This window comes from Pseudomonas sp. PB103 (assembly GCF_009764635.1).
Lineage (GTDB): Bacteria > Pseudomonadota > Gammaproteobacteria > Pseudomonadales > Pseudomonadaceae > Aquipseudomonas.
Genome location: NZ_RWIL01000126.1, coordinates 1 through 54,500, shown reverse-complemented (window position 1 = coordinate 54,500; position 54,500 = coordinate 1). Strand labels below are relative to the sequence as shown.

The following is a 54,500-nucleotide window of genomic DNA, read 5'->3' as shown; positions in this document are numbered from 1 at the left end:
GTTCAACACCGGGTTGCCGCTGCCGTCTTCGCTGAGGCTGACGCGGCTCGGCGTATCGAAATCACGCGAAGCCAACATCGACACCGACCCACCCTTCTCGGATATACGGCTCATGCTCGCGAGCATGTCGTCGACCAGCGCAGCGTCCAGGCCAGTGTTGACCGAACGGTTGGTGAAATCGACATCGGCGGTGCTGCCGGCAGGACGCTCGGCGCTGACCACGTAGATTTCACTGGTGTTGCGCTGCACGCCTGGCTCGATACGCACACGCACGCGGGTTTCGCTGTCGCTGGCGATACCGGCTGCGCTCAGGCGCTTGGCCATCGACGCGGACAGTTCATCGGAATGCTGCCAGGTGGTGGTGAATTCGCCGGTTTGCGGGCGCTGTTCGTCCAGACGGAAACCGTTGTCCTGGAAGAACTGCACCGCCACTGGCCAGACTTCGGCCGGTGGATGCTGGGCCACGACCCAACGCGAATCACCGCTCTTTTGCAGCGAGTAATCGCTGGCATCGGCAACGGCCGACAGCGGCTGAGGACGCGGCACAATGTATTCGCCCTTGGCGGTGTCATCAGCGACGTTGCGCGGGATCGGCAGCAGCGGATCCAGACGCTTGGAAGTGTTGACATCCGGTGGCAGTTGCATCGGTGCAGTCTGTTGCGCTTCCAGGTAATCGCTACCACGGTCACGGAAATAACCTTCCGGGCCCCAGACCCATCCGCAGCCACTGGTGCTGGAGATAATCAAGGCAAGTGCGGAAAGTCCGGCCATTCGCTTCATGCGTTGTACTTCCTCAATTAAACCAGGACGCTGCACTGGCGCAGGGCCGAGCGCAGCGTTTCATGACAAGGTGTGCTCAGCCAGGTCAGCGGCAAGCGGATGCCTTCGTGCATCAGGCCCATTTCAACCAGAGCCCACTTCACCGGAATCGGGTTGGCTTCGATGAACAGGTCTTTGTGCAGCGGCATCAGTTTTTCGTTGATTGCCCGTGCGGTGTCGGCGTCGCCCTTGAGAGCGGCCTCGCACAGGTCGGCCATTTCGCGCGGGGCGACGTTGGCAGTCACGGAGATGTTGCCTTTGCCGCCCAGCAGGATCAGTTCAACGGCGGTCGGATCATCGCCGGACAACACGATGAAATCCTTGCTCACACCATCGATGATCGCTTTGGCGCGCTTCAGGTCGCCAGTGGCTTCCTTGATACCGATGATGTTCGGCACGGTGGACAGGCGAATCACGGTCTCGGCCTGCATGTCGCAAGAGGTGCGGCCCGGAACGTTGTAGAGAATCTGTGGAATGTCGACCGCTTCAGCGATGTGCTTGAAGTGCTGGTACAGGCCTTCCTGAGTCGGCTTGTTGTAGTACGGAACGACCAGCAGGCAGGCATCGGCGCCGGCTTCTTTGGCGTTGCGGGTCAGCTCGACGGCTTCGCGGGTCGAGTTGGCGCCAGTGCCGGCGATGACCGGGATGCGCCCGGCAACCTGTTTGACCACGGCTTTGATGACGGCGATGTGTTCTTCTACATCAAGGGTTGCCGACTCGCCGGTAGTACCGACCGCGACAATGGCATGGGTGCCGTTCTTGAGATGGAAGTCCACGAGTTTGCTGAGGCTGTCCCAGTCAAGACGCCCTTGTGCATCCATGGGAGTGACCAGTGCCACCATACTGCCCGCAATCATGAAACCGCTCCTGCCGGAAAAAGAGAGCGGTAATGGTACTGGCGCCAAGATGCTTGCACAAGCAAAGTACTGCGCTGCCGCCATTCCCCTTGGCGCCGCTTTTCGCTACCCTTCAGACTTTGATCGGTACTGATCAGCTTGTACGCCGGGTTCCAGCCTCCCTTTACGGCCTCCCAGACCCCGTTCCTGCGTCGCATCGACGCGCTCCCGCTATAGTGGAGCGAGCCGCGAGCTTGCCGGAGTTTTCTGAAAGGACAGTCGGACAGGGTCACTACAGGCACGCCCCGGCGACCAACGCCCGTTTACTACCGACCGCTCATCGCTTTAGGAATGCTGCATGTCCACCCCCACAGTTCGCGAACAATTCCTTGTCATCAGTGCCCTCGGCGCCAACCCCATGGAGCTGACTAACGTCCTGTGCCGCGCCAGCCATGAAAATCGCTGCGCCGTGGTTACTTCGCGCCTGACTCGCCACGGCGAATGCAGTGCGCTGATCCTTGAGGTATCCGGCAGCTGGGACGCCCTCGCTCGCCTGGAAGGCAGCTTGCCGAGCCTGTCCAAAAAACACGCCTTCACCGTTAACGTAGTGCGCAGCGCGCCGCTGGAAAATCGTCCGCAGGCCCTGCCGTATGTGGCTTATGTGAGTTCGGCGTATCGCCCGGACATCATCAATGAACTGTGCCAGTTCTTCATGGACCATAACGTCGAACTGGAAAACCTGACCTGCGACACGTATCAGGCACCACAGACCGGCGGCACCATGCTCAACGCCACGTTCACCGTGACCCTGCCGGCCGGCACCCAGATCAGTTGGCTGCGCGACCAGTTCCTCGACTTCTCCGATGCGATGAACCTGGACGCGCTGATCGAGCCTTGGCGCCCACAGAACCCAATGTAAGGAAGCTTTCATGGCCGTTGTCATCGACCAACCGGTTGCCGATTTCGAAGCACCTGCCACCAGCGGGCAAACCGTCAGCCTGTCTGCCCTGAAGGGCAAGCAAGTGGTGATCTACTTCTACCCGAAGGACAGCACGCCGGGCTGCACCACTGAAGGCCAGGGCTTTCGTGATCAGTACGCGGCGTTCCAAGCTGCCAACACCGAGATCTTCGGTATCTCCCGCGACAGCTTGAAGTCCCACGAGAACTTCAAGTGCAAGCAGGAGTTTCCGTTCGAGTTGATCAGCGACAAGGACGAGGCGGTTTGCCAGTTGTTCGACGTGATCAAGTTGAAGAAGCTGTACGGCAAGGAATACCTGGGCGTTGATCGCAGCACCTTCCTGATTGATAAGGACGGCGTGCTGCGTCAGGAATGGCGCGGTGTGAAAGTGCCGGGGCATGTGGATGCCGTTCTGGCTGCTGCTCAGGATCTGAATAAAGCCTGATGTTTCTCTGGCGCCTTCTCTGACGCCATCGCTGGCAAGCCAGCTCCCACAGGTTTTGTGTGCACCGAAAACCCTGTGGGAGCTGGCTTGCCAGCGATGAGGCCTTAAGCCACACCGAGCAATCCGGTTAAACCACTAAAGCAGCGGCGAAACTTCAGGCTCCTTGCGCGGCCACGCATCCAGCACCGCTTTAAAAAGCGTCGCCAGCGGAATCGCAAAGAACACCCCCCAGAATCCCCACAACCCGCCAAACAACAGCACTGCGCAGATAATTGCCACCGGGTGCAAGTTGACCGCCTCCGAGAACAGTAACGGCACCAGCACGTTGCCATCCAGTGTCTGGATGATCCCGTAGACCGCCATCAGATAGATGAACTGATCGCTCCAACCCCACTGGAACAGCGCAATCAGCAGCACCGGCACGGTCACCACCACCGCACCGACATACGGCACCACCACCGAAACCCCCACCAATAACGCCAGCAGCGCCGCATAGTTGAGCCCGAGGGCGACGAAAGCGACGTAAGTCACGCCGCCACAAATGACGATCTCGATGACCTTGCCGCGGATGTAATTGGCGATCTGGCGGTTCATTTCCTGCGCGACCCGGGTAATCAGCGCACGCTCACGCGGCAGGTAACCGCGCACCCATTCGCCGATCATCACCCGATCCTTGAGGAAGAAAAACACCAGGATCGGCACCAGCACCAGGTAGATCATGATGTTGACCAACAGCGGCAGGCTCGACAGCGAAAAGGTCAGCGCCCACTGACCGAACTTGCCGATCTCGCCACGCGCCGCCTCGATGGCCTGCAACACTTGCTCGTCGGAGACCAGGTGCGGATAACGCTCCGGCAACAATAAAAGCAACGATTGCCACTTGGCGAGCATGCCCGGCAGCTCGTTGAACAGCGTGATCAATTGGTGCCAAAGCAGCGGCAATACCACGACGATGAACAGCAGCAACACGCCCATGAACAGCGCAAACACCAGACCCACCGCCGCACCACCCGGCACGCGCAAGCGCTCAAGGGTGACGACCAGCCCCTGCATCAGGTACGCCAGCACCATCCCAGCCAACACCGGCGCGAGCATGCCGCCGAGGGTGAGCACGGCGGTGAAGGCGAGAATCAGCAGCACCGCCAGCACCACGGCTTCTTCGTCGGAGAAGTAACGCTGAATCCAATCGCGTAACACTTTGAACATCAATAATCCTTAGGTCTTTTACGCAGTCGCTTTCAGGCTTTTTTCAACCAGTAACGGTAAACGCCGGCGCCGTCTTCTTCGCGCAGCAACGTGTGACCGGCCAATTTAGCGAAGGTGCGAAAGTCACGTTGCGAGCCGGCATCGGTGGCGATCACCTTGAGTACAGCGCCACTCTGGAGCTTGTTGAGTTCCATTTTTGCCTTGAGCAACGGCAACGGACAATTCAGGCCGCTGGCGTCCAGTTCCACGTCATGGGCTACAGCGTCGGTCATTGCGTCACTCCGGTTCAGGTCTGTCGAGCTGCCTAGAATATCTGGTCGCAAGCCCGGTGTCCGGCTACAGTAAGGTCTTTGTCTTCTAAGGCTTTGTGCATGACTTTTCTGCGCCCTACCCTGCTGACGCTCGCTTGCCTGCTCGCCTCACCGGGCTTTGCCGACGATCTGCCGTCACTCGGCGACGCCAGTTCTGCCATTGTCTCGCCGCAACAGGAATACCAGCTTGGCCGCGCGTGGCTGGCAATGTTGCGCAGCCAGGTTTCACAGCTCAATGATCCGCAGCTCAAGGACTACGTCGAGTCCAGCGTGTACAAGCTGGTGGAAACCAGCCAGGTAACCGACCGACGTCTCGAATTCATTCTGATCAACAGCCCGCAGCTCAACGCCTTCGCAGCGCCGGGCGGCGTGGTGGGGGTCAACGGCGGCTTGTTCCTCAATGCACAGACCGAGGGCGAATACGCCTCGGTATTGGCGCACGAATTGGCTCACTTGTCGCAACGCCACTTCGCTCGCGGCGTTGAAGCCTCGCAACGCATGCAGGTGCCGATGATGGCCGCATTGCTGGCCGGTATCGTCATCGCCGCTGCGGGCGGCGGTGATGCCGGGATCGCAGCCATTGCCGGCACCCAGGCAGCGGCAATACAGGCACAACGCACGTTCTCGCGCCAGAACGAACAAGAAGCCGACCGCATCGGCATCCTCAACCTGGAAAAGGCTGGCTACGATCCACGGTCGATGCCAACCATGTTCGAGCGTTTGATGCGTCAATACCGCTTTGATGCCAAGCCACCGGAATTTCTGCTGACTCACCCGGTGACCGAATCGCGTATTGCCGACACCCGCAACCGTGCCGAACAGGCCAAGCCGGGCGGTATCGAGGACACCATGCGCTATCAGTTGATCCGCGCGCGCGTGCAGTTGATCTACGAAGAAACCCCGGGTCTGGGCGCCAAGCGTTTCCGCGCACAACTGGATGAGAACCCGCAAAACGATGTGGCTCGCTACGGTCTGGCAATCGCGCAGATCAAGGGTGGCCAGTTGAATGAAGCGCGCGAGAACCTGAAACAGCTGCTGGCCAAGTCGCCGAACGAGATCATCTACAACCTCGCTCAGGTCGATCTGGACATCACCAACAATCGCCTGCCCGACGCTCAATCGCGTGTCGACCGGATGCTCACGCAGTATCCGGGCAACTACCCGCTGAATCAGGTGCGCGTAGATTTGCTGCTGAAGCAAAATCGCTCCGCCGATGCGGAGAAGGCACTGGAAGGTCTGCTGAAGTCGCGCCCGAACGATCCGGACGTCTGGTATCAGGTCGCCGAAACCCGTGGCTTGTCGGGCAACATCATCGGCCTGCATCAGGCGCGTGCCGAGTACTTTGCGCTGGTTGGCGATTACCGTCAGGCGATCCAGCAGCTCGACTTCGCCAAGCGCAAGGCGGGTAACAACTTCCCGTTGTCGTCGCGCATCGATGCCCGCCAGCGCGAGCTGATGGAGCAGGAACGCATGATCAAGGACATGATGGGCTGAGTTTTACCCAGTAACACAAAAACCTTCGGACACAAAAAAACCGCCTCTTTCGAGGCGGTTTGTTTTTTACCTTGCCGCTGGTTTATTCAGCCAGTTTGAAGGTGATGAAGCTGGCGCGACCTTGACGCAGAACCCGCATCGATACCGAGCGATTCTTCGGCAGAGCCTTGGCGATCTCGCCGAACTCCTTGGTGGAGCCGATGGCCTGGTTGTTCAGGTGCGTGATCACATCACCCGGTTGCAGACCGATCAGGGCAGCCGGACCGTCCTGCACTTCCTTGATCACCACACCACCCTTGAGGTCGTAGGTTTTCTTCTGCTCGGCAGTCAGTTCGCCAACGGCAACACCGAGACGGTTGCTGGTGGTTTCAGCGCCGGACTTCGGCAGTGCATCCAGTTCTTTGTCTTCGTCCGGGATGGCGCCAACAGTCAGTTCAACGTTCTTGCGCTTGCCTTCACGAATCACTTCCAGATTAGCTTTGGCGCCGGCTTTCAACGCACCGACAAGATGTGGCAGGTCAGCGGACATGACGATCGGCTGGCCATTCATGCTCAGGATCACGTCACCCACTTGCAGGCCGCCCTTGGCTGCCGGACCGTCATCCTGGATTTGTGCCACCAGCGCACCGGCCGGTTTGTCCAGACCGAACGATTCGGCCAGATCCTTGTTCACTTCCTGGATGACCACGCCCAGCCAGCCACGGCTGACCTTGCCACCGCTCTTGAGCTGATTGGATACGTCCATCGCCACATCGATCGGGATGGCGAACGACACGCCCATGAAGCCGCCGGAACGGGTGTAGATCTGCGAGTTGATGCCGACCACTTCACCGTTCAGGTTGAACAGCGGGCCACCGGAGTTACCCGGGTTGATCGGCACGTCGGTCTGGATGAACGGCACATAGTTTTCATTCGGCAGACTACGACCGACGGCGCTGACGATGCCTTGGGTCACAGTATGGTCAAAGCCGAATGGCGAACCGATTGCAACGACCCACTGGCCGGCTTTCAAGTCTTGGGACTTGCCCAGTTTGAGCACTGGCAGGTCTTTGCCTTCGATTTTCAGCAGGGCCACGTCGGAGCGCGGGTCGGTGCCGATCAGCTTGGCTTTCATCTCGCTGCGATCGGCCAGACGCACGAGGATTTCATCGGCATCGGCAATCACATGGTTGTTGGTCAGGATGTAGCCATCCGAGGAAATGATGAAGCCCGAACCCAGCGACTGCGCTTCACGCTGACGGCCACCACCGCCCGGCGAACGCTGCTGAGGCGGCATGCCGCGTTCGAAGAACTCGCGCAACATCGGCGGCAAGCCTTCCAGATCCGGCATCTGCTGGTTCACTTTGCGATCCGGCAGCTTCTGCGTGGTACTGATGTTCACTACCGCAGGCGATGCTTGTTCGACCAATTGGGTGAAATCAGGCAGATCGGCTGCTTGCGCAGCAGGGATCGCCTGACCGAGCACCAGCACGGTGGCGAGAATGGAGAAATAAGACTTCAAGCTAGGTATCGACATACAGCTCCCGTTACGACGAGCAGGGTTAAGCGATATGGAGCAAGGAACACCGGAAACCACAGACCGGCATTTTTGTTCCGGCAACAACAAACAAGGCCAGAGCCGTGAGGCTCTGACCTATAAAAAACTTTCAAGTGATTTGCAAATGAAAATGCTCAGCAAACATTTCTACGTCTCGACGACGGAGTGGGAATGACTGAAATCAGCTCACTGCTTGCTGGTCGCAGCGCCATCGGTATTACGCATCGACAGAGCAATTCGTTCGGCGGTGCCGATTGGAATCTCACCGACCACCGTCACCATCATTTCACCTTCAGGCGTTGTCAGGCGACGAGAAACAGCAACCGTTGGGCCCAACTGCGTGCGGGTGTCGGTAACAGTCGCACCGTTCAACGGCTCAAGGAATACCGAGAAACGCGCCAGACCGTCGTCATACAGCAAGCTGCTGACCTGAGTCTTGGTTTCCGGATCTTTGTGCGAATTACTGCTGGTCAATTCGAACCCTGGCGGCAGCCACTCCGAGTGCCAGACCTGAGCGGTTTTGACCGCAGAGGCCTTGTCACTGTCCAGCGCAATGGCCTTGCAGTCGGCGTCTGCTTGCAGATCTTTGTCCGACGGCATGTTGTCAGTGTCGAGGCTGGTGAACTGGAAGCGCTCAAGCAACTGCCCCTTGTCGTTCAACAGCAACGACTTCAATGGCAGGCCTGTCTTCTTGTCCAGATGCAGTTCAAAACCGTAGCGATGCTGGTCACGGGGCGTCAGCGATACGATCACTGCGTCCCGTCCGGCCACGCGCGACTTGCCGATGACAGCAAGGTCATACCAGTTCTTCAGCTTTTGCGGATCGAGAGCACGAGCGGCAGAGTTGGGAGAATCCCCCAGCCCGGCGATCAGGGTGCCGCTGACGCATTGAGTATGTCCATCAACGCGCACGACTTCCTGAGCCGAGCCGTCGAGCTGAAGCAAACGCTCGCGGACCTGGCCATTCTGGACGCGGTGCCAGATGTTATGGGTAGAAAAACTACCGTTACGCTCGTAAACGAATGTGCCGTGAAAGCTTTGCTGCTGCTCGGCCTGGCCCAGACGGGTCAACCAGTCCTGGGCCTCGTCGGCGTGGGCTGGAACAATGAACCAGCCACTCAGCAGAAGCGAAAGTAGAGGTATGGCGCGCATGATCCTCCTTAACGGTTTTCCAGGCTTGCTGCACGTGCGTATGGCAGCGCGCTTTCAGTACCTTTCAGTGCAGCCTGTTGAGCGTGCTGACGCAGGTAACCTGGCAGACGCTGATCGTGCCAGCCCGGTTGACCTTGCAGTACGCCGTTGGCCATAGGGCCAGTGGCTTCGGAACTCTCACTATAGCCTGCCAGAACAGCCGGACCTTTCACCTGTGGGGTGGCCAGGGTTGGCTGATTGGATTGCTGAGCCAGTTCAACACCAGCGATTTCGTCCTGGTTGTACAGGCGAACACCGGCCAGAACGGCAACAGTTACCGAGGCGGCTACAGCCAGACGGCCGAGGTTGCGCCATGGGCTACGCGATACTTTGGCCGGAGCCGTTTCGTCTTCCAGTGCAGCAGATACTGCCGCAGCGATGTCCAGACGTGGCAGCAGCAGATCCTTGTGCATAGCTGCCCGAGCGATCTGGTAACGAGCCCAGGTCTCACGGGTTTCGACGTCATCAAGTGCATTAATCACTCGACGCAATTCCAGTTCGTCCGCTTCGTTATCCATCACTGCGGACAGCGATTCCTGCAGGGCTTCACGACTCATGGCGTTCCTCTCTTGGCTGTCGCCGCTGTCTCAGTTTTCCTGCAACAACGGCTGCAGGGCTTTATCGATGGCCTCCCGGGCGCGGAAAATCCGGGAGCGCACGGTACCCACCGGACACTGCATGACGCTCGCAATGTCCTCGTAACTCAGACCATCGAATTCACGTAAAGTTAACGCCGTACGCAAATCCTCTGGCAGTTGCTGAATGGTTCGATGGACGGTGCCTTCGATCTCATCCCGCAGCAGTGCACGTTCTGGTGATTCGAGATCCTTGAGGCCGTGATCGCCATCGTAGAACTCTGCATCCTCTGAACTTACATCGCTATCCGGCGGCCGACGGCCGCGAGAAACCAGGTAGTTCTTCGCCGTGTTAATGGCAATACGGTACAGCCACGTATAAAACGCACTGTCGCCGCGAAAGTTTCCAAGTGCTCGATACGCCTTGATAAAGGCTTCCTGAGCCACGTCCTGGGCTTCATGGGTGTCGTGCACGAAACGCACGATCAACCCGAGAATCTTGTGCTGATATTTCAGCACCAACAGATCGAAAGCTCGCTTGTCGCCGCGTTGAACGCGCTCGACCAGCTGCTGATCCTCTTCCTGGGTTAGCATGAACACTCCTCGATAAGCCCGAAGGAGACTTGCATAACTAAACGACCAGACTTGCAAACATAGACTCGGGCTTTTCGCAAAAGTTCTCCCCCTCCAGGCAAGTTTCCTGCGGGCTCTGATTTGGCACGCACGAAAAACGCAGCGCGGGATAAACCGGCTGCGCGAATAATCTTGTTATCGGATTCGCCGGCAGGAACCTCAACCACAGATTCCGCACTGAAGCCGATACTGTCCCTTGTTTCTGGCACCGTCTATTGATCTTGGGCCTTTGGCAAAAGTTCCAATTATTTATAGCCGTGCCGACCCGACAATGGGCAACCCTGGGCAGAAAAACACTGTTTCAGTGCCGATACAGTCGTCTTTTCCGGCAGCAGCCGAAAAAAACTTCCGACGAAGCACCCGCTTTTCCCCGTCACAGTAGTTTCACAATGCCATATGGGCCCGGCTATTGTGCCGCTCCACCCCTCTATATACTAGTGGGCTGTGTGGCTGACTTGACTCGCCGATCCAGGCGAATTGCGCCACCCCCGACCCGGGTCGCTTTGAGCGGAATCCTGTAATGAGCCAACAATTCCAACATGATGTTCTGGTCATTGGCAGCGGTGCTGCCGGTTTGAGTCTTGCGCTGACCCTGCCGGGTCATTTGCGCATTGCTGTTTTAAGCAAAGGCGATCTCGCCAACGGCTCCACTTTCTGGGCCCAGGGTGGCGTCGCTGCCGTTCTCGACGACACCGATACTGTCGAATCCCACGTCGACGACACCCTCAACGCCGGTGGCGGGCTGTGCCACGAAGACGCTGTGCGCTTTACCGTCGAGCACAGCCGTGAAGCCATTCAATGGTTGATCGACCAAGGCGTACCGTTCACCCGCGACGAACAGTCCGGCACGGAAGACGGCGGTTTCGAATTCCACCTGACCCGCGAAGGCGGTCACAGCCATCGGCGCATCATCCACGCCGCCGATGCCACTGGCGCGGCCATTTTCAAAACCCTGCTGGCCCGAGCCAAGGAGTGCTCAAACGTTGAACTGCTCGAACAGCGGGTTGCCGTCGATCTGATCACTGAACGCCGCCTGGGCATGGACGGCGATCGCTGCCTCGGCGCCTACGTGCTGAACCGCAAAACCGGCGAAGTCGACACCTACGGCGCACGCTTCGTGATTCTCGCCTCGGGCGGCGCGGCCAAGGTCTACCTCTATACCAGCAACCCCGATGGCGCCTGCGGTGACGGCATTGCCATGGCCTGGCGCTCTGGCTGCCGCGTGGCGAACCTGGAATTCAATCAGTTCCACCCGACCTGCCTCTATCACCCGCAAGCGAAAAGCTTCCTTATTACCGAAGCCCTGCGCGGCGAAGGCGCCCATTTGAAGCTGCCGAACGGCGAACGCTTCATGTACCGCTTTGACAAGCGCGCCGAACTGGCCCCGCGCGATATCGTCGCCCGCGCCATCGACCATGAAATGAAGCGCCTGGGCATCGACTGCGTTTATCTCGACATCAGCCACAAGCCCGAAGATTTCATCAAGACGCACTTCCCCACTGTTTATGAGCGCTGCCTCGGTTTCGGCATCGACATCACTAAACAGCCAATCCCGGTTGTACCCGCCGCGCATTACACCTGCGGCGGCGTGATGGTCGACCAGAACGGCCGCACCGACGTGCCGGGCTTGTATGCCATCGGCGAAACCAGCTTCACCGGCCTGCACGGCGCCAACCGCATGGCCAGCAATTCGTTGCTGGAATGTTTCGTCTACGCCCGTTCGGCAGCGGCGGACATTCTCGCGCAACTGGACGATGTCGATGCGCCAAGCGCCCTGCCCGTCTGGGACGCCAGTCAGGTGACCGACTCCGATGAAGACGTGATCATTGCGCACAACTGGGATGAACTGCGCCGGTTCATGTGGGACTACGTCGGCATCGTGCGCACCAACAAGCGCCTGCAACGGGCGCAACATCGCGTGCGCCTGCTGCTGGACGAGATCGACGAGTTTTACAGCAACTATAAAGTCAGCCGTGACCTGATCGAGCTGCGCAATCTGGCGCAAGTCGCCGAACTGATGATCTGCTCAGCGATGGAACGCAAGGAAAGTCGCGGCCTGCATTACACCCTCGACTATCCGGACATGCTGCCCGAGGCACTCGACACTATTCTGGTGCCGCCCACCTACGTCGGCTGAACTTGAGCCGCACGCGCAGGCGTCGATGCACATCGGCGACCTGCGAGTCTCGCGGCACACAAACCGATCGTACCCGCCATTCCCCGCGCAAACGAAAGCGCAGCACCACGATCAGTGGCAGCACCAGACTGTCCGGGCGCAGTTGCACCGCTTGCCAGCCCTTCGCCTGATTCCACAGCTGCCAGCCATCGGCATCGCGGCGCAATCCGCAAAAAGCCGTCCGGTGAGTCAGCAGAATCTGCCTGGGCAATGTCCAGAACCCGTGGAGCAGACAGCCAAAAACCCCGAGCAGACTGGCCCAGAGCGGAATCGACAGAAGAAACAAAGCACCCAGGGCGAACGCCTGGGCCAACAGATACGCCGCCAGCAACTGCCCAGAGGCATGCCAGCGGCATTCGAACGTATTACTTGGGCTGGACACGATCCAGAATCATGCGAACCATGCGCTGCAATTCCGGATCTTCAGACTCGCTGCGCTCCATGAACCAGCCGAACATGTCCTGATCCTCGCACGTCAGCAGACGCACATACAGATCGCGATCCACCTCGTTCAACGTCGCGTAAACCTCCTTCACGAACGGCACCAGCAATACGTCAAGCTCAAGCATGCCGCGACGGCTGTGCCAAAAGAGGCGATTCAGTTCAACTTGTTCGACCATGGGGCCCTCCTCAAATTTGGCGGCAAGTATACAGCCCCGAGACGGGTCGCACAGTCGGCTTTGGTCGGGCACCATCGATCCTTTATCAACTACCCATTTCAACACTGCCCCCTTATGATGTGCCCCAGTCTATTTACCCTGCGATGACCCATGGCCGATTCTGCTTTTTTCTGCACCCTGTCTCATGAAGGCGTTCTCGCGGTTCGCGGCGCGGATGCCGGAAAATTCCTGCAAGGCCAGCTGACCTGCAACCTCAATTACCTCAGCGACACTCGCGCCAGCCTCGGCGCGCGTTGCACGCAGAAAGGCCGGATGCAGTCGAGTTTCCGCATTCTGCTCGAAGGTGACGGCGTGGTTCTGGCAATGGCCAGTGAGTTGCTCGAGCCGCAACTGGCGGACCTGAAAAAGTACGCGGTGTTCTCCAAGTCGAAACTGACCGATGAAAGTGCTGCCTGGGTGCGCTTCGGCCTGGAGCACGGTGACAGCGCCCTGACCAGCCTCGGTCTGGACTTGCCAACAGAAACCGACAGCGTGGTGCGCAACGAAGGCCTGATCGCGATTCGCGTCTCGCCGCATCGCGCCGAACTCTGGGCGCCTGCGGATCAGGCTGATGCGATCAAGACCAAACTGGCGGCAATCCTCGCGCAAGGTGAACTGAACCAATGGCTGCTGGGCCAGATCCGTGCCGGTATTGGGCAGGTCATGCCGAGCACCCGCGAGTTGTTCATCCCGCAGATGCTCAACCTGCAAGCTGTCGGCGGCGTGAGCTTCAAGAAAGGCTGCTACACCGGCCAGGAAATCGTCGCGCGCATGCAGTACCTGGGCAAACTCAAGCGTCGCCTGTATCGCTTGAGCCTGAACGCCACCGAATTGCCGGAGCCAGGCACACAACTGTTTGCGCCGAGCCACAACAGCGCCATCGGTGAAGTGGTACTGGCCGCCAGCGCAGGCGAAAACATTGAACTCCTCGCGGTGCTGCAAGCCGAAGCTGCCGAAGCCGGTGATTTGCATCTGGGCGCCCTCGAAGGCCCTGCGCTGCATCTGCTCGACCTGCCGTATGAACTGGATCGCGACCGCGAAATCCAGCGCTGATCGCAGCATTTGTTGCAACACCCTAGAGAGTCTAAATGAGCGAACTGGCGGAAAAGGTCCAACAGGATTTGGTTGAGGCCATCGATAACGATGACCTGGTTCTGCCCACGTTGCCGGAAGTGGCCCTGCAAATTCGCAAGGCCGCTGAAGACCCGGAAATCAGCGTCAGCGATCTGAGCAAAGTCATCGGCCGGGACACGGCGCTGTCGGCGCGCCTGATCAAAGTGGTCAACAGCCCGTTGCTGCGCGCCGCGCAGGAAGTCACCGACCTGCACACCGCCATCACCCGGTTGGGAATCAACTACAGCAGCAACCTGGCGATCGGCCTGGTGATGGAGCAGATTTTCCACGCGCGCTCCGAGGTGGTCGAACAGAAAATGCGTGAAGTCTGGCGCAGCAGTCTGGAGATCGCCGGGGTCAGCTACGCGCTGTGCCGTCGCTACACCCAACTCAAGCCGGATCAAGCAGCGCTCGGCGGTCTGGTGCATCAGATCGGCGTGCTGCCGATTCTGACGTACGCCGAAGATCACTACGAACTGCTGTCGGATCCGGTCAGCCTCAACCATGTAATCGACCACATTCATCCGTTGCTCGGCGACAAACTGCTGCGCGTCTGGGAGTTTCCCGAACGATTGGTGGAACTGCCGGGGCTATATCAGGATTTCAAACGAGATTCGGCAGAGGTCGATTACGTCGATCTGGTGCAAGTGGCGAGCCTGTATTGCCGCAAGGGCACCGATCATCCGTTTGCGCGGATTGATCCGTTGAGCGTGCCGGCGTTCAGGAAGCTTGGGATTGACCCGGACAACAAGGAACTGTGCGCGGATCTGGAAGAATCGCGGACGATGTTTTACTAAAATTTGTGGCGAGGGGATTTATCCCCGATGGATTGCGAAGCGACCCTAAAATCAGTCGACTCGGTTTACCTGACACACCGTAAATTGAGGAATTGCGACTGCTGCGCAGCCGATCGGGGATAAATCCCCTCGCCACAAAAGCCAACTTGCCGATCACCCGGCAACAAAGCTGACCCGCACCTTCAACCCCGCCTCCTCGCCATCATGCAGACTGATCTGCGCCAGATGCGCCCGGCAGATTTCTCCCACAATCGCCAGCCCAAGCCCTGATCCGGCCACCTGCTGATTGCGTCGGTAGAATCGCTCGAACACCCGATCGCGCTCCTCCAGAGGAATCCCCGGCCCGTCGTCTTCCACCTCAAGCACCGCCGGCGCCGTCACGCGCAAAATCACATTGCCGCCCGGTGGCGTGTGCGCCAGGGCGTTATCCACCAGATTGCTCAGCAGCTCATTGAGCAACGTCGGTTCACCGCGCAGCCACACCGGCTCATCCGCCTCCAATGCCAATGCCACCCCGCGCTTGTGCGCCAAGGGTGCCATGGCCATGCCCAGTTCCCGCGCCAATTGGCTCAGATCAAGCAACTGCGCGCCGCCCTCGGCAATCGCCCGCGCACCGTTTTCTACGCGCGCCAGCGACAACAATTGATTGGCCAAATGAGTCAGGCGATCGGTGCTTTGCGCCGAGGATTCCAACGTCGTGCGCCAGGTTTCCGGTTCATTCGAGCGCAGGCCCAACTCCAGCCGCGCCTTCAATGCCGCCAACGGCGTGCGCAATTCATGCGCCGCGTCGGCAATGAACTGCGCCTGTCGCTCGAACTGCCCACGCAAGCGCTCGGTGAAGTGGTTGAGGGCGCGCACCAATGGCCATAACTCATGCTGCACTTCGACCAGTGGCAATGGCCGCAAATCATCGGGCTGACGTTCTTCCACAGCGGTGCGCAAACGCTCAAGCGGTCGCAATGCCGCACTGACAGCGAACCAGACCAATAGCAACGCACCGATTGCCAACATGCCCAAACGCAACAACGTGTCGGCTGCCAGACTGCGCGCCATGCTCACGCGTGCTTCGTCGGTTTCGGCAACACGGATTTCCGCCATGCCGTTCATGTTGGGCTCGGTGACCGCTTTCAGCAGGCTGACCACGCGCACGTTCTGGCCGTTGTAGGTGGCGTTGTAGAACCGTGCCAGCGCCGGATAACTGTCCGTGCGCTTGGTGCCGGGCGGCGGGCCGGGAAGGTTTTCGTAGCCGGAAATCAGCTTTTGATGAATGTCGTTGACCTGGTAATAAATCCGCCCGGCGCTGTCGTAGGCGAACGTATCGAGGGCCACGTAAGGCACATCGGCGCTGAGGCTGCCGTCACGCTGCGACAAACCGGCCGCAATGGTCCGCGCCGAGGCCAGCAAGGTGCGGTCGTACGCCGTGTCGGCGGCTTCGCGCCCGTTCCAGTAAGCGCTCAAACCACTGGCGAGCATCAACACCACCAGCAATAACGCGAGGTTCCACAGCAACCGCCAGCGCAGGCTGCTGGGCTTATGCATCGCGGCTTTCCAGCAGGTAACCGAGGCCCCGGAAGGTCACGATGGCGACGGGCTGTCCGTCGAGTTTCTTGCGCAAACGGTGCACGTAGATTTCGATGGCGTCCGGGCTGGCCTCCTCATCGAGGCCAAACACCTGCGCGGCCAGTTGCTCTTTGCTCATCACCCGCCCCGGTCGGGCGATCAACGCTTCCAGCACCGCTTGCTCGCGGGACGTCAGGGTCAGCAAATCTTCGCCAAGAGTGAAGCGTCGGGTGTCGAGGTCGTAGGCCAGCACGCCACAACGCTGCTGACGTTCGCCGCCAAGCACGCTGCGCCGCAGCAGGGCTTTGACCCGCGCCTCCAGCTCAGTCAGTTCAAACGGTTTGGCGAGGTAATCGTCAGCCCCCAGATTGAGGCCGTGCACGCGATCTTTCACATCACTGCGCGCCGTCAGCATCAGCACCGGCAGATTTTTTCCACGGGCACGCAGACGCGCCAGCACTTCAAATCCGTCCATGCGCGGCAGGCCGACATCGAGGATCGCCACGGCATATTCCTCGCTGCTCAATGCCAGGTCAGCAGCCACGCCATCGTGCAACACGTCCACGGTCAGACCGGTGCTCTTGAGCGCCTGGGCGACACTTTCGGCCAGTTGCAGATGGTCTTCGACGAGCAGAACACGCATGGATTTTTACCTCGTTCAGGGGTGGCCGGCGCCACTCTTTGTCGCGGAGTTTACAGCCGCAACCGCCGCTGTGAAGCCCGAAAACATTGAAAGTCAGCTGAAAGGTTAGCGAAAGGTTAGCCGGTTAGAGTCGGCCCACGGACAGTCCCGGCTGCCGTCGCTGCTGCCACACAGCGATACGAAAAACGCCACGAAGCGTTTTCGACCAATAAGAACAATAAACGGAGTACACCCGCATGCCGTCCATGCAGCCGCAGGCATCCACGCCTGTTCGCCCTTCCCGTTTCAGCCACACCGCTCTCGCCAGTGCCGCCGCCCTTGCCGGTTTTTCGCCACTGAGTTTTGCCGACTTCATTGAAGACAGCAGCGCCACCTTCGAAACCCGCAACATGTATTTCAACCGCGACTTTCGCGATGGCACCAGCGCCCAGCAATCCAAGCGTGACGAATGGGCCCAGGGCTTCATGCTCAATCTGCAATCGGGTTACACCGATGGCACCGTGGGCTTCGGTGTCGATGCGCTGGGCATGCTCGGGGTCAAACTCGATTCGAGCCCGGACCGCACCGGCACCGGTTTGTTGCCGACCCATGACGACGGGCGCGCAGCAGACGAATACTCAAAGGTTGGCCTGACCGGCAAAGTAAAAATCTCCGCCACGGAACTTAAAATCGGCAGCCTGATTCCTGAACTGCCAATCCTCAAGCCCAACGACGGGCGCATCCTGCCGCAAACCTTTGAAGGCGGTTTGCTGACCTCCAAAGAGATCAAGAACCTGACCTTCACCGGTGGCCGACTGGAGAAAGCCAAGGATCGCGACAGCACCGATTTCGAGGACATCGCCCTCAATAACAAGAACAGCCGTTTCGCTGGCACCGCTGCCGGCAAGCACTTCGATTTTGGCGGCGTGGATTACAAGTTCACCGACAAGATCACCGGCAGTTACCACTTCGCGCAACTCGACGAAGTCTACAACCAGCACTTCTTCGGCTTGGTTGCCTCGCGGCCGATGGGCCCGGGCACGTTCGCCACTGACCTGCGCTTTGCCGTCAGTGATGATCAGGGCGCAGCCCGTGGCGGCGAAATCGACAACCGCTCGCTCAACGGTCTGGTCAGCTACGCGCTGAGCGGCCACAAGTTCAGCGCCGGTTATCAGCACATGTCTGGCGACAGCGCGTTCCCGTATGTCGATGGCAGCGACCCGTACCTGGTCAACTTCGTGCAGATCAACGACTTCGCCGGCGCTGAAGAACGCTCCTGGCAGGCACGCTACGACTTCGACTTCGCCAAACTCGGCATCCCTGGCCTGAGCTTCATGAGCCGCTACTTGAGCGGTGACAACATCAAGCTCAAGACCGGCGAGGAAGGCAAAGAGTGGGAGCGCAACACCGAGATCAAATATGTAGTACAAAGCGGCGCCTTGAAGGATGTCGCCGTGCGTTTGAGGAATGCCACTTACCGTTCCAATTACTCGGCTCGCGATGCGGATGAAGTGCGGTTGCTGGTGAGCTATAGCGTTGCCCTTTGGTAATTGATTGAAATGCCTTGGTGTTGTGGTCGGGAGATCAAAAGATCAAAAGATCAAAAGATCAAAAGATCAAAAGATCGCAGCCTTCGGCAGCTCCTACACAAAAGTCCTTACAACAAGAAAACTGTGGAGAGACCAATGAATTTTTCACTGCGTAAAGTTGCTTTGGCGGCCGGCATGATGCTGGTGGCCGGGCAGTTGATGGCCGAACCGAAACGTCCGGAATGCATTGCGCCGGCATCGCCGGGTGGTGGTTTCGACCTGACCTGCAAACTGGTGCAGAGCGCACTGGTCAACCAGAAACTGCTGAGCAAACCGATGCGCGTGACTTACATGCCTGGCGGTGTCGGCGCAGTGGCGTACAACGCGGTGGTCGCGCAGCGTCCGGCCGATGCCGGCACGCTTGTCGCGTGGTCGAGCGGTTCGTTGCTGAACCTGGCGCAAGGCAAGTTCGGGCGTTTCGATGAAACCAACGTGCGCTGGCTCGCGGCTGTCGGTACCAGCTACGGCGCCATCGCGGTGAAAAGCGATTCGCCCTACAAGACCCTCGACGATCTCGTTCAGGCATTGAAGAAAGATCCAAGCTCGGTAGTCATTGGTTCCGGCGGCACCGTTGGCAGCCAGGACTGGATGCAAACCGCACTGATCGCCAAGGCTGCCGGGATCAACCCGCGCGACCTGCGCTATGTCGCCCTCGAAGGCGGCGGCGAAATCGCTACCGCCCTGCTCGGTGGTCACATCCAGGTCGGCAGTACCGACATCTCCGACTCCATGCCGCACATCCAGAGCGGCGACATGCGCCTGCTCGCGGTGTTCGCCGACAAGCGCCTCGACGAGCCGGAAATGAAAGACATCCCGACCGCTCGCGAGCAAGGCTACGACATCGTCTGGCCGGTGGTTCGCGGCTTCTACCTGGGGCCAAAAGTCAGCGACGAAGACTACGCCTGGTGGAAAGACTCGTTCGACAAACTGCTGGCCTCCGACGAGTTCGCCAAGCTGCGCGATCAGCGTGAACTGTTTCCGTTCGCCATGACCGGCCCGGAACTCGACACCTACGTGAAGAAGCAAGTTGCCGACTACAAAGTGCTGGCCAAAGAGTTCGGCCTGATCCAGTGATCGTCTCTGTCTAGCGGCTGCGTTCCCGATTGCGGGGACGCGGCACAGGAGCTCCCATGCTTATTCAACGCATTTTCGCCTCGGTGCTGTTGCTGGTCTGTGTCGGCCTGGCACTGATGGCATGGCCGTACCAAGCGGCTTTTTCCTACGAACCCGTCGGCCCGCGCGCCTTCCCACTGCTGATGCTCGGCCTGATGGGCGTGGCGCTGCTGTACATGGTGTTCCGCCCGGCCGCGATTAAACACAGTGAAGACGAGCCGCCACTGGACCGCGAAACCCTGACCAAGATCGCCATTTGCGTCGCATTGCTGCTGGTGTTCGCCGGCCTGTTCGAACCGCTGGGCTTCATCCTCAGCAGCATCCTTATCGGCATCCCGATGGCGCGCCTGTATGGCGGTCGCTGGGTGCCGAGCATTGTGGTGACCTCGCTGATGGCCATCGGTCTGTACCTGCTGTTCGACCGCGTGATGGAAGTCCCGCTGCCCCTTGGCCTGCTCGACGTGCTGGAGAACTGATATGGATACCCTCGGTTATTTGGGTCAAGGCTTCGGCGTTGCGCTGAGCCCGTACAACCTGGTCACAGCGTTGACCGGTACGTTGATCGGCACCGTCGTCGGCTTGCTGCCGGGCCTTGGCCCGATCAATGGCGTGGCCTTGCTGATTCCGATCGCATTCGCCCTCGGCCTGCCACCGGAATCGGCGTTGATTCTGTTGGCAGCGGTGTATCTGGGCTGCGAATACGGCGGTCGGATCAGTTCAATCCTGCTGAACATTCCGGGTGAAGCCTCCACCGTGATGACCACCCTCGACGGTTACCCGATGGCCCGTAAAGGCCTCGCCGGTGTAGCGCTGTCACTGTCGGCGTGGAGTTCGTTCATCGGCGCGTTTATTGCCACGTGCGGCATGGTGCTGTTCGCCCCGTTGCTGGCGAAATGGGCGATTGCTTTCGGCCCGGCGGAATACTTCGTGTTGATGGTGTTTGCCATTGTCTGCCTGGGCGGCATGGCCGGTGATCGACCGTTGAAAACCTTCATCGCCGCGTTGATCGGTCTGTTCCTGTCGAGCGTCGGCATCGATGCCAACAGCGGTGTTTACCGCTTCACCGGCGACAACATTCACCTCACCGACGGCATTCAATTTGTCGTGCTGGTGCTGGGCCTGTTCTCGATCAGTGAGATTCTGTTACTGCTGGAGAAAACCCATCGCGGCCAGGAAGCGGTGAAAGCCACCGGGCGGATGATGTTCAACTTCAAGGAAGCCTCGTCGGTGTTCGTGGTGAACATTCGTTGCGGTCTGCTCGGGTTCATCATGGGCGTATTGCCGGGTGCCGGCGCGACGCTGGCCAGCGCCGTGGCTTACATGACCGAAAAACGCATCGCCGGTGCCAGCGGCAAATTCGGTCAGGGTGATGCCCGTGGCCTCGCCGCTCCGGAAACGGCCATCGGTGCTTCGGCCTGTGGCGCACTGGTGCCGATGCTGACACTGGGTGTGCCAGGTTCGGGCACCACAGCGGTGATGATCGGCGCCCTGTCGTTGTACAACATCACCCCGGGCCCGCTGCTGTTCCAGCAACAACCGGACATCGTCTGGGGCCTGATCGCGTCGTTGTTCATCGCCAACATCATGCTGGTGATCCTCAACATCCCGATGATCCGCATCTTCACCCGCATCCTTGCCGTGCCGAACTGGGCACTGGTGCCGGTGATCGCGATCATCACCGGGATCGGCGTTTACGCGGTCCACGCGACCACGTTCGACCTGTTCCTGATGGTCGGCATCGGCATCTTCGGTTACATCCTGCGCAAGCTCGACTTCCCGTTGTCGCCGGTATTGCTGGGCTTCATTCTCGGCGGTCTGATGGAGCAGAACCTGCGTCGTGCGCTGTCGATTTCCAACGGTGCGCTGGACATCCTCTGGTCGAGCCCGATCACCTTCGGTGTCTGGGTGCTGACCGCGCTGATGCTGGCCTTCCCGCTGATCCGCATCTGGCGCAAACGTTCGGTCGCGCGTCGCGCCATCGCCGATGTTTGATCGCGCTTCACTGAAATCCTGGTGGGGAACCCCGCTGGTCGGTCTGCTCGGCGGTTACCTCGCCAGCCAGATCGGCTGGCCACTGCCGTGGATGGTCGGCTCGTTGCTGGCGATCATCCTCGTGCGCTGCCTGACGCCGTGGCAACTTACGGAAATCCCTGGCGGCCGCAAGTGCGGCCAGTGGATTGTCGGCATCGGCATCGGCCTGCACTTCACCCCGGTGGTGATGGAGCAAGTGCTCAGTCATTTCGGCTTGATCTTCTTCGGCGCGCTGGTCACCAGTTTGTCGGCGGTGGTCGGCGTGTGGTTGATGCGCCGTACCGGTGAAGATCGCGCCACGGCGTTCTTTTCGAGCATGCCCGGCGGCTCTGGCGAGATGGTCAACCTTGGCGCGCGTAATGGCGCGATGCTCAGCCACGTTGCGGCGGGGCAGAGTTTGCGTGTTCTGGTGGTGGTGCTGTGCGTGCCGGCGGCGTTCAAGTATCTGCTCGGTGACGGTAATCCGATTTCACACGCTGGCAGCGTCGATTGGCGCTGGCTGGCGATTCTGTTTCCGGCGGGCGGTTTGCTCGCGTGGCTCTGGCAGCGTTTGCGTCAACCCAATCCGTGGCTGTTCGGACCGTTGCTGGTGAGTGCGGCGGTGAGCATTGGCTGGGATCTGCACATCGGTTTGCCCAATGGCGGCAGTCAGATCGGTCAGTGGCTGATTGGCAGCGGTTTGGGCTGTCACTTCAACCGGCAGTTCTTCCGCCGTGCGCCTTCATTCATGGGGCGGACGTTGATCGGCACGGCGCTGACCATGTTGATCGCGACACTGGCGGCGTTGGGGTTGAGTGCGTTGACCCATCTGGATCTGCGCTCGCTGACGCTGGGCATGATGCCTGGCGGGATTGCCGAGATGAGCCTGACGGCGGAGACGCTGCAATTGTCGGTGCCGCTGGTGACGGCGATGCAAGTAATGCGGCTGTTGTTTGTGCTGTTTTTGGCTGAGCCGTTGTTCAAGTACTGGAATCGTATTCCGGAGTAAGACCGAGTTGCCCCATCGCTGGCAAGCCAGCTCCCACAGGGTTTTGGGTTGTGCACAAAAACTGTGGCACCCACAAGTACCTGTGGGAGCTGGCTTGCCAGCGATGGGGCCCTTCAGATCCCCATCAGATGGGCGGCAGGCGCCACTCGATCGGCGTCTCGCCATTCTGCTCAAGAAACTTGTTGGTGCGGCTAAAGTGCCCGCAACCCAAAAAACCGCGATACGCCGACAACGGCGACGGATGCACCGACGTCAGCACCAGATGCTTGGTCGCATCGATCAGCTTCTGCTTGCTCTGTGCATGCGCGCCCCAGAGCATGAACACCAGATGCGGTTGACGCTCGCTGACCAACTCAATGATCCGATCAGTGAAAAACTGCCAGCCCTTATCCTTGTGCGCATTGGCGTTGGCGCGCTCGACGGTCATCGTTGTGTTGATCATCAACACCCCCTGATCGGCCCAGCTCTGCAGGTAGCCGTGATTGGGAATGTCGATGTTCAGGTCGCGTTTCAACTCTTTATAGATGTTGACCAGCGATGGCGGCGCCGGCACCCCCGGTTGCACCGAGAAGCACAAGCCATGGGCCTGACCCGGGCCGTGATACGGGTCCTGGCCGAGGATCACCACTTTCACTTTATCCAGTGGCGTCGAATTCAGCGCATTGAAAATCATTGGCCCCGGCGGATAGATTTCCTTGCCGGCCGCCCGCTCCTGCTGCAGAAAATTGCGCAACTCTGCCATGTAAGGCTGGTCGAATTCAGCACGCAGTGCCTCCTTCCAGCTCGGTTCGAGTTTGATACGGTCGTCAGCAGTCATGGTCATACCCGGCAAAAACAATGGGGCGAACCCTAGGAAAGCCGGCCACGCTTGTCAATTGATCTGACACAGATCCGGCACTTTCCCCCACAGCGATCATACTGATCGTTCAAATTCCCGATCGAGGTCACGATGAATCTGCACTTCGAAGAACTCATCGGCACCGACGGCGCCCGCATCGGTATCGCCAGCCTGGATGCTGAAAAATCGCTGAACGCGCTGTCCCTGCCAATGATCAACGCCCTCAGCGACAAACTGGACGCCTGGGCCAAGGATGCCCAAATCGTCTGCGTACTGTTACGCGGCAATGGTGCCAAGGCGTTCTGCGCCGGCGGCGAAGTGCGCAGCCTGGTCGAAGCCTGCCGCGCTCATCCCGGCGAAGTCCCGCCGCTGGCTGCGCAGTTTTTCAGCGCGGAATATCGTCTGGATTACAGCCTGCACACCTATCCAAAACCGCTGATCTGCTGGGGGCATGGCTATGTGCTCGGCGGCGGCATGGGCCTGTTGCAAGGCGCGAGCACGCGGATCGTCACGCCGAGCAGTCGCCTGGCAATGCCGGAAATCACCATTGGTCTGTATCCGGACGTCGGTGCCAGTTGGTTTCTCGCACGACTGCCGGGCAAGCTCGGCTTGTTTCTGGGCCTGACCGGCGCGCACATGAATGGCCGTGATGCGATCGATCTGGATCTGGCCGACCGCTTCCTGCTCGACGAACAGCAGCCGGAGCTGATCGAAGGTCTGTTGCAGCTGAATTGGCAGGAACAGATCGATCGGCAGCTCAACAGTCTGCTCAAAGCGCTGCAACAGGAAGCCGTGGCGCACATGCCCGAAGCGCAGTGGCTGCCGCGTCGTCAGCAGATCGACGAACTGCTCGACGTCAGCGACGTGGCCTGCGCCTGGAAAGCCATCAGCCTGCAACGCGACAGCAGCAACCCGCTGATCGCCCGGGCCGCGAAGACCATGAGCGAAGGCTCGCCGCTGACCGCGCATTTGGTCTGGGAGCAAATTATTCGTGCTCGACACATGTCGCTGGCCGAAGTCTTTCAGATGGAATACACCCTGAGCCTCAATTGTTGCCGGCATCCGGAGTTCAGCGAAGGGGTTCGCGCGCGTTTGATCGACAAGGATCAGAAGCCGCACTGGCATTGGCCAGATATCAGCAATGTGCCGGATGCGGTGGTTGAGGCGCACTTTCACAAGGCCTGGGAGGGGCGGCATCCGTTGGCGGATCTGACGCAGTATTAAAATCCAGGCACAAAAAAAGCGGCGCTCAATGCGCCGCTTTTCATTTGCAGTTTGTTACCAGCGGTTGCCACGTCCGTTGTGATCACCACGTCCACTGTGACGGTCGTAATTGCCGCGACCGCGATGATCGCTATCCCAACCGCCGCGACGGTGGCCATCCCAGCGCCCGCGATCGTTGTCGTGCCAGCGACGGCTCTCGTAGTAGCGCGGTGCCGGTTGGTAGTAACGCGGCGCCGATTGGTAGTAGCGCGGTTGCTGGTAGTACCGCGGCGCTGGCTGGTAGTAGCGTGGTTGCGCGTAATACGTGCCGCCACCGCTGTAATAATTGCCGCCCGTGTTGTAGTAAGCCGGTGCGGGTGAGGTGTAGACCTCGGAACTGTAATACGAGTCCGCGTAAGAGTAAGGGACGCAACCGGCAACGGAAAACATCAACGCAGCAAGCAGTAGGATTCGTCTATACATGGCGGCCTCCTTGGACCGCGAGTCAGCCACACCAGCGACGCTGGCAGGCGTCAGTCATTTATTCTGGGACTGACGAAAGATCTGACAGCGTTTTCCGAATCTGGTGCGTTCCTGCAACAAGTTGAAACAAGTGATTTATGAAACCTTGTTCATACGTCGGTCGCCGTCATTCAGGCGCTGATTAATGGTGCCCTCCGTGATATCCGCCGCCGTGATAACCCCGTCCGTAACCACCCCGATAACCGTAACCGCCGTAGTAATAGCGGGCGCCGCCGTAGTAACGCGGGCCGTAATAACCACCGTAGTAATAAGGCGAGTAATAGCCGGGAGAGTAGTAGGTGGCAGGGTAAGCATCGTAGGGACCGGCGTAGTAGTAACAACCGGATAAGCCGAAAACCAGAACGGCACCGAGCAACATCTTTTGAATACGCATGGCGGCCTCCTGAAAGACCCACGGCCGCAACCGAACAGAGCAGCCGACACACATTTGACTGAGGCGGATTGATCAAGTGCCCAGTCCCGACAGGCATCAGATCAGCGGCGCTCCGCGCTGAAGATATGGCAGTCATTACTGGCCATCGGGCTGCCGCCTCGTTCGATGACACCTTGCGCAGGCTGCTGTCGCGGGCCGATCATGCGATGTACCGAGCCAGCCAAACCGGCCGCAACCGCAACTGCGTGGAAATGCCTTATTCGACTTATGCCTGATTCCGACATTAAACCTGACCATTGCCCGGCCTGCGGCGCCCGTAACGACTGCAGCCTGGCCGATCCGCGCACCGCTGACCGCGAATGCTGGTGCTATGCCGTGACTATCGACCCGGCCGTGCTCGAAGCGCTACCGCCAGAGTTGCGCAACCAATCCTGCCTGTGCCCGCGTTGCGCGCAGGTCGAGGCGCAACTGCAAGCGGCCAAACGCTTGATCCCGTAAGATGCGCGCCCCTTCTATCACTGAACTCTGAACATGCGCGTCGACCGTTTCCTCAGCAACCTGCCCCGCTACAACCGTCAGCAGGTTCGCTTGTTGCTGGTGGAAAAGCGCGTGCGGATTGACGGAAAAGTCGTCAGCGATCCGCACAGCGAAGTAGTGGAATTCAGCCGCGTCGAAGTCGATGACGAAATCCTGCAAGCCGGCAAACCCGCGCGCTATTTCATGCTGCACAAGCCACCGGGCTGCGTCAGCGCCACCCGCGATCCGCAGCATCCTACCGTGCTCGACCTGATCGATGAACCGGACAAGGACGACCTGCACATCGCCGGACGCCTGGACTTCAACACGACGGGCCTGATGTTGATCACCAACGATGGCGCGTGGTCGCGACGCCTGACCCAGCCGCAGACCAAATTGCCGAAGGTCTATTACGTCGAGACCGAGCAAGAAATTGGCGCGCAATATGCGATCACCTTTGCGGAAGGGATCTACTTCGCGTTCGAGGATTTGACCACGCAACCGGCGCAGCTGGAACTGCTAGGCCCCCGCTCGGCGCGGTTGAGCATCGTCGAGGGTCGTTACCATCAGGTGAAGCGCATGTTTGGTTTCTTCAACAACAAAGTCCTGCGTCTGCACCGCGAATCGATGGGCCCGCTGTTGCTCGATAACGCGCTAAAACCGGGCGAGTACCGCGCTTTGCGCACCGAAGAGATCCATTTGTTCTAAGCCGGCGACCGCTCAGCAGAAGTTGTCGAACAATTTACCACCGGCACTTGCGCGATCCCGACTCCCCTGCTTGAATCAGGACGTCGGCCAGATTGTGACCGACGAGTCACAACATACCTCTAAGAAACTTTTTGCCGGTAGAGAGCCTTCAAGGCTCCGCCTCAGCCGGCAGACTGCCCGCCAATAACAATACCCGTCGACCTGCCGTAACGGATCGACATGGGCCAAGCAAATTCCAGGCGTATGCCTACCTGTCACAAAGCTCGTGCAATCTATATTTGCGCGCATACCCGCTTGCTTGCCAGGAGTCTTATGACATGAGGCCAGAAATCGCTGTGCTGGATATACAGGGTCAGTATCGGGTTTACACGGAGTTCTATCGCGCAGACGCCGCAGAAAAGACCATCATCCTGGTCAACGGCTCGATGGCCACGACTGCGTCGTTTGCACAGACTGTGAAAAACCTGCACCCCCAATTCAACGTGGTTTGCTATGACCAGCCTTACGCGGGCCGATCAAAAGCGCACAACCGCCACGAGAAACACCTGACCAAGGACGTCGAAGGGCAGATTCTGCTGGAGCTGATCGACCACTTCGCTGCCGAGCACGTGCTGTCGTTTTCCTGGGGCGGTGCCGCGACGCTGGTCGCCCTCGCCCACCAGCCACGGCGCATCGAACGGGCCGTGATCAGCTCGTTCTCGCCGGTGATCAACGCACACATGCTCGATTACCTCGAACGCGGCGTCGACTACCTCGGCCAGCGCGACGGCGACCGCGTCGGCCACTTGGTCAACAACACCATCGGCAAACACCTGCCGTCACTGTTCAAGCGCTTCAACTATCGTCACGTCAGCAGCCTGGCCGAGCACGAATACGGGCAGATGCATTTCCACATCAGCGACGTACTGCACAGCGATCGTCAGTGCTATTTGAATGCGGCGAAGAAGATCAACGTGCCGGTGCTGTTTCTAAACGGCGAATGGGACGAGTACACCGCCGCCGACGATGCACGGCTGTTCGGCAACCATGTGGCGCAGAGCACGTTCACCACCCTGCAAGCGACGGGGCACTTTCTCGACATGGAGCACAAGGCAGCGTGCCGCGATAGCCAGAATGCCTTGCTCGGGTTCCTGAAACCGGCGCAGCAGACCAGCCGAACGCGTTACTCGTTTGTTCAGGATCAACATGCATTGGCCATTTGAAAGAGTGTCTTCGCGAGCGAGTCTGTGGGGTTGAGCTTTTCGATCATTACCCGCAGCACTCGCCCGCGACTGACTATTTCCAATGATTCAAAGCACTCTTTTGCAAAAGAAAACTTCAAATTCTTGGCCGAGTCTGGTACAAAGTCAGCCGCTCTGAGCGGGTATAGTTTAATGGTAGAACAGTAGCTTCCCAAGCTTCCGACGAGGGTTCGATTCCCTCTACCCGCTCCACTCAGATTTTGTCTCACGTTGTGTTTTTGACGGGGGATGCAGGAACAGAAAAAACCGGCCTTGATGGCCGGTTTTTTTGTGTCTGGGATTTGAGGTTTGCCATTTGGGCAGTACGGAACCTTTCAGAAACACTCCGTTGATTGCAGATTCGCCAGTCCCCTCTACGCTTCGGGTTCTCTAATGACAACAAGTGGAGTCTGTTCAAGGGAATGATCTACATGTGGCGCTCGGTACAGAAAATCCGGAGCACACGGCAGGACGTAACACTGCACGCCTTTAAACACTTCGCCAGGAATACGTTTACACGGCGATAAACCATAGCGATTTTTCCGACATTACAGATCCACAACACTCCATCGGTTTTCACCTCCCGCCCAACCAACTAGCATTTCCCCATCAACCACCACCCTCCCCCTGCGCGGCCATCGACGAATACGCGCCTTCACTTTCGAGGGATTCCAATCGCGGCCACTGCGCCGCTGACGACCGAAATCAAAAGAGCATTTCACCATGACGCAAAACATTTACGACGATCCAGCATTCTTCCAGGGCTACAGCCAAATGAACCGCTCGATCGGAGGCCTTGACGCGGCGCCGGAGTGGCCGGCGCTAAAGGCGCTGTTACCGTCCATGCACGGTTTGCACGCGGTCGATCTGGGTTGCGGTTATGGCTGGTTCAGCCGCTGGGCCAGCGAGAATGGCGCCACCGACGTCTTGGGCCTGGATGTCTCGGAGAAGATGCTCGAACGGGCACGCAATACCACTACTGCAGCGAACATCCGCTACGAGCGTGCCGACCTTGAACAGCTCGACCTGCCCGCTTGCCATTTCGACCTGGCCTACAGCTCGTTGGCGCTGCATTACATCAAGGATCTGCCAGGGCTGTTTGCGCAGCTGTACGCGGCGTTGAAACCGGGTGCGCACTTTGTCTTTTCCATCGAACACCCGATCTTCATGGCGCCGCGCAATCCGGGGTGGTTGATTGACAGCGAAGGTAACAAGCGCTGGCCGCTGGACGGTTATCAGAAGGAAGGCGAGCGCGTGACGAACTGGCTGGCCGAAGGTGTGATCAAGCAGCATCGCACGATGGGCACGCTGCTCAATGGGCTGATTGCTGCGGGGTTCAACATTCGTCACGTCAACGAATGGGGCCCAAGCGACGCCGAAGTGGCTGCGCAACCGGCGCTGGCAGAAGAGCGCGAACGGCCGATGATGCTGCTGGTGTCAGTGCAGCGCTGAGGGCAAAGCTTTCAACCGGGTTTGGGGTGATAATACGCCGGCGATCGGCGCCCTCCCCGGCAAGTGCCGAGGCAACCCATCATCAAACAAGGAAGCAAGATGCAGATCACTCAGGGACAACGCCTGCCACTGTCCAACATTCTCCAGGGTCAGTCGCTCACCCTCGCGGTGCAGATTCAGTCCAGCGACGTCATTGATTTTGTCTGCTTCGGCGTCGACGCGCAGGGCAAGCTGTCCGACGATCGCTACATGGTGTTTTTCAATCAACCGAGCACGCCGTGCGCCGGCGTCAAGATTGAAGATCAGGGGCGGTTTCAGATCAATCTCGCGCAGTTGCCGGCCACCATTGATCGCCTGGTGTTCACCGCCTCCATTGATGGCGCCGGCGCGATGAGCGCCATCGGTGCCAGTCAGTTCAGCGTGTCCAACCCGGCCGGTCAGACGGTTGCCCAGTGCGCGTTTTCCGGTGCGACCTTCAGCGCCGAAAAAGCGATCATGGTCGCCGAACTCTATCGCAAGAACGGCGAATGGCGCCTGCTCTCGAACCTGCAAGGTTACGCACAGGGCCTCGATGCACTGGTCAATCACTTCGGCGGAGAAGTGGCTGAAAGCCCTGTGCCGGCCCCGGTTCCAGCGCCAGCGCCGGCAAAGGTTTCCCTCGAGAAAAAGATTGCCGCTGCCGCACCGCACTTGGTCAGCCTGGCCAAAAAAGCCCAGATCAGCCTGGAAAAAGCCAACCTCACGCAGACCAAGGCGCGCGTGGTGCTGGTGCTTGATGCCTCAGGCTCGATGAACCATCAATACGCCAAAGGCCGGGTACAGGAAGTGGTCGACAGGCTGCTGCCGCTGGCGGTGTCGTTCGACGAGGACGGCGAGCTCGATTGCTGGGCGTTCGGCGCCAAGCCTTTGCGCCTCTCACCCGTAACGCTGAGCAACCACAAGGGCTTCATCGACAGCGACAGCCGTGGCTGGAGAAACTGGGAACTGGGCAGCCGGATCAACGATGAACCCAAAGTCATCGAAAAAGTGCTGGAGCAGTTTCATCTGAGCGATGACGGCACGCCCATGTATGTCCTGTTCATCAGTGACGGTGGCGTATCGGAAAGCCGCAAGATCACCCGCCTGATGGTCGACGCCGCCAATCTGCCGATCTTCTGGCAATTTGTCGGGCTCGGCGGCAAGGGTTACGGGATTCTGGAAAAGCTCGACACCCTGCCCGGGCGCGTGGTCGACAACTGCGGTTTCTTCGCGCTGGATGACTTGCACGACATCTCGGAAGAACAGCTCTACGACCTGTTGATGGCCGAGTTTCCGATCTGGCTGAAGGACGCCAAAGTCAAGGGCATTATTCGCTGATGGCCAGCCCGCGCAGGCCTTGAGGCTTGCGCGGATCTTCCTCAGCCGAGGCCGGACATCCGCAGCGGGGTGATCCCGAAAAGCCGCGCCGAGCGATCCAGTTTGATCCGCGCCCCACACGCGTTGAGGGCTGCCAACGGCGCCCTGCGCCGAATCAAGCGCTTGGCGTCGCGATAAACGTTGAGCCATTCCATTTGTACCGTTCGACGCTTTCGACACTCGGGCAGCAATTGGCATCGTCGGGGCCGACCGAAAGCACTTTCAGCGCCAGTTTTTTTGAATCGAGCACCTGAACGTTCTGCACGCCTGATCCCACGACGAGACTGTTGCGATAGGTCCAGCCATTGGCATCGGCGTAGAACGTGGCCAGGGACTGAAAATAACCGTTACCGCCCCCCTGCCCTTCGATGGTGTAAAGCACCACGGCATCGTTGACGCCATCGTCATTGAAGTCGGCGAAAACCACCTGCCGGCCTTCCTTGTACTCATCGCCTCCGTCCTTCGCCAATTCAGCGGCGATCATGCGGTCAACCGCGCCATCGAGTGCTGCTGGCATTGCCGCAGTTGCGGTGGCGGCCGGCTCAGTGGCGGCGGCGGAAGCAGCGGGCGCTGCGGGAGCGACCTCTTTGCCGAGCAGAATGGCAGCTGTAGGTGACATCGGCTCGCGCGACTCGGCGACCATGTCGCCACGTACTTTTTCTGTGACAACCGAAAGCAGTTCCTGCATATCGGGGCCCGTGAAGAGATAATTTGACGAATTGCCGAACGGCTGCGCTTCGCCCAGAAACCAGCGCGCGAAGAAGCCTGGACGTTTGCTTTGCTGTTCTTTGATCAGTCTGTCGATCAGGCCATTGGCGGTGCTGGCAACGCGCTCGTACCCGTCCTTGCCCATGTTCTTGATCAATGCGTCCTTATCACGATCCAGATGGCCACGGGCCAACTCGAGCATGATGATGTTGGTATCGACCAGCTTGCTCGCGCATTCGTTGGTGTTATTACCCATGCACGACTCTCGGTATTGCTGCACGGCATTGTTGGCCTGGAAATCGTCGTAGGCACCACAGCCCGCCAACATTGCCAGAACGCCCGCCGCGCACATTCCACGAAACATTTGCATCTCCCTGTTTCCCCTTCCCTTTCAATCCTGATACTGCAAAAACGACAGGCAAGAAAAAGCCCCCTCGCGAGGGGGCCTTCTCAACCCTTTCGGGTTAGCCGATGCTCACACCGTGAGCTTCCGCCAGAGGCTTCAGGCCGCCGGCGAAACCTTGGCCGATGGCCTTGAACTTGAACTCTTCACCGTTGCGATACAGCTCACCGAAGATCATCGCGGTTTCGGTCGAAGCGTCTTCGCTCAAGTCGTAGCGAGCCAGTTCCTTGCCGTCAGCCTTGTTGACCACACGGATGTAGGCGTTCGACACCTGACCGAAGCTTTGCTTGCGAGCGTCGGCGTCGTGGATGGTTACCGCAAACACCAGCTTCTTCACAGCAGCAGCCAGACCGTTGAGTTTGACGGTGGCTTGCTCGTCATCACCTTCGCCAGCGCCCGAGCGGTTGTCGCCCATGTGCTCGACGGAACCGTCGGCGGAGGTTTTGTTGTTGTAGAAAATGAAGCTGTTGTCGTCGAGCACTTTGCCGTTTTCACCGACGATAAAAATCGACGCATCGAGGTCAAACTCGGTGCCGTCAGTAACACGCGGATCCCAACCCAGGCCGACGATCACTTCGGTCAAGCCAGGAGCTTCTTTGGACAGCGAAACGTTGCCACCTTTGGACAGACTTACAGCCATGTTCAGATTCCTTTTGCTGGGGGTTGTTTAGAAGTTCATGCCGTAGTTGTTGGCCAGGGCGCGCAGGCCACCGGCGTAACCCTGACCCACGGCGCGGAATTTCCATTCGCCGTTGTTGCGATACAGTTCAGCGAAGACCATCGCCGTTTCGGTCGAAGCGTCTTCAGCCAGGTCGTAGCGAACCACTTCGGCGCTGGTCACGTCGTTGACGACACGAATGAAAGAACCACCGACCTGGCCAAAGCTCTGCTTGCGCGACTCGGCGTCGTGGATGGTGACGATGAACACAACCTTGTCCACGTCAGCCGGGATACGGCTCAGGTCGACCTTGATCACTTCGTCGTCGCCGTCGCCTGCACCTGTGCGGTTGTCGCCAGTGTGCTCGACCGAACCGTCCAGGCTCTTGAGCTGGTTGTAGAAAATGAAGTCGGCTTCGCTGCGAACCTTGCCGTTAGCACCCAGCAGAAGAGCGCTCGCGTCCAGGTCAAACTCGGCGCCGTCAGTTGCACGCGGGTCCCAGCCCAGACCTACCAGAATCTTGCTCAGGCTCGGGTCGGTTTTGGTCAGAGACAGGTTTGCACCCTTTTGAAGAGTCAGTGCCATGGGTATTACTCCTTGTGGTAAAGACGATTACTTATTGGTTTTCGACCGGTGCGTCTTCTTCCTTTCCGGGGAAGATCAGACTGGCAACGACACCGATCGCCAATACAACCATTACGATCAGCAAACTGGTGTTCGCATCAATGGTGTAGCCGTGGTGGAACATGTGATCCGTTGCATTCAAGCCCAGCTTGACGGCAATGAAGAACAACAGCGCGATCACCGATTTTTCCAGGTGAACGAGGTAGCGTTTCAGCGCTTCGAGTACGAAGTACATGGTCCGCAGGCCCAGAATCGCGAAGAGCATGGCCGAGTAGACGATCAACGGCTCACGGCTCACGGCGATCACCGCCGGTACGGAGTCGAACGCGAACAGCACGTCGGAAACTTCCGCGACCACCAGGCAGAGGAACAGCGGCGTGGCAAAAATGGTGCCCTTGGCTGCCAGCGACATGCCCTGGTTTTCAGGTTTTTTCAGTTCCACTTCGAGCTGCTTGCGCGACACGAAGAAGTTGTGGCCATACAGCTTCGGCCAAACCGGGAAGAGCTTTTGTGCGAAGCGGTAGGCCATGTGCTTGGAATAGTCTTCCTCTTCCTCGTCATCACCGCCGCTGCGCAACATCATGACGGCCGTCCAGGCGACGATCACCGCGAAGACGATTTCGACCCAAGGGCCGAAAGCCAGCAGGCCGGTACCGATCGCCACGAAGATCCCGCGGAACACGATCGCACCGATGATGCCCCAGTACAGAACACGGTGGCGCATGCCATCCGGCACTTTGAACCAGGCGAAAATCGCCATGAACACAAAGAGATTGTCGACGCTGAGAACTTTCTCCAGCGCATAACCGGTGACGAACAGGCTCGCGACCTCAGGCCCGTGCTCGTAGTACAGGAAGCCTGCAAACGCCAGCGAGATCGCAATCCAGAAAATCGACCAGATCGAGGCTTTAGCCAGCGAAATAGGTTTGTCGCCACGATGGGTGACCATGTCGAGCAGCAGCGCGCCCACCGCGATCCCGACGAACACCGCCATCGTCAGCGGGGGAAATCCAATGTGACTGTCCAAGGTCCAGCTCCTTAAAGTTCGAAATCAGCCGGGCTCAAACCCAGCTCAAGGCAAATCTGACGGCAAGCCGCTTTTTCTTTGTCGTCGAAGTTGCCATCCGACGCACCGATGGCGCAGGCGACGCGCACCAGCAGACGACCGGCACCGGCATCGTTCTTGATCTTGCCGATGGTCTTCAGCGCTTCCGCCTGACCGATCTGATAGTCGAATTCGAACTTTTCGCAGTGACCATTGAACGACTTGATGACGTCGGCCATGTTGAACACTTTCAGTTCCGGCGAGTTGCTGATGAACCCGGCCATCTTGGTTTTCTCGGCAGAGGAGATCTCACCGTCGGCCGAGGCGACCAGTGCACAGGCGGCTGTCACGGCATCCATGAACTTCTGGTTTTTGAACTTGCTGACCTCGCTGGTCAGTTTGTCCCGGGCTATTGCCGCGTTTTCTTTAAGCCATGCAAACATTTTGAGGTCCTCTGAAAGGCGGGGCCCCAAGCCCCGCCGAAGTCACTATTTCGAGCCGGCACGCCAGCTCATGCCCCATCCATAGGCTTTGTCCACCGCCGAATGACCACGGTGGAAGTCCACACGCCGGGACACCTTGACGGCGCCGTTGACGTTTTCGAGCATGGCGATGGCGCACATGCCATCACGTCCGCCCTCTTCGTTGAGACGTACCTCGATGTCCGGCTGGTTCGGGATGTGGATGGTCACGACACCATCGGTCTCCCGCCAGTTCGGCGCGCCTTCGTAGATGAAGGCGAAGATCAGGATCCGTCGCACTTCCGCCCACTTGGTGCCATTGATGTGCAGCCATTCGCCACCGGCAACAGAGCCGGTACGATCGTCGCCCATCAACTGGATGTACGGTGCGTGATTCAGGCTGCCGAAGCAGTTGCCAAGGGCTTGAACCACACCCTTTTCACCGTCCTGCAACTCGTACAGGCAACCGACGTCCAGGTCGATCGAGGTGCTGCTCTTGAAGAAGCCGCCGGAGCTGCGCTTGTTCCAGTTCAGGTTGACCTTGATCTCGCCGAAACCGGCAGCAGTCTTCTCCAGGCTGATGGAGCTGCGTGTTTTATCGAGGGTGACCTTGCTCAGGCTGATCGTCGACTTCGGCGCGGCCGGTGCTGGTGGTGGCACGGGTACTGGCGCCGGAGTCGGCGCGGCTGCCGGAGCCGGAGCCGGAGCCGCGACATCAACGCCGAAATGCTTGGCCAGTGGCTCGAGCCCGCCGTTGAAGCCCTGACCGACACAACGGAATTTCCACTCGCCCTGACGGCGATAGAACTCACCGAGGATCAGCGCGGTTTCCTTCATGCCGCTGGTCGGGATCTGCGCTTCAACGCCACCCGAGACCACCACCGACAGCTGCGAGACGCGCTCGAAGCTGGCTTTGTTCTCGTAGATCGTGGCGGTCAGCGCGACTTTTTCCACGGCCGGTTCGAGACGGCTCAGATCAACGTTGAACACCGCGCGCCCCGCCGAGGAATCCGCCAGGGTCACGGCACCGCCGAGCACGCTCGGCTGACCGTAAAAGCACATGTCGCCATCGCCGCGAACCTTTGCCGTGGTTCCCAGAACGAAGGCCGAGACATCAATGTCCGCGCCCGGAATGGGCGAGTAATTGATGTCGACGCGAAGCGGGCCGCTGGCAACTGGCGCGTTGCCGCCCGGAGCAAGGCTCGCCATTAGCGCAGCGCCTGAGTGGCCAGGTTGATCAGGTCATCGGCGGTGCGACCATGGGTGGACTCGCCGATAGCGGTGAACTTCCAGTCATTGTTGTCGCGCGACAGGCTCGCCATGACGATGCCGGTGTGAGCGCCACGCTCGGACAGGTTGAAGCGCGCCAGTTCGGTTTTGTTGCCGGCATTGATGATGCGGCAGTAGGCGTTTTCAACTTTTTCGAAGTTCTGGCCAGTGAAGCTGTTCACGGTGAACACCAGATGCTGGACGACCGCTGGCAGGCGCTGCAGGTCAACATGGATGGTTTCGTCGTCACCGGCGCCTTCGCCAGTGCGGTTGTCACCGGAGTGCTGGATCGAGCCGTCCTGGGACTTGAGTTGACGGAACCAGACCAGATCGACAGGCTTCAGGCTGGCGTCGAGCAGGATGCACGAAGCATCGAGGTCGATGTCACCGCCACCGCCCATCAGTTTGCCGAGAAAACCGGCCTTTACCGGATCCCAACCCAGGCCGAGGCTGACGCTGGACAACGCAGTGCCGGCAGTTTTTTCCAGGGAAATGGACTGTTTTTTACTCAGGGTAAGTGCCATCGTTACGCTCCTTGTTGGTCATCGGTGTTCATGGAGCGATCAGGTTTGCCCGCCCCATGCAGGTCGGTGTGCGCATCACGCACGCCCGGATTACTAGCTTTGCTCACCCGCAGACGGCCACGCCGCCACGTCGGGTGAAAGTGCCGCCAGTGCGCATCTTCAGCCGCTGCCAGCAACTCGTGATCGCCGCGGGTATCGCCCCAGGCGCGGATCCGGAACTGCAGCAAGCTGCCGTAAACCGCCTCGAGCCTGAGAACCTTGTTTTCGCATCGGCAGTTGTTGCCGGTGATGTGTCCGGTCAGTACGCCGTCCACCACTTCCAGTTCCGTACCGATCAACTTCACGCCCAGACGATCAGCGAAAGGCTGCAATACCAGCGCAGGCGAGGCGGAACACAGGGTCACTACAGCTCCGGATTTGAGTTCGGCCTCAATGGCCAGCAACCCTGACGGGCGCATCAGGCGCGGCCAGGCCTGCGCGCAATAACTCGCGGCGTGCTGTTGCAGCCACTCAAGCTTCACGCCCGAGAGAAACGTGCGGATCAGTTGCGCCTTGAGTTCGTCACGGCTCATCCGCCGGGCGACGAACCGCAGGCTGGGCAATGCCAGCCGAAGCAGGCGACGATTGAACTCGCGCTTGCCGAAGGCGAACTTCAGGAACGGCACAAAACTGTCGTGCCGGGTCAGCGTGCCGTCGAAATCGAACACCGCCAAAACCGGCCGTGGCGGTGCTCCAGGGCTGTCGATCTGTTCTATCATCCTGACACCTCCGCCAGACGAATCGCGCTTTCACCGACACCGACTTCCGCCTGACGGATGCCGTGCCACTGCGCGCGGTCAAGGATTTTCACTGCCCACCGGTAGTGCGTAGCAGGCTCGCACATCGCGTCGTTGTGGCGGAATACGGCCGGGGCCACGTCGCTGACGATCAGCTTGGCGCTGTTGAAGTCTTCAAGGCTGACGCGCAAGGTGTCCTGAATGATCTCGATCTGGCTCGGATGAATCGCCGTCTTGCCAACCAGGCCATGGGCGATATCGAGTTCCAGTTCTTCCTTGAGCAGATGCGGCGATGCCAACTGCTCGAACACCGGCGCGGTCAATGCAAAGCCCTGCGACCCCATGACGCCGGCCAGCATCGGGATCACGTAGCCCATCGGCGTGCTGTACAGCGTGGTGGTCGGATTACGCCGAAGACCGAGGCTGCCCATCAAGTCGTTGCCGCCAATGCGCAAGGCGATGATGCGCTGATTCAGGCTGGCCTTGAGCGCTTGCCCCAATTCGACCATGGCCGTGGGATTGAATACGTCGGTGGTTTCCAGCGTCGGCATCAGGAACAACGCCGGATTGGTCACGGCCTGCTCCCAGGCGCCAAGATTGGCCAGGGTCAGTTTCGGGATGACGAAGCCATCGACGTGCGCCATCAGCGGCCAGTCGTTGAGTACCGCCGCCATCTCCGAGTCGCGCGGCCGCACGAACAGCAACGGGCCGTCTTCGGGACGACCGCCGCGCTGATCGATGACCGTCAACAGGCCATGCAGGTTGGCCAGCGCCGTCGCGATATCGATATCGGCAACCGCATCTTCCAGGCACACCACCAGCGAGCGCAGTTCCGGCAGCTTGTTGCGGAACACCACATCGAGCAGGTCAGCGCGGGTGGCCGGCATGTACAGGGTGGCGCCGAGGGCATAGGGAGAAAGGGTTTTCATCAGCCCAGGCTCCGAATGATCGTCACGGCACGGTAAGGCCCCAACTGTGCACCGACCTCTTCCACCGGTACGCCGGCCGCTTCGGTCAAATGCATGAGCAATTGCACGTCGCTGTCGTTGCGGTTGCGGATCAACACGTGGTGCGGAACGCGGCGCAGCACGGCGCGCGTCGCTTCGGCGATGCCAGGCTTGACCCGGTTGAGGTTGGTTATCTCAAAACGTGCTGCCAGTGATTCAACGACATGGGTCGCCGCGCCCTGCAGTTCGCGACGTTGTTCTTCACTCCACGGCGTGGCTTTGGCAACGTCGCCCAAGGCTTTGCGCTGCACTTCGATGTGCTCGATGAACGCTTGCGTCACGTCGTGCTCACGCAGATGGTCGTACACCACGCAGCCGTGCAGTCCGCCGTTTTCCGGCCAGATCGAGCGAGACACCAGACCAGAGACGGTCGCCCCGAGGATGCCGGACGGAATCACCCAATCCTCGGCAGACGCCGCCATCCATGCGCGACCGCACGGGTCCGCCAGCACGACCAGGCGCGGCAGTTTCGGAAAACGCGCGTCATCGCCGAGGCTGCGCTGGATTTCACCGCAGATCGCGCCCTTGCCGGTCCAGCCATCGACAAAGATGATGTTCTCGGCGCCATGGGCCTCGATGATGGCTTCCAGCGCCACAGTATCGATACCCCGATCACGGACGATGCTGATGCCGTAATGATAGGTTTCGCGGCCCATCTCGATCAGCGCGCGACGCAGCAGCACACCCAGCGGCAGACCGGCGCGCACGAACGACACCAGGACAATCGACGGGCCGTTGCAGGTTTCGTTCAAACCCAGCGCCAGGGCTTGCACATCGGCGGCCATGCGCGCGCCGTTTTGCGCCAGGACTCGCTCGTAAAGCGCCTTGTGAATATCGCTGGGCGCACTTTCCAGGCTGATCATTTCGGAATAGTGCTTCTGCTTGGTTTGAATCAGGCGCTCTTTTTCCTCGACGTCGGTCACGTCCATCTGTACGGCTTGCAGCAGGAAATGCACGTCATCCGACGCATAGCTCGCGCTGCCCACCGTCACCAGGCTGGAGATGGCCTTACTCATGAATCGAAGCCTCTACGCGTTTGGCCAACTGGCTGCGCGTCGGGGTCACCCACCAGTGACACTCTTGCATGAATGCCAGGTCGGTAATGCTATCGCCGAAGCCGAGCAGCGGACGCTCGCCGTTGGCTTCGCGATCACGGCGCAACCATTCCTGCACCGCCGCCTGCTTGGACAGGCCCTGCGGCAGGAAGGCCAGATTGTTGCTGTTGGCGTGAACGTGCATGCCCTCGAGCAAACCCTGGGACTGAACTTCAGCCAGCACGGCGTTGAGCACTTCGTCACTGCTTTCGTTGTGCTTAGTCACCACGTAGTGGCGCAGGCCCTCTTCTTCGACCACCCAGCCACGCAACGAGATACCGAGCTGCCTGCCGATGTCGAGTGTCGCTTCGCTCAGCTCCGGCAGACGGCTTTGATAGGCCGCAAGGATATCGCTCATGCGCGCCTGCCAGGCCTGATCAAGCTTGCCGTCGGCGCCAAGAATCACCCCGCCATGGGAGCAAATGGCGCCCTGCCGGAATGGCAACCGGACGCGGCTGAACGCTTCCACGCTGCGCGCCGTGACCGGGACCACGTCGGTCGTTGCCAGCAGCCACTCGGCCATCGATTTCTGCACCGGGCTCATGTAGCCGTTGGGCTGACCGTCGACATCCAGGGTCGCTGTGTGACGCGGTGTACCTTCGGGCATCTTGCGCGCGGTCTGAAACAACGTGTCGTCGAGATCGACCAACGCCAGCGGGCGATTACTTTGCATCAACGATCACCTGCGCATTCAAGGTTTTCAACAGTTCGGCAGACACCGCCTGCTGCGGGGTTTCCGAGCAGATCAGCACCCGATCGAACTGACCCGGACGGACGTTGTAGAGGAAATTGGCAATGCCCAGCCCGTAGTTGTCGGCAAACGACAAGGCATGCTCGATCGCATGGCCCAGGGCAATCGGCGAGCGGCTGGTCGAGCTGAAATGCACATCGGCACCCGCGCGTTCCAGGCGTTCGGCCAGCAGGAACGGACGCCAGACAAACTCGCTGGTACCCACCACCAGAATTTTCTCACCAGGCTCTACGTGAAGCGCAGGCGCCAGGGTATCGGCGACGCTGCGCACACCGAGACGGCCCCAGTCGTTGTCCGCATTTACCGGCCAATCACCGGCGGCGATGGTGCCCACGGCTGGCATGTCCGGCAGCGGCGCATCGGTGTCTTCAAAAAATTCATACGAGCCTTTCAGCAGCGACACCTGGTGCACGCTATCGCCCAGTGCCTCGCGCACGGCGCCGCCGGACCAGTCGGTCAGCACGCAGGTCACGACCTGCTCGACTTTATCCAGACCGGCATCGACCAGCGCGCGATGCAGATTGATGAACGTCTTGCCCGTCGAGGCTTCGTCATCGACCAGCACCAACGAGCGCGCATTGAGCATCTGCTCCCGCACCTGCGGGTCAACCGGCAAGTGAATCAGGTGCGCGCTGGCGTGGCTGTGTTCCTCTTCGAAACGGGTGAACAACTCGGTGCCCGTGGGATGACGGGTGCTGACCATGTACACCGTATCAGGCCGGGTGGCGCTGTAGGCGCGGTGCACACCGGCACCGAGGCCGACAGCGGTTTCAGCCATGCCGATAACCAGCACAGGGCCTGGCAAGTCAGCCGGAATTTCTGCCGCCAGGCTTTTAAAACTGGCGGCCATTACCGATGGACGCACAGGAATGTGTCGTCCGAGTACTTTGGAGACGAACAGGAATGCCCGCTTCGGATTACGACGCTCGGCGAAGCCGAACAGTGAGTCGGGGGCAATGACAGCATCATCAACGTTGACGTCGAGACGCCCGCGCATCAGTTGCGCGCTCAGCGCTTGCGTTGCTGCATTTGATTCCATTAACAATTTCCTGCCTTGGCACTGAACCGAAGATCCAGTGCCTCTTCCGTAAGTTTGCAATTCAAAGATGAATCAGAGATTTGAGGCTTCCACCCGCCACATCGAAGCTTGTGCTTCGCGTGCCAGTTGGGCTGCGGTAAAGGTCTGGCCAGATGCATGTTTTCTGCCGTCAACACGGCAGGCATCGAGAAAAGAGCTCAACAGTGAGGCTTTCACCGCAAAGTTCATGTTCTGTGCGTCAGGTATGGATGAGGTGACGAGACCGATCACGGCCCCGGAAGAATCGAAGAGCGGGCTGCCGCTGGAGCCCGGCTGGATGGCTGCGGTGAACTGCAGCAGGCTGGCGTCGTTGTGCAAACCGAACAGGGCCGACACACCGCCCTGAGTGACGTGGACACCACCGCCGGCAAAACCGGCCAAAGGAAACCCCAGCGCGACAATGGCTTCGCCCAGATCGCAACCGAAGCCGGACTTGAAGGCCACCGGTTTCAATGCCGGGCAATCGATCACCCGCAGCAGAGCGATGTCGTTGCGTCGATCAACCACAACGGGATCGGCACGGTAGCGCCCGTCAAACGAGGCAATGTGGATCTCACGCATGCCTTCAATGACGTGGGCGCAGGTCATGACATGGGTGGCAGAGACGGCGAACGCCGTGCCGGTGGCGCTGCTCGGCGGTCGACCGGAGCCTGCGCCACTGGAGCGGCCATTGGGATGGGCGTCGTCGATATCCAGACCGATACGCCGGCCAAGCGCCGCGAGGCCGTAGGCAGAGCCTTCAGCCAGCGCACGAAATTTCCATTGATCATTTCGGCGGTAGAACTCGCCAATGATGATGGCGGACTCGCCGTTTTCGCCAAGGTCCAGCGCGTAATCAATCTGGCCATCGACCTGCAGGCGCAGGTTTTTCAGCTCACTCACCGGCCCCGCAGCAGAAAAGGTGTACACCACCAGGAGCACGCGATCGCTGCCCGCCGGGATTTCGTCCAGTTTCAGCTTGCAGCCGACTTTCTGCTGGTCCTCGACCCATTCCATCCAGGCGCGTGGCGTCTGAAAGAGGGCAGGATCACCTTTCGGGCGGCGTTTTTCATCAACCGGCAATATGGCAACTGCGGCGTACTCCCCGAAAGCCGAAGAGTTTCCACATTCCAGAGTCCACTCACTCCGGGCGCTTGATACTGCGGTGTTTGCGCCAGGCGCTAGCACCATCATTCCTTGAAAACTCCTTGAATAGCTTCCTGCATGGGTTTGTGCCGGTCGACGCAAACGAGCAAATGGTATCAGACTTCATAGGCCTATTTAATATCAGGGTGATGCTACCGCCGCAACGGTGATCCCCTTTACCCGCACGTCTGGTCGCCAAATCCCTTGGGGCTCGGGCAAGCCTAGCCGACGAGCGGCAAAAATCCCCGCCAGGTTCACTCCGGCCGCCCGGGTGTAACCGACGCCGCCGGAATAACGCGCGTTGATCTCAAGCAGGTGCGGGTTACCGTCTGCGTCGTCACGGGTCTGAACATTGACGATACCGTCACACTTGAAGTGCTCGGCGGCCTTCAAGGCAAGCTCGATTGCCGCCCCTTCACGCTCGCAGAGTTGATGCAGGCCTTTCTTGCGACGGCCGACGAACGCAACCGGGCGCCCGGCTTCGCAGACCATGTCCACCGAACATTCGCTGCCCGCCATGTACGGCATGACCAGCATCGGTGGTGGCGGCGTCAGTGCCGAACGGTAGCCGTGCATATAGATGTCGAAGTTCACTTCACGCACATCGGGGTTGGCGAAGCAGCGAAAAGGGTCGGCACTGGCCTTGAACCGCCAGAAACCCTGACCGTAAATGCCCACGGCAGGTTTGACGCAGACTTCCCCCGACGCCGATAACATCTGGTAAGCCGCTTGCAGTTCCTCGGCATTCGACGCGGTGATTGCCGGCACGCAGGCCAGACCCGCGCGCTCCGCCTCAGCCGTGAAGCGGCTTTTGTCGTCGACCAGGTCAAACGTGTCGAGCGACAGTGCACCGGTGACCAGCACAAGCCCGGCGCGCTCGAAGCGCTCACGGGCGTGTTCGAACTCCCGACCCACACGACCGGCCAGTACAACCTTGATCTGATGAGCCTGCGCGGTGGCAATGACCCAATCGATGCGCTCCTGATTGTCCGCAGGCTCGACAAAGCTGACGTCGGCAACCGAAGTGATTTCGGGACGATCCTGTCGATGCGAGGCGTAAATCTTCACCTCAGCCGGCAACGCTTCGCGCGCGCCGAGAATGATGTCCCGTTGACTGGACTGCCCTTCGAGAAACCAGATCACTATTTGTTACCCTCCCTTGTGATGCGCCGAAAGCCGTAGAACACATGAAAAATTCGCCGACCTCCACTGTTGGAGCGGACAGTACCGACTTGCGGTGCAAACTCAAGGGGTACAGTGCAAATGGCCCTGCCTCGGCAAACCCCACCTGCAACGCCCCTGATTATTATCGGGTCGCAACAATGAACAGCCGCGGGAATGGCAACAGTACCGAACCATCAGCCAGCGCCGGATAGGCCTCTTCGACTCGCGCCTGGTATTGCTCCAGAAACGCTGCCTGCTCGGCCTCGCTCAACGGGTTGAGAAACGGGATCAGACCACTGCCCTTGAACCACTCAACCACGCCCGCCGCCCCGCCAGTCAATTGATGATGGTAGGTGGTACGCCACACATCGACTCGCGCACAGAGCGGTCGCAGCATGGAAAAATAATCGCTGGCGCTCGCCATATCGGTGCGCTGACCTGCTGCTCCCGCCAGTTTGCTCGCCCACGGGCCATTGGCGGCGACTTCACGCATCAGCCGATGGGACGGTTCATTGAGGTTGTCCGGCATCTGGATCGCCAAGCTGCCACCGGACGACAACTTGCCTGCCAGCGCCGGCAATAACGCCGCATGGTCCGGCACCCACTGCAACACCGCATTGGCGAAAATCACATCGAAGCGGCCTTCGTCAGCCCAATGGTCAATGTCGCCCACCTCGAACTGCAACTGCGGCAAGCGCTTGCGTGCGGCCTCGATCATGTCAGCCGAGCTGTCCAGTCCGCTGACGCCTGCCCCCGGAAAGCGCTGCACCAGGAGTTCGGTCGAGTTGCCCGGGCCGCAACCGATGTCGATGACCGAGCGCGCTTCAGCCAATGGAATCGCCGCCAGCAGATCGCGCGCCGGCCGGGTACGTTCATCTTCGAAGGCGACATATTGCTGGGCAGACCAACTCATTGCGTTCTCCTGTCAGGGGGTGTTGCAGCGGTTGGTTACAATACAGGTTGCATCGCGATTCGCTCCAGAGCGACTCATTTCAAAGCATGTCTGCGAAGACCGTTCTTTATCGCCAATGCTTAGGTGCCTATTGCGTTTCTGACCGTCCGTCGAGCCAGACAAAAGCGATTTTGACAGCAAAAGAAATCTACCTATAGTCAAGTGGCGGCAGTCGGAAGGAACCCGATTCTCTCGTCTTCGTGCAAGGAGCACGGCCTGCTCATACCTCATGACCGGTGGGTTCCCCCCAGTAGTGTGCTCGCGCAAGCCATACGGCAAGCAAGCGTCGTCGTGCCTGGATTGAGGCGCGACGGTCACTCTGAAAAAAGGAGCGTTACCATGTCTCGAGTTACGGATATTCTGGTCTCTATCGACACCGAAACCATTCTGAAAAAATATCCAAACATCAGCAAAGACCCGAAGAACCCCACGCTGATCGACTGGCATCATGTGTACATGGTCACCAATCAGGATAACGTCGTCAGTGGTCAGGCCGGTGGCGAGCTGGACCTCAAGGCTCAGGTCGGCGACCTGATCCGCTGGCGCGAAACAAGCCTGTCGCAGAGCTTCGAGCAGGCGGTAATTTTCTACAAGTTCATCGGCAATGCCGGTGCTGACCTGATCTCGCCACCCTCGCCGCGCAAGGCTACAGCTTGTGTTGCGGTGCCCAATCGGGAAAACCCATCCGTCCCCAGCTGCCAGAAAGTCGATAACCATTATTGGTCGTCGGAGACCCTGGACTGCGGTCGCGTGACCTATCACTTCCACTTCCTGATCGTCGATCGCAACTGCCAGATCATCGGCTGCTGCTCGTGGGATCCGTTCATCTCCATTCATAACTGATGATGTTCAGGGCCCCTCGACCAAGAGGGGCTCAACCGATCCGTTGCCGCCCCGGCCGGAACAGGATGTCTTGCCTTGACCGAAGCGGTTGCCGTCTTGTGCCAACATCATGAAAGGAATCCATGATGACTTCCGAACCCATTCCCTCGCCCTCTTCTGCCGCTACAGATGCACACAATATCCTGCTGATCGTGGATGCCGAGTCAATGCTGAAGCGTCATCCGGACTCCAGCCTGGACCCGGCCGCGCCAACAGGCATTGCCGATGGTCTGGTCTTTTTCGCCGCGGGTAATAACTCGAAAGAAATAGTTATAAATGACAGCAAAGTGACACTGCCAATCGAGATCGGCCGCCTCCTGCATTTTCGTGGACGATCCATCAGCCTGATCGCCGAGCACAGCGTCGTCATCTATCGCATGACCGTCGCCAGCAGCGACGTGGTTTCAGAACCGGCCCTGGAAGTCCACACGCACCTCACCGTCCCCGCTCCCGACCCGGCAAACCCGACGGTACCCGGCAGCCACAAGGCAGATGATCACTTTTGGGCTTGCACGGCGAAGGGTATCGGGGTCGAACAGTGCGAGTTGAGTTTCATGCTGGTGAACCAGCAGTGTGAGGCTGTGGGGTATTTCAGTTGGACCGTAGGCATGGAAATCACTGAGTAGGCGATAAAAAAACCGGCCTCCAAGGGCCGGTTTATTGTCAGGCGTAGTACCCGACCGTTTTTTTCAGATGATCCGAATACTCATAGATGTCGTCGACCGTACTGATCGGATGGCGCGTTTCGTTCTTTTCCTCATCGAAGATACCGATGTACTTCTGGGAACGATTGAAATGCAATCTGCAGATCGGTTTGCGATTGTTGTCATCCAGCAGGATGCCGAAATAACTCTGAGTATCGCGCTGCACGATTCGCTTGGCATCGACGACCGACCGAACCAGCGCCCGAACGATGTGATACCCCTCCAACTCTTCCAGGGTGGTGATGATTTTATCGTCTGATTCGTCGCCTGGAACCAACGGATCTGTGCCCCCAGAAGCTGTCGGCACTGGCACCAACGCCTGCGGGATAGCGCCGCTCATTGCAGACTTCAACCGCTCGTTGATCTGGTCATTGAGAAATTGCGCGACAGCTTTACGCGTCAGCTCATGAAACTGCTCACGGACTTTCTGAGTGATCACACCGTCGTAAACGCGAGAGGCGAAAACCTTGACGAAATCATCGTCCGGCTTGCTGACCTGCGCTGCGATGACCTTCTTGATTTGGCTGACATATTTCAATTCGCCCGCCGCGTTGATGATCGAATCAACGTCAAAAGCCGACTTGGTCAATTTCACCAACTCGGGGACCGAGTACTCATCAATGTCCAGCAGATCCAGCTCCAAAAATGGCTTCTCATCCATTTTGTTCGGCGCATCGAGGTCCGTAAAAAACTTGTAGACCTGGCCATTGGTGAGAATCGAGATTCGTGCACTGGTGACATGAAAATAGCGGAATAGCTGGGAAGCATGATTGATGTGCAGAGGCTCACCGATCTTTTTGCACTCGATCAGAATCTGTACTTCCCCTCCCTTCATGATGGCGTAATCAATTTTCTCGCCCTTTTTCGTGCCCACATCACAGACGAACTCAGGCGTAACCTCTGTTGGGTCAAAAACATCGTAACCAAGCACCGTGCTGATGAAGGGCATGACAAATGCATTTTTCGTTGCTTCTTCCGTCTGGATTGCGGCGCTCTGCAACCGGACCTTGGCGGCTAGACTGGCTAACTTTTCGAAGAATTCCATGAGTGGCCTCTTGCGTGATTTTCTATCCGTGTAATGAGCTGCTGGCAATTTGATTGCCAACTGATACTAGCCACAAAACAGCACAATGAAAGTTTCACCCTCAAGTCATCCCTCGCGTCTTTGCCCCCCCTATTTTTCTCGAACGGAAAAAATTGTAAGTCGAATTTTCACAACCCCGTCAGTGTCTGAATTTCAGGCGCATCCCAATAAGGAACACGGCTATGAAATTCGCGAAGATTTCCCAGAAGCTCGCCCTGTGGGCCGGTAGCCCGAAGACGTTCATGGGGGCGTTGATCCTGATTGGGTTGTGGGGGTTGAGCGGGCCGATTTTTAATTACAACGATACTTGGCAACTGATCATTAATACCTCGACGACGATCATCACGTTTTTGATGGTGTTCCTGATTCAGAACACGCAGAACCGCGACACCGACATCCTGCATTTGAAGATCGATGAATTGCTGCTGGTGACCAAAGAGGCGCAGAACGCGATGCTCGGACTGGAGGCGCTGGACCTCAAGCAACTGGAAGCGTTGCGCAAGCACTATCGGATGCTGGGTGAGGGCGAGGTGTTCAATCTTGAGGGGCTGGGCGAGAAGAGCAAGCCGAAGCAGGATTTGAATGAGTGTTGATGGGTGACAAAAGATCGCAGCCCGCGGCAGCTCCTACATGGGGCGGGCTGCGATCTTTTTTGATTAGCGGCTGGCTTGCAGGGCGCGGGCCATTTGCAGGTGGTTTTGCAATTTGGGCAGCGTCTCGTCAGCGAAGGCTTTGATTTCCGGCACGTCGGTGGTTTGCGCCTGCTGCTGAATCTGTTCGATAGCCTCTTCAGTGGCTTTGACCTGACTGGCAGCGTAGGCCTGGTCGAACGTCGCGCCATCTTTCACTTCTGGTATGAGTTCTTTGGCCTTGTCAGCCATTTCCTCGCGTGGGGCGACGGGCAAGTCGAGCTTCTTGGCGATCTTCGCCAGGTGCTGATTGGCCGTGGTGCGGTCATTGATCACGACGATGGTGTAATCCTTGACCTCTTTGGATTCGGTTTTGCCGTGCGCCAAGCGGCTGGCCTCAATGTCGGCCATGCCTTTTGCCGACGCTTCGTTGATGAAGTCGGCGGGCGACTGGGCGAAAGCACTGCTGGCACACAGGCCCAGCAATGTTGCAAAACTGATGTTGCGTACACGGGTGGCCATCCGGCTCATGGTCGCGCCCTCCTTACTCTGCAAATTCAAGCGGGAGCTTACGCCCCCGCCTCTCAATCAAAACAACCTTCACCGACTACTTCGATTTCTGAGCGGGCTTGCGGCCCATGTCTGTTTTCGCAGGCTCTTTATCAACTGTCGTGGTGGTTGTTTTCCCACCTTTGCGACCAGCTTCAGAGGCCTTCGTTCGATCGTTGGCGAAGTTTCCCGAGTTCGAGTTTCTTGAATTAGGCATGATTCTCTACCTCTTGGTAATGATCGTGGCGAGCAGGTGCCCGCCTAGATTGAGAATTTTCTGCCGGGCAAAGGTTTAGAAAAATTGCCCTCGATGCGACGAACGGCGCGACCGGATCAGTTATTGAAGGCGTGGTGGTTCAAGCGCTTGGCCGTGTACATCGCTTGATCGGCATGCCGGAACAGTTGTTCCTCGCCACTGCCGTGCTCGGGGTAGCGGGCGACGCCGATACTCGGCTCGATGCGCAGGTTGTGGCCATCCAGACGCATCGGTTGTACCAGCACCTGTCGGATTTTTTCCGCCACGCTGTCGGCATCTTCAGCGGCATGAACACTGTGCAACAGCACGACGAACTCATCACCGCCAATCCGCGCAACCGTATCGGTTTCACGCACGCAGCCCTTGAGGCGATTGGCCACGGTTTGCAGGAGCATGTCCCCCACCGCATGACCGAACGTGTCGTTGACCTGCTTGAAGCGATCAAGGTCGACATACAGCAACGCCATATGCCCGGATTGCTCGCGGGCGCCGGTTAAAGCCGCCGTCAAACGCTCGCGCAACAACTCCCGATTTGGCAGTTGCGTGAGCTGATCGTATTGCGCCATGCGCCGCAGTCGGGCGTGCAATTGTTGGCGTTCAATGGCGGTTGCAACCTGGGCGCAGACGTATTGCAGCAGCTCCTTGTCCTGCTCGGTGTAGCGTTCGCCGCCGGGCAGGCTTTTGACGATCAACGCGCCGATGGTGCCGTTTTTCGAATTCAGGGGCACGCCGAGCCAGCAAGGCGAATTCTGCCCGGCAACCAGTGCGGCAAAATCAGCCGGGCAATCGTCGCTGTCGGGTGTCAGAAGAATCGGCTGACCGCTGCGGATCACTTCTGTGCACAAGCGCCCGGTGACGGTGCCGGGTTGCTCGGGCTGCAATTCGTGATCGTCGACATGATAGGGAAAGTTCAGTTGCGCGCAGTGCTCGTCGTACAGCGCCACGGAGAAATTCAGCGCCGGCAACCATTCACCGATGATCAGGTGAATACGCTTGAACAGCGCCAGCAGATCCTCGGCGACATGGGCGGCTTCGGAAATCGCATACAACGCCGCCTGGCGTGATTCGGCCTGTTTGCGTTCGGTGATGTCGCGGGCCACGGCGATGCGCAGTTGATCGACTTCCGACCAGCGCGCCGACCACAGAATGTGCGCAACGCGACCGTCCTTGCGCACATAACGGTTTTCGAAGTTGTGTTTCGGCTCGCCGCCCATGATCTCGCTGGCGGCCGCAAGCGTGCGCTGTCGATCAGCCGGGTGCACCAGTTCGATCATCGGCCGACCGATCAATTCGTCTGGCGTGTAGCCGAAAATACGCTCGCAGGCAGCACTGACAAAAACGAAGCGCCCCTGCTTGTCGACCGCACAAACGGCGTCCAGCAACAGGTCGATGTAACTCGCCAACGGCGCGGAATTTCGGCTTTCCATGGTTCAGCGTGGGTGTCCGGACAATGCAGCACTCATCAACCATCCTTGACCTTTTATTCACGCATCCCTGCACAGACCATCAAGCCTTGTTCGGCATCAACCCCGGCAGCGCATGCATCAGCGCGTTGACGGCAAAACCGATGAACATCACGCCGCACAGGCGAGTAATGAGCAGTTCGTGACGCTGATACAGCGTGCGCACCCGCTGGGCGCCGACCACGCCAATGAGAATAGCGTAGGCAAGCAGTCCACCGAGAAAACTCAGGGCGATCAGCGCTGGCAACATCGACCAGTTGAGCAGTTCGGCGCGACTCGACAGCAGCGCCGTAAAGGTCGCCACCGCCACCGGATAAGCCTTGGGATTGGTCAAACCGAACAGAATTCCGTGCCAGAACGGCTGGCGCGCCGCGCCTTGTGCCTCGTCGCCGCTACGGCGCTGGGCCCGCACCGCACGCCAGCCGAGCCAGAACAGGTACAGGCCGCTGAGCACGCCAAGCACATCGAACGCCGTGCTGCCGATTTCCCGGGCGCCGACAATCGCGATCAGTGCGGTGCTGCACCAGACCACATCACCGAGCAAATGCCCGCAAAGGAACCCTGCCCCGGCCCGCCGCCCATGCGCCGCGCCAATGCCGAACACCGCCAGCACACCCGGCCCCGGCGTGATGCCGTAGATGAAACCCGAGGCCAGAACGGCCATTAGCAAAGATGGAGTCATGGAAAACCTGCAAGCGCCAGAACACGTGGCGGCCAGTCTATATCAGCCGATTGCGCCTGATCACTGCTCGTCGTAAAAACGCATGCCGGCGTACGGTTTTTGCCGACACGCCGCCAGCCTCGACGCCAGATCGCCAACATGCAGCTCCAGTTTGTGGCCATCCGGATCGAGGAAGTAGATCGACGCACCTTCGCTGCGGTTGTCGCGCCATGGCTGCACGTTGACCGCTTTTAGCCGCTGTACAAAATTCGCGAAGTCCGCGCTTTCCAGACTGAAGGCGTAGTGCGAGTAATCAGCGCCCGGCTCGGATTCTCGCAATGGATCCAGCGACAGACACAGCCACAGCCCCGGCAGCGACAGATACGCGCCGGCGTCCCACGTTGCCTCGACGCGCAACTGCAGCACATCGCGATAAAACGTCAGGCTGCGCTGCAGATCGCTGACCGCCAGGGTCAGGTGGTTGAGGCCGGTCAGCATGGATTCAGTAACCTCTGAAGTCCTCGGGGACGACGTATTGTTCGCCGTCGTAAGTCAGGGTGATCTGGGTTTTCTTCAGGTCAGTGGTTTTCGACACGCATTGGCCGCCCGACTTGATCTCTTTCATTTTGCTGCCGCGGGTGGTGATGATCAAATCGGCGAAACCGTGGTGACTCGTTGGCGCAACGTCGAGCGTGCGGCGGACCTGATTGGCATACCCGCTACAGTCACCCATGAATTCACCGTTGTTTTTGAACACCACCAAGCCTTCCAGTACCGGACGCAGCGCATTGCCCTCGCGGACGTACAGGGTCAGATCGGTTTTCTCATAAGGCAGTGCGCTGGAACTGTGTCCGAACAATGAACGCACGCCGAAAGCCCGCACGTCGGGCGCCAGGCGATAGCGCGCGGTGTCGATGCGCAAATCATCCAGGCGAATGGCGTCGGAGTTGTAAGCGCCCGGCTTGTGGTAAGTGGCGATGGGCGCGGCGTTGCTGGCATTGACGATCGACAGGTCGAGATCGTACATCCCGGCATCGTCACTCCCGGCGTCGGCAAGGTACGTCGACTTGAGTGCAATCGCCTGATTCTGGAACGCCGGCCAGACTTTGCAGCGGGACAGCGACTTGCCGTCGAATTCTTTGGTCTGGCAGGCGGCCTGGGCGGTCATCGTTAACAGTCCCAGGACGATGAAGGAGCCCAGCAATGTGTTACGTGAAATCATTGTTCTTCCTTGAATAAAAACGGTTGGCTTAGTTGCCCTTGAAGTCGGCGGGCAATTCATATTTTTTGCCGTCATAACGGATTGTCGTCAGGACAGGTTTTTGCGTGACGGTTTTCGATTCGCACACCTCCCTCTCACCGCTGCCAACGGTCGAGCTGCTGATCGTTTTAACGATCAGGTCGGCATAGCCATGCGTGCTGGTTTTGGCCAGCTCCAGCGTTCGCGACGTTTCATAACGCTCGCCCGCACAGTTACCATCCCACTCACCGCCATACTCGTATACCACCAGACGATCCATGACCGGACGCAGTGTGTCGCCCTCTTTCACATAGAGCGACAACCAGGTTTCATCCAGAGGATTCATCCGCGAAGAGCCTTTGAAGCGCACTCGAACGCCAAACGCCTGCAATTGCGGCGCGAGCTTGTAGCGGGCAGTGTCTAATTTCAGTTCATCCAGCGCGATAGCGTCAACAGAGAAGGCAGCCGGCTGATGAAACGTCGCCAACGGCTGCGAGTCGCTGCTCGCCCTCAGCGACAACCCGAGGTCGTAGACACCCACGGTCTCTGTTGCGCCGTACACCGGATCGGGCGAGAAATGGGCGGCGGCGGTGATCGTCAGACCTGGAAACGCCGGCCAGTCCTTACAAATGGAAAAATCCAGCGTTTGCGCCTTGGGGGCAGGCGTGCAATCGGCAAACGCCGGCCCCGCCATCAACCACGCGCACACCGCCGCACACCCGATCCAGCCAGACTTCACTGTCACTTCCCGCTCCTTGATGAGGTTTCAGCCGCGCACTATCCCCTGCTGTATCGACCCTTTCAACCGAATCATCAGCAAATCAAAACGCGTTTGGTCTTACCCAGAAGACAAACGGGACTGGCCTCTCCTCGTATCACGCTGTAGCGTCTTGTATTACACACCACTACACCGCCATACACGGCGACTGCCGCCAAAAGCGTGGTAAATAACGCTCAGCTCGCCGCGACTATCCCTTCCTGAATTTTTCGATTCAACCAGTTCAACGCCTGATCTCCACCCCGGCGCTTATGCCAGGCCAGCACAAACGTGAACGGCGGAATCTCGAACGGTGGCGGCACCACGACCAGCGTCTGTTGATCAATGTCGCGCACGCTTCGCGATGACACGGTCAAAATCAGGTCCGTGCCACTGATCAACTGCGGCGCGACGTTCCAGTGCGGCAGGCTGATCGCGACGCGGCGACGTTCGCGCAATGAGGTCAGCGCGCGTTCGATTTCCGGGGTGCCGCTGCCGCGCATTTCCAGCAAGACGTGGGGGCGCGACAGGTAAGTGCGCAGGTCCAGATGACCGCTGGCCGGCAACGTCCGGCGATCCAGCAGGCACACGTAGCGTTCTTCGAACAGCAGCGTGCTGCGCAATTCGTGGGGCATTTCCGGGAAGACCCCGGCCGCCACGTCGATATCGCCATTGAGCACGCCTTCAAGCATCCCTTCACGACTGGCATGGCTGATTTGCAAATCGATGCCGGGCGCCTCATGACGCAGGGTTCGGATCAGCGACGGGAGGATGATCGCCGCGCCATAGTCCGACATCGCCAGCCGAAAAGTCCGTCGTGCACTGGCCGGATCAAAGGTGTCGGGCGCCAGCAGCGATTGCACTTGTGCCAGGGCTTCGGCCAACGGTGCGATCAGTTCCAGTGCTCGCGCAGTCGGCACCAGCGTCGAGCCAGCCCGTACCAGCAGCGGATCACCGAGCACGTCACGCAGACGCGCCAGCGCATGACTGACCGCCGGTTGGCTGAGGTGCAAGCGCTCGGCGGCGCGGGTGACGTGCTGTTCGCTAAGCAAGGCGTCGAGGATCACCAGCAGGTTGAGGTCGATGCGGCGTAGATCATTCATTTGATGCATGTTCTGGATGACGAAACGGAATTTAAATCTGCGCGACGAATACTCTAGAGTCCAGCAAAACCTGTTGGAGAATGAACATGAGTACGTTGCAGTGGGCCGGGTTGTTGGCGTTGGCCGCGTTTGCCGGGGCGGTGGTGCCGTTTCAGGGCGCGATCAACAGCAATCTGGCGCGCGGTTTGGGCCATCCGCTGTGGGCGACATTGGCCTCGCTGTTGGTGAGTGTGTTGGTGTTGTTACCGGTGATTCTGCTGTTGCGCTTGCCGCTACCGTCGATGGACTTTATCAGCAAAGCGCCGTTGTGGATGTGGGCCGGTGGTGCGTTTGGCGTGTGTTTTGTCGCGCTGGCGGTGGTGTTGCTGCCGAAGCTCGGGGCTTCGGGATTCATTGCCTTGGCGCTGGCCGGACAGGTGCTGGCTTCGATGCTGCTGGATCACTTCGGGTTGTTCGGGTTGCTGGAGAAACAGCTGACGCTGCCACGGGTATTTGGGGCGCTGTTGTTGATTGCGGGGGTGGGGTTGATTCAGTTTGGCCATTCACCGGGAAAGGTTTTGGCAGCGCAATAAGATCAAAAGATCGCAGCCTTCGGCAGCTCCTACATTGACCGGATCATGTAGGAGCTGCCG

General features: G+C 59.1%; 61 protein-coding genes and 1 tRNA gene (1 of these 62 running past the window's edge). 23 read left to right on the top strand and 39 right to left on the bottom strand.

From position 1 onward, the window contains the following. Positions 1 to 780, bottom strand: partial view of an outer membrane protein assembly factor BamC gene (gene bamC, locus EJA70_RS22945; RefSeq protein WP_008077818.1) — the 5' portion only. The gene continues 336 nt to the left of window position 1, outside the view; 780 of the gene's 1,116 nt are visible here — the first part of the coding sequence; its start codon is at positions 778 to 780; its stop codon lies off the left edge, out of view. Between the two features lie 17 nt (positions 781 to 797). Further along, on the bottom strand, positions 798 to 1,676 hold the full coding sequence (gene dapA / locus EJA70_RS22940) for a 4-hydroxy-tetrahydrodipicolinate synthase (RefSeq protein WP_093438308.1): 879 nt from the start codon (positions 1,674 to 1,676) through the stop codon (positions 798 to 800). Between the two features lie 337 nt (positions 1,677 to 2,013). Between dapA and EJA70_RS22935 the strand changes: the two genes are divergently transcribed. After that, positions 2,014 to 2,574 carry a glycine cleavage system protein R gene (locus tag EJA70_RS22935; RefSeq protein ID WP_008077813.1) on the top strand — a complete coding sequence of 187 codons (561 nt, stop codon included), beginning with the start codon at positions 2,014 to 2,016 and terminating at the stop codon, positions 2,572 to 2,574. A gap of 10 nt (positions 2,575 to 2,584) precedes the next feature. Beyond that, the gene (locus EJA70_RS22930) at positions 2,585 to 3,058 is read left to right on the top strand and encodes a peroxiredoxin (RefSeq protein ID WP_007911395.1); all 474 of its coding nucleotides are present in this window, start codon (positions 2,585 to 2,587) and stop codon (positions 3,056 to 3,058) included. A gap of 135 nt (positions 3,059 to 3,193) precedes the next feature. Here the strand turns inward: EJA70_RS22930 and EJA70_RS22925 are convergent, their stop codons facing one another. Together EJA70_RS22925 and EJA70_RS22920 are read right to left on the bottom strand one after the other, a co-directional pair. Continuing rightward, a complete protein-coding gene (locus EJA70_RS22925; protein ID WP_158833713.1) occupies positions 3,194 to 4,264 on the bottom strand; it encodes an AI-2E family transporter in 1,071 nt (356 codons plus the stop codon). Positions 4,265 to 4,296: 32 nt separating this feature from the next. Continuing rightward, positions 4,297 to 4,536: a sulfurtransferase TusA family protein gene (locus EJA70_RS22920; RefSeq protein WP_158833711.1), complete on the bottom strand. Its 240-nt coding sequence runs from the start codon at positions 4,534 to 4,536 to the stop codon at positions 4,297 to 4,299. A gap of 99 nt (positions 4,537 to 4,635) precedes the next feature. Here EJA70_RS22920 and EJA70_RS22915 point away from each other — a divergent pair, with 99 nt between their 5' ends. Next, entirely contained in the window at positions 4,636 to 6,069 is a 1,434-nt protein-coding gene (locus EJA70_RS22915) for a M48 family metalloprotease (RefSeq protein WP_158833709.1), read from the top strand. Positions 6,070 to 6,151: 82 nt separating this feature from the next. Here EJA70_RS22915 and EJA70_RS22910 read toward each other — a convergent pair whose 3' ends face one another. Further along, positions 6,152 to 7,585: a DegQ family serine endoprotease gene (locus EJA70_RS22910; protein WP_008077807.1), complete on the bottom strand. Its 1,434-nt coding sequence runs from the start codon at positions 7,583 to 7,585 to the stop codon at positions 6,152 to 6,154. Between the two features lie 34 nt (positions 7,586 to 7,619). On the opposite strand from EJA70_RS22910, the gene EJA70_RS30870 reads away from it, so the two are divergent. Continuing rightward, entirely contained in the window at positions 7,620 to 7,781 is a 162-nt protein-coding gene (locus EJA70_RS30870) for a hypothetical protein (protein ID WP_008077806.1), read from the top strand. Between the two features lie 11 nt (positions 7,782 to 7,792). On the opposite strand, the gene EJA70_RS22905 is transcribed toward EJA70_RS30870, so the two are convergent. The 3 genes from EJA70_RS22905 to rpoE are packed head-to-tail and all read right to left on the bottom strand — an operon-like array spanning position 7,793 to position 9,966. Continuing rightward, the gene (locus EJA70_RS22905) at positions 7,793 to 8,758 is read right to left on the bottom strand and encodes a MucB/RseB C-terminal domain-containing protein (RefSeq protein WP_158833707.1); all 966 of its coding nucleotides are present in this window, start codon (positions 8,756 to 8,758) and stop codon (positions 7,793 to 7,795) included. An 8-nt stretch (positions 8,759 to 8,766) separates the two neighbouring features. Then, the gene (locus tag EJA70_RS22900; protein WP_064388462.1) at positions 8,767 to 9,354 is read right to left on the bottom strand and encodes a sigma-E factor negative regulatory protein; all 588 of its coding nucleotides are present in this window, start codon (positions 9,352 to 9,354) and stop codon (positions 8,767 to 8,769) included. Positions 9,355 to 9,384: 30 nt separating this feature from the next. Continuing rightward, positions 9,385 to 9,966 carry an RNA polymerase sigma factor RpoE gene (gene rpoE, locus EJA70_RS22895; RefSeq protein WP_003172477.1) on the bottom strand — a complete coding sequence of 194 codons (582 nt, stop codon included), beginning with the start codon at positions 9,964 to 9,966 and terminating at the stop codon, positions 9,385 to 9,387. 559 nt (positions 9,967 to 10,525) lie between these two features. Here rpoE and nadB point away from each other — a divergent pair. Beyond that, positions 10,526 to 12,142, top strand: a complete 1,617-nt coding sequence (gene nadB, locus EJA70_RS22890; RefSeq protein WP_158833705.1) for an L-aspartate oxidase — start codon at positions 10,526 to 10,528, stop codon at positions 12,140 to 12,142. Here nadB and EJA70_RS22885 read toward each other — a convergent pair. Both EJA70_RS22885 and EJA70_RS22880 read right to left on the bottom strand, forming a co-directional pair. Further along, positions 12,111 to 12,563, bottom strand: a complete 453-nt coding sequence (locus tag EJA70_RS22885; RefSeq protein WP_158833703.1) for a protein YgfX — start codon at positions 12,561 to 12,563, stop codon at positions 12,111 to 12,113. The genes nadB and EJA70_RS22885 overlap by 32 nt on opposite strands. Then, entirely contained in the window at positions 12,547 to 12,801 is a 255-nt protein-coding gene (locus tag EJA70_RS22880) for a succinate dehydrogenase assembly factor 2 (protein WP_008077801.1), read from the bottom strand. The genes EJA70_RS22885 and EJA70_RS22880 overlap by 17 nt, the downstream gene beginning before the upstream one ends. Positions 12,802 to 12,951: 150 nt before the next feature. On the opposite strand from EJA70_RS22880, the gene EJA70_RS22875 reads away from it, so the two are divergent. Both EJA70_RS22875 and EJA70_RS22870 read left to right on the top strand, forming a co-directional pair. Next, positions 12,952 to 13,893 (top strand): folate-binding protein YgfZ, encoded by a 942-nt coding sequence (locus tag EJA70_RS22875; protein ID WP_158833701.1) that lies wholly within the window; start codon positions 12,952 to 12,954, stop codon positions 13,891 to 13,893. A gap of 35 nt (positions 13,894 to 13,928) precedes the next feature. Next, the gene (locus EJA70_RS22870; protein ID WP_158833699.1) at positions 13,929 to 14,750 is read left to right on the top strand and encodes an HDOD domain-containing protein; all 822 of its coding nucleotides are present in this window, start codon (positions 13,929 to 13,931) and stop codon (positions 14,748 to 14,750) included. Between the two features lie 153 nt (positions 14,751 to 14,903). On the opposite strand, the gene EJA70_RS22865 is transcribed toward EJA70_RS22870, so the two are convergent. Both EJA70_RS22865 and EJA70_RS22860 read right to left on the bottom strand, forming a co-directional pair. Continuing rightward, a complete protein-coding gene (locus tag EJA70_RS22865) occupies positions 14,904 to 16,289 on the bottom strand; it encodes a sensor histidine kinase (RefSeq protein WP_008083567.1) in 1,386 nt (461 codons plus the stop codon). Continuing rightward, a complete protein-coding gene (locus EJA70_RS22860; RefSeq protein ID WP_008083565.1) occupies positions 16,282 to 16,953 on the bottom strand; it encodes a response regulator in 672 nt (223 codons plus the stop codon). Before EJA70_RS22860 ends, EJA70_RS22865 begins: the two co-directional genes overlap by 8 nt. A gap of 236 nt (positions 16,954 to 17,189) precedes the next feature. Here EJA70_RS22860 and EJA70_RS22855 point away from each other — a divergent pair, with 236 nt between their 5' ends. From EJA70_RS22855 to EJA70_RS22835, 5 genes are all read left to right on the top strand, one after another. Continuing rightward, positions 17,190 to 18,482, top strand: a complete 1,293-nt coding sequence (locus tag EJA70_RS22855) for an OprD family porin (RefSeq protein WP_158833697.1) — start codon at positions 17,190 to 17,192, stop codon at positions 18,480 to 18,482. A gap of 135 nt (positions 18,483 to 18,617) precedes the next feature. Then, entirely contained in the window at positions 18,618 to 19,595 is a 978-nt protein-coding gene (locus EJA70_RS22850) for a tripartite tricarboxylate transporter substrate binding protein (protein WP_008083562.1), read from the top strand. Between the two features lie 56 nt (positions 19,596 to 19,651). Then, positions 19,652 to 20,110, top strand: coding sequence for a tripartite tricarboxylate transporter TctB family protein (locus EJA70_RS22845; protein ID WP_122591673.1), 459 nt, complete (start codon positions 19,652 to 19,654; stop codon positions 20,108 to 20,110). A gap of 1 nt (position 20,111) precedes the next feature. Further along, entirely contained in the window at positions 20,112 to 21,626 is a 1,515-nt protein-coding gene (locus EJA70_RS22840) for a tripartite tricarboxylate transporter permease (RefSeq protein ID WP_122591671.1), read from the top strand. Then, positions 21,619 to 22,653, top strand: coding sequence for an AbrB family transcriptional regulator (locus EJA70_RS22835; protein WP_158833694.1), 1,035 nt, complete (start codon positions 21,619 to 21,621; stop codon positions 22,651 to 22,653). Before EJA70_RS22840 ends, EJA70_RS22835 begins: the two co-directional genes overlap by 8 nt. A 124-nt stretch (positions 22,654 to 22,777) precedes the next feature. On the opposite strand, the gene ung is transcribed toward EJA70_RS22835, so the two are convergent. Next, positions 22,778 to 23,470, bottom strand: coding sequence for a uracil-DNA glycosylase (gene ung / locus EJA70_RS22830; RefSeq protein WP_008083553.1), 693 nt, complete (start codon positions 23,468 to 23,470; stop codon positions 22,778 to 22,780). 132 nt (positions 23,471 to 23,602) lie between these two features. Between ung and EJA70_RS22825 the strand changes: the two genes are divergently transcribed. Beyond that, on the top strand, positions 23,603 to 24,715 hold the full coding sequence (locus EJA70_RS22825) for an enoyl-CoA hydratase/isomerase family protein (RefSeq protein WP_158833692.1): 1,113 nt from the start codon (positions 23,603 to 23,605) through the stop codon (positions 24,713 to 24,715). A 54-nt stretch (positions 24,716 to 24,769) separates the two neighbouring features. On the opposite strand, the gene EJA70_RS22820 is transcribed toward EJA70_RS22825, so the two are convergent. Together EJA70_RS22820 and EJA70_RS22815 are read right to left on the bottom strand one after the other, a co-directional pair. Next, positions 24,770 to 25,177, bottom strand: a complete 408-nt coding sequence (locus tag EJA70_RS22820) for a hypothetical protein (protein WP_158833690.1) — start codon at positions 25,175 to 25,177, stop codon at positions 24,770 to 24,772. A 181-nt stretch (positions 25,178 to 25,358) separates the two neighbouring features. Then, a complete protein-coding gene (locus tag EJA70_RS22815; protein WP_008083549.1) occupies positions 25,359 to 25,610 on the bottom strand; it encodes a hypothetical protein in 252 nt (83 codons plus the stop codon). A 267-nt stretch (positions 25,611 to 25,877) separates the two neighbouring features. Here EJA70_RS22815 and EJA70_RS22805 point away from each other — a divergent pair, with 267 nt between their 5' ends. The 6 genes from EJA70_RS22805 (at position 25,878) to EJA70_RS22780 (ending at position 30,862) form a co-directional block, all read left to right on the top strand. Then, positions 25,878 to 26,108: a cysteine-rich CWC family protein gene (locus EJA70_RS22805; protein WP_158833688.1), complete on the top strand. Its 231-nt coding sequence runs from the start codon at positions 25,878 to 25,880 to the stop codon at positions 26,106 to 26,108. Between the two features lie 33 nt (positions 26,109 to 26,141). Then, a complete protein-coding gene (locus tag EJA70_RS22800; RefSeq protein ID WP_158833686.1) occupies positions 26,142 to 26,834 on the top strand; it encodes a pseudouridine synthase in 693 nt (230 codons plus the stop codon). A 317-nt stretch (positions 26,835 to 27,151) separates the two neighbouring features. After that, positions 27,152 to 28,036: an alpha/beta fold hydrolase gene (locus EJA70_RS22795; RefSeq protein ID WP_008083543.1), complete on the top strand. Its 885-nt coding sequence runs from the start codon at positions 27,152 to 27,154 to the stop codon at positions 28,034 to 28,036. A gap of 157 nt (positions 28,037 to 28,193) precedes the next feature. After that, positions 28,194 to 28,267 (top strand) — tRNA-Gly (locus tag EJA70_RS22790). A gap of 510 nt (positions 28,268 to 28,777) precedes the next feature. Continuing rightward, positions 28,778 to 29,506, top strand: coding sequence for a bifunctional 2-polyprenyl-6-hydroxyphenol methylase/3-demethylubiquinol 3-O-methyltransferase UbiG (locus EJA70_RS22785; protein WP_158833684.1), 729 nt, complete (start codon positions 28,778 to 28,780; stop codon positions 29,504 to 29,506). Positions 29,507 to 29,605: 99 nt separating this feature from the next. Continuing rightward, positions 29,606 to 30,862, top strand: a complete 1,257-nt coding sequence (locus EJA70_RS22780; protein ID WP_158833682.1) for a VWA domain-containing protein — start codon at positions 29,606 to 29,608, stop codon at positions 30,860 to 30,862. 154 nt (positions 30,863 to 31,016) lie between these two features. On the opposite strand, the gene EJA70_RS22775 is transcribed toward EJA70_RS22780, so the two are convergent. From EJA70_RS22775 to tam, 15 genes are all read right to left on the bottom strand, one after another. Further along, the gene (locus tag EJA70_RS22775) at positions 31,017 to 31,979 is read right to left on the bottom strand and encodes a hypothetical protein (RefSeq protein ID WP_158833680.1); all 963 of its coding nucleotides are present in this window, start codon (positions 31,977 to 31,979) and stop codon (positions 31,017 to 31,019) included. Between the two features lie 94 nt (positions 31,980 to 32,073). Continuing rightward, complete coding sequence (locus EJA70_RS22770) at positions 32,074 to 32,652, bottom strand: TerD family protein (protein ID WP_008083534.1); 579 nt, start codon at positions 32,650 to 32,652, stop codon at positions 32,074 to 32,076. A 27-nt stretch (positions 32,653 to 32,679) separates the two neighbouring features. Next, positions 32,680 to 33,255 carry a TerD family protein gene (locus EJA70_RS22765; RefSeq protein ID WP_008083532.1) on the bottom strand — a complete coding sequence of 192 codons (576 nt, stop codon included), beginning with the start codon at positions 33,253 to 33,255 and terminating at the stop codon, positions 32,680 to 32,682. Positions 33,256 to 33,286: 31 nt separating this feature from the next. Continuing rightward, a complete protein-coding gene (locus EJA70_RS22760; RefSeq protein WP_052635297.1) occupies positions 33,287 to 34,288 on the bottom strand; it encodes a TerC/Alx family metal homeostasis membrane protein in 1,002 nt (333 codons plus the stop codon). A 44-nt stretch (positions 34,289 to 34,332) separates the two neighbouring features. Continuing rightward, positions 34,333 to 34,782: a tellurite resistance TerB family protein gene (locus tag EJA70_RS22755; protein ID WP_008083529.1), complete on the bottom strand. Its 450-nt coding sequence runs from the start codon at positions 34,780 to 34,782 to the stop codon at positions 34,333 to 34,335. Between the two features lie 45 nt (positions 34,783 to 34,827). Further along, positions 34,828 to 36,009, bottom strand: a complete 1,182-nt coding sequence (locus tag EJA70_RS22750; protein WP_158833678.1) for a TerD family protein — start codon at positions 36,007 to 36,009, stop codon at positions 34,828 to 34,830. Further along, complete coding sequence (locus EJA70_RS22745; protein ID WP_008077954.1) at positions 36,009 to 36,593, bottom strand: TerD family protein; 585 nt, start codon at positions 36,591 to 36,593, stop codon at positions 36,009 to 36,011. Before EJA70_RS22745 ends, EJA70_RS22750 begins: the two co-directional genes overlap by 1 nt. 2 nt (positions 36,594 to 36,595) lie before the next feature. After that, entirely contained in the window at positions 36,596 to 37,351 is a 756-nt protein-coding gene (locus EJA70_RS22740; protein WP_008077956.1) for an HAD family hydrolase, read from the bottom strand. Next, the gene (locus tag EJA70_RS22735; RefSeq protein WP_158833676.1) at positions 37,348 to 38,298 is read right to left on the bottom strand and encodes an HpcH/HpaI aldolase/citrate lyase family protein; all 951 of its coding nucleotides are present in this window, start codon (positions 38,296 to 38,298) and stop codon (positions 37,348 to 37,350) included. Before EJA70_RS22735 ends, EJA70_RS22740 begins: the two co-directional genes overlap by 4 nt. Next, on the bottom strand, positions 38,298 to 39,392 hold the full coding sequence (locus EJA70_RS22730; RefSeq protein ID WP_158833674.1) for a cysteine protease StiP family protein: 1,095 nt from the start codon (positions 39,390 to 39,392) through the stop codon (positions 38,298 to 38,300). Before EJA70_RS22730 ends, EJA70_RS22735 begins: the two co-directional genes overlap by 1 nt. Further along, entirely contained in the window at positions 39,385 to 40,143 is a 759-nt protein-coding gene (locus tag EJA70_RS22725; protein ID WP_158833672.1) for a trehalose phosphatase, read from the bottom strand. Before EJA70_RS22725 ends, EJA70_RS22730 begins: the two co-directional genes overlap by 8 nt. Next, on the bottom strand, positions 40,133 to 41,260 hold the full coding sequence (locus EJA70_RS22720; RefSeq protein ID WP_158833670.1) for a phosphoribosyltransferase domain-containing protein: 1,128 nt from the start codon (positions 41,258 to 41,260) through the stop codon (positions 40,133 to 40,135). Before EJA70_RS22720 ends, EJA70_RS22725 begins: the two co-directional genes overlap by 11 nt. Positions 41,261 to 41,332: 72 nt before the next feature. Next, the gene (locus EJA70_RS22715) at positions 41,333 to 42,472 is read right to left on the bottom strand and encodes a trypsin-like peptidase domain-containing protein (RefSeq protein WP_158833744.1); all 1,140 of its coding nucleotides are present in this window, start codon (positions 42,470 to 42,472) and stop codon (positions 41,333 to 41,335) included. A gap of 93 nt (positions 42,473 to 42,565) precedes the next feature. After that, positions 42,566 to 43,567, bottom strand: coding sequence for an ATP-grasp domain-containing protein (locus tag EJA70_RS22710; RefSeq protein WP_008076896.1), 1,002 nt, complete (start codon positions 43,565 to 43,567; stop codon positions 42,566 to 42,568). A 163-nt stretch (positions 43,568 to 43,730) separates the two neighbouring features. After that, positions 43,731 to 44,501, bottom strand: coding sequence for a trans-aconitate 2-methyltransferase (gene tam, locus EJA70_RS22705; protein ID WP_158833668.1), 771 nt, complete (start codon positions 44,499 to 44,501; stop codon positions 43,731 to 43,733). A 378-nt stretch (positions 44,502 to 44,879) separates the two neighbouring features. Between tam and EJA70_RS22700 the strand changes: the two genes are divergently transcribed. Further along, positions 44,880 to 45,383 (top strand): inclusion body family protein, encoded by a 504-nt coding sequence (locus EJA70_RS22700; RefSeq protein ID WP_008076892.1) that lies wholly within the window; start codon positions 44,880 to 44,882, stop codon positions 45,381 to 45,383. 125 nt (positions 45,384 to 45,508) lie between these two features. Beyond that, positions 45,509 to 46,048: an AidA/PixA family protein gene (locus EJA70_RS22695; RefSeq protein WP_158833666.1), complete on the top strand. Its 540-nt coding sequence runs from the start codon at positions 45,509 to 45,511 to the stop codon at positions 46,046 to 46,048. 37 nt (positions 46,049 to 46,085) lie between these two features. Here the strand turns inward: EJA70_RS22695 and EJA70_RS22690 are convergent, their stop codons facing one another. Beyond that, the gene (locus EJA70_RS22690; protein WP_008076889.1) at positions 46,086 to 47,171 is read right to left on the bottom strand and encodes a type I restriction endonuclease; all 1,086 of its coding nucleotides are present in this window, start codon (positions 47,169 to 47,171) and stop codon (positions 46,086 to 46,088) included. Positions 47,172 to 47,392: 221 nt separating this feature from the next. Between EJA70_RS22690 and EJA70_RS22685 the strand changes: the two genes are divergently transcribed. Then, positions 47,393 to 47,803 carry a low affinity iron permease family protein gene (locus EJA70_RS22685; RefSeq protein ID WP_158833664.1) on the top strand — a complete coding sequence of 137 codons (411 nt, stop codon included), beginning with the start codon at positions 47,393 to 47,395 and terminating at the stop codon, positions 47,801 to 47,803. A gap of 63 nt (positions 47,804 to 47,866) precedes the next feature. Here EJA70_RS22685 and EJA70_RS22680 read toward each other — a convergent pair whose 3' ends face one another. The 8 genes from EJA70_RS22680 to EJA70_RS22645 form a co-directional block, all read right to left on the bottom strand. Then, positions 47,867 to 48,370 (bottom strand): DUF4142 domain-containing protein, encoded by a 504-nt coding sequence (locus EJA70_RS22680; RefSeq protein WP_008076884.1) that lies wholly within the window; start codon positions 48,368 to 48,370, stop codon positions 47,867 to 47,869. Positions 48,371 to 48,446: 76 nt separating this feature from the next. Further along, a complete protein-coding gene (locus EJA70_RS22675; RefSeq protein ID WP_081500477.1) occupies positions 48,447 to 48,605 on the bottom strand; it encodes a KGG domain-containing protein in 159 nt (52 codons plus the stop codon). Between the two features lie 116 nt (positions 48,606 to 48,721). After that, positions 48,722 to 50,071, bottom strand: coding sequence for a bifunctional diguanylate cyclase/phosphodiesterase (locus EJA70_RS22670; RefSeq protein ID WP_158833661.1), 1,350 nt, complete (start codon positions 50,069 to 50,071; stop codon positions 48,722 to 48,724). A gap of 79 nt (positions 50,072 to 50,150) precedes the next feature. Next, the gene (locus tag EJA70_RS22665) at positions 50,151 to 50,789 is read right to left on the bottom strand and encodes a LysE family translocator (RefSeq protein ID WP_158833659.1); all 639 of its coding nucleotides are present in this window, start codon (positions 50,787 to 50,789) and stop codon (positions 50,151 to 50,153) included. A 60-nt stretch (positions 50,790 to 50,849) separates the two neighbouring features. Next, positions 50,850 to 51,266 carry a fosfomycin resistance glutathione transferase gene (fos, locus tag EJA70_RS22660; RefSeq protein WP_158833657.1) on the bottom strand — a complete coding sequence of 139 codons (417 nt, stop codon included), beginning with the start codon at positions 51,264 to 51,266 and terminating at the stop codon, positions 50,850 to 50,852. 4 nt (positions 51,267 to 51,270) lie between these two features. Then, complete coding sequence (locus EJA70_RS22655) at positions 51,271 to 51,990, bottom strand: hypothetical protein (RefSeq protein WP_158833655.1); 720 nt, start codon at positions 51,988 to 51,990, stop codon at positions 51,271 to 51,273. A gap of 28 nt (positions 51,991 to 52,018) precedes the next feature. After that, positions 52,019 to 52,753 (bottom strand): hypothetical protein, encoded by a 735-nt coding sequence (locus tag EJA70_RS22650; protein WP_158833653.1) that lies wholly within the window; start codon positions 52,751 to 52,753, stop codon positions 52,019 to 52,021. A 209-nt stretch (positions 52,754 to 52,962) separates the two neighbouring features. After that, entirely contained in the window at positions 52,963 to 53,877 is a 915-nt protein-coding gene (locus EJA70_RS22645) for a LysR substrate-binding domain-containing protein (protein WP_178116963.1), read from the bottom strand. A gap of 77 nt (positions 53,878 to 53,954) precedes the next feature. On the opposite strand from EJA70_RS22645, the gene EJA70_RS22640 reads away from it, so the two are divergent. After that, positions 53,955 to 54,440 (top strand): DMT family transporter, encoded by a 486-nt coding sequence (locus EJA70_RS22640; protein ID WP_158833649.1) that lies wholly within the window; start codon positions 53,955 to 53,957, stop codon positions 54,438 to 54,440. Positions 54,441 to 54,500: the final 60 nt, after the last annotated feature.

Excerpts from the sequence above, each read along its gene's own strand:
- EJA70_RS22775 (WP_158833680.1), bottom strand. The coding sequence starts at position 31,979 with ATGCAAATGTTTCGTGGAATGTGCGCGGCGGGCGTTCTGGCAATGTTG.
- EJA70_RS22875 (WP_158833701.1), top strand. The coding sequence starts at position 12,952 with ATGGCCGATTCTGCTTTTTTCTGCACCCTGTCTCATGAAGGCGTTCTC.
- EJA70_RS22880 (WP_008077801.1), bottom strand. The coding sequence starts at position 12,801 with ATGGTCGAACAAGTTGAACTGAATCGCCTCTTTTGGCACAGCCGTCGC.
- EJA70_RS22825 (WP_158833692.1), top strand. The coding sequence starts at position 23,603 with ATGAATCTGCACTTCGAAGAACTCATCGGCACCGACGGCGCCCGCATC.
- EJA70_RS22655 (WP_158833655.1), bottom strand. The coding sequence starts at position 51,990 with ATGATTTCACGTAACACATTGCTGGGCTCCTTCATCGTCCTGGGACTG.
- EJA70_RS22815 (WP_008083549.1), bottom strand. The coding sequence starts at position 25,610 with ATGCGTATTCAAAAGATGTTGCTCGGTGCCGTTCTGGTTTTCGGCTTA.
- EJA70_RS30870 (WP_008077806.1), top strand. The coding sequence starts at position 7,620 with ATGGAGCAAGGAACACCGGAAACCACAGACCGGCATTTTTGTTCCGGC.
- EJA70_RS22855 (WP_158833697.1), top strand. The coding sequence starts at position 17,190 with ATGCCGTCCATGCAGCCGCAGGCATCCACGCCTGTTCGCCCTTCCCGT.
- EJA70_RS22870 (WP_158833699.1), top strand. The coding sequence starts at position 13,929 with ATGAGCGAACTGGCGGAAAAGGTCCAACAGGATTTGGTTGAGGCCATC.
- EJA70_RS22905 (WP_158833707.1), bottom strand. The coding sequence starts at position 8,758 with ATGCGCGCCATACCTCTACTTTCGCTTCTGCTGAGTGGCTGGTTCATT.
- EJA70_RS22930 (WP_007911395.1), top strand. The coding sequence starts at position 2,585 with ATGGCCGTTGTCATCGACCAACCGGTTGCCGATTTCGAAGCACCTGCC.
- EJA70_RS22750 (WP_158833678.1), bottom strand. The coding sequence starts at position 36,009 with ATGGCGAGCCTTGCTCCGGGCGGCAACGCGCCAGTTGCCAGCGGCCCG.
- EJA70_RS22645 (WP_178116963.1), bottom strand. The coding sequence starts at position 53,877 with ATGCATCAAATGAATGATCTACGCCGCATCGACCTCAACCTGCTGGTG.
- ung (WP_008083553.1), bottom strand. The coding sequence starts at position 23,470 with ATGACTGCTGACGACCGTATCAAACTCGAACCGAGCTGGAAGGAGGCA.
- EJA70_RS22670 (WP_158833661.1), bottom strand. The coding sequence starts at position 50,071 with ATGGAAAGCCGAAATTCCGCGCCGTTGGCGAGTTACATCGACCTGTTG.
- nadB (WP_158833705.1), top strand. The coding sequence starts at position 10,526 with ATGAGCCAACAATTCCAACATGATGTTCTGGTCATTGGCAGCGGTGCT.
- EJA70_RS22675 (WP_081500477.1), bottom strand. The coding sequence starts at position 48,605 with ATGCCTAATTCAAGAAACTCGAACTCGGGAAACTTCGCCAACGATCGA.
- EJA70_RS22695 (WP_158833666.1), top strand. The coding sequence starts at position 45,509 with ATGACTTCCGAACCCATTCCCTCGCCCTCTTCTGCCGCTACAGATGCA.
- EJA70_RS22700 (WP_008076892.1), top strand. The coding sequence starts at position 44,880 with ATGTCTCGAGTTACGGATATTCTGGTCTCTATCGACACCGAAACCATT.
- EJA70_RS22755 (WP_008083529.1), bottom strand. The coding sequence starts at position 34,782 with ATGTTTGCATGGCTTAAAGAAAACGCGGCAATAGCCCGGGACAAACTG.
- EJA70_RS22935 (WP_008077813.1), top strand. The coding sequence starts at position 2,014 with ATGTCCACCCCCACAGTTCGCGAACAATTCCTTGTCATCAGTGCCCTC.
- EJA70_RS22745 (WP_008077954.1), bottom strand. The coding sequence starts at position 36,593 with ATGGCACTTACCCTGAGTAAAAAACAGTCCATTTCCCTGGAAAAAACT.
- dapA (WP_093438308.1), bottom strand. The coding sequence starts at position 1,676 with ATGATTGCGGGCAGTATGGTGGCACTGGTCACTCCCATGGATGCACAA.
- EJA70_RS22715 (WP_158833744.1), bottom strand. The coding sequence starts at position 42,472 with ATGATGGTGCTAGCGCCTGGCGCAAACACCGCAGTATCAAGCGCCCGG.
- EJA70_RS22725 (WP_158833672.1), bottom strand. The coding sequence starts at position 40,143 with ATGCAAAGTAATCGCCCGCTGGCGTTGGTCGATCTCGACGACACGTTG.
- EJA70_RS22680 (WP_008076884.1), bottom strand. The coding sequence starts at position 48,370 with ATGAGCCGGATGGCCACCCGTGTACGCAACATCAGTTTTGCAACATTG.
- EJA70_RS22665 (WP_158833659.1), bottom strand. The coding sequence starts at position 50,789 with ATGACTCCATCTTTGCTAATGGCCGTTCTGGCCTCGGGTTTCATCTAC.
- EJA70_RS22785 (WP_158833684.1), top strand. The coding sequence starts at position 28,778 with ATGACGCAAAACATTTACGACGATCCAGCATTCTTCCAGGGCTACAGC.
- EJA70_RS22865 (WP_008083567.1), bottom strand. The coding sequence starts at position 16,289 with ATGCATAAGCCCAGCAGCCTGCGCTGGCGGTTGCTGTGGAACCTCGCG.
- EJA70_RS22900 (WP_064388462.1), bottom strand. The coding sequence starts at position 9,354 with ATGAGTCGTGAAGCCCTGCAGGAATCGCTGTCCGCAGTGATGGATAAC.
- EJA70_RS22730 (WP_158833674.1), bottom strand. The coding sequence starts at position 39,392 with ATGAGTAAGGCCATCTCCAGCCTGGTGACGGTGGGCAGCGCGAGCTAT.
- EJA70_RS22740 (WP_008077956.1), bottom strand. The coding sequence starts at position 37,351 with ATGATAGAACAGATCGACAGCCCTGGAGCACCGCCACGGCCGGTTTTG.
- EJA70_RS22765 (WP_008083532.1), bottom strand. The coding sequence starts at position 33,255 with ATGGCACTGACTCTTCAAAAGGGTGCAAACCTGTCTCTGACCAAAACC.
- EJA70_RS22800 (WP_158833686.1), top strand. The coding sequence starts at position 26,142 with ATGCGCGTCGACCGTTTCCTCAGCAACCTGCCCCGCTACAACCGTCAG.
- EJA70_RS22795 (WP_008083543.1), top strand. The coding sequence starts at position 27,152 with ATGAGGCCAGAAATCGCTGTGCTGGATATACAGGGTCAGTATCGGGTT.
- EJA70_RS22835 (WP_158833694.1), top strand. The coding sequence starts at position 21,619 with ATGTTTGATCGCGCTTCACTGAAATCCTGGTGGGGAACCCCGCTGGTC.
- EJA70_RS22780 (WP_158833682.1), top strand. The coding sequence starts at position 29,606 with ATGCAGATCACTCAGGGACAACGCCTGCCACTGTCCAACATTCTCCAG.
- EJA70_RS22640 (WP_158833649.1), top strand. The coding sequence starts at position 53,955 with ATGAGTACGTTGCAGTGGGCCGGGTTGTTGGCGTTGGCCGCGTTTGCC.
- tam (WP_158833668.1), bottom strand. The coding sequence starts at position 44,501 with ATGAGTTGGTCTGCCCAGCAATATGTCGCCTTCGAAGATGAACGTACC.
- EJA70_RS22760 (WP_052635297.1), bottom strand. The coding sequence starts at position 34,288 with ATGGCGGTGTTCGTCGGGATCGCGGTGGGCGCGCTGCTGCTCGACATG.
- EJA70_RS22910 (WP_008077807.1), bottom strand. The coding sequence starts at position 7,585 with ATGTCGATACCTAGCTTGAAGTCTTATTTCTCCATTCTCGCCACCGTG.
- EJA70_RS22685 (WP_158833664.1), top strand. The coding sequence starts at position 47,393 with ATGAAATTCGCGAAGATTTCCCAGAAGCTCGCCCTGTGGGCCGGTAGC.
- EJA70_RS22860 (WP_008083565.1), bottom strand. The coding sequence starts at position 16,953 with ATGCGTGTTCTGCTCGTCGAAGACCATCTGCAACTGGCCGAAAGTGTC.
- EJA70_RS22840 (WP_122591671.1), top strand. The coding sequence starts at position 20,112 with ATGGATACCCTCGGTTATTTGGGTCAAGGCTTCGGCGTTGCGCTGAGC.
- rpoE (WP_003172477.1), bottom strand. The coding sequence starts at position 9,966 with ATGCTAACCCAGGAAGAGGATCAGCAGCTGGTCGAGCGCGTTCAACGC.
- EJA70_RS22820 (WP_158833690.1), bottom strand. The coding sequence starts at position 25,177 with ATGTATAGACGAATCCTACTGCTTGCTGCGTTGATGTTTTCCGTTGCC.
- EJA70_RS22845 (WP_122591673.1), top strand. The coding sequence starts at position 19,652 with ATGCTTATTCAACGCATTTTCGCCTCGGTGCTGTTGCTGGTCTGTGTC.
- EJA70_RS22850 (WP_008083562.1), top strand. The coding sequence starts at position 18,618 with ATGAATTTTTCACTGCGTAAAGTTGCTTTGGCGGCCGGCATGATGCTG.
- EJA70_RS22770 (WP_008083534.1), bottom strand. The coding sequence starts at position 32,652 with ATGGCTGTAAGTCTGTCCAAAGGTGGCAACGTTTCGCTGTCCAAAGAA.
- EJA70_RS22915 (WP_158833709.1), top strand. The coding sequence starts at position 4,636 with ATGACTTTTCTGCGCCCTACCCTGCTGACGCTCGCTTGCCTGCTCGCC.
- EJA70_RS22920 (WP_158833711.1), bottom strand. The coding sequence starts at position 4,536 with ATGACCGACGCTGTAGCCCATGACGTGGAACTGGACGCCAGCGGCCTG.
- EJA70_RS22690 (WP_008076889.1), bottom strand. The coding sequence starts at position 47,171 with ATGGAATTCTTCGAAAAGTTAGCCAGTCTAGCCGCCAAGGTCCGGTTG.
- EJA70_RS22735 (WP_158833676.1), bottom strand. The coding sequence starts at position 38,298 with ATGAAAACCCTTTCTCCCTATGCCCTCGGCGCCACCCTGTACATGCCG.
- fos (WP_158833657.1), bottom strand. The coding sequence starts at position 51,266 with ATGCTGACCGGCCTCAACCACCTGACCCTGGCGGTCAGCGATCTGCAG.
- EJA70_RS22720 (WP_158833670.1), bottom strand. The coding sequence starts at position 41,260 with ATGGAATCAAATGCAGCAACGCAAGCGCTGAGCGCGCAACTGATGCGC.
- EJA70_RS22925 (WP_158833713.1), bottom strand. The coding sequence starts at position 4,264 with ATGTTCAAAGTGTTACGCGATTGGATTCAGCGTTACTTCTCCGACGAA.
- EJA70_RS22805 (WP_158833688.1), top strand. The coding sequence starts at position 25,878 with ATGCCTGATTCCGACATTAAACCTGACCATTGCCCGGCCTGCGGCGCC.